The organism is Chromobacterium amazonense (genome assembly GCF_001855565.1).
Classification (GTDB): domain Bacteria; phylum Pseudomonadota; class Gammaproteobacteria; order Burkholderiales; family Chromobacteriaceae; genus Chromobacterium; species Chromobacterium amazonense.
In genome coordinates this window covers 55,765-110,845 of record NZ_MKCR01000012.1, presented here as the reverse complement: position 1 = coordinate 110,845, position 55,081 = coordinate 55,765, and the positions used below count along the sequence as shown (strand labels likewise).

Here is a 55,081-nt window from a genome sequence, read left to right as displayed (position 1 = left end):
TGGCCAAGTGCATAGGGTCGGACCTACAAGTGCCGGCGCGGGCGGAAATCGTGCTGGAAGGCCATATTCACCCCAATGACATGGCGCTGGAAGGCCCGTATGGCGACCACACCGGCTACTACAACGAGCAGGACAGCTTCCCGGTGCTGACCATAGACCGCATCACGATGCGAGAAAATGCGATCTATCACAGCACCTACACCGGCAAGCCGCCGGACGAGCCCGCCATCCTGGGCGTGGCGCTGAACGAGGTGTTCGTGCCGATTCTGCACAAGCAGTTTCCGGAAATCGTGGATTTCTACCTGCCGCCGGAAGGCTGCAGCTACCGCATGGCGGTGATCAGCATCAAGAAGCAATACCCCGGCCACGCCAAGCGGGTGATGATGGGTTGCTGGAGCTTCCTGCGCCAGTTCATGTACACCAAATTCATCGTGGTGGTGGACGACGACGTCAACACCCGCGACTGGAAGGAAGTGATCTGGGCGATCACCACGCGCATGGACCCGGTGCGCGACACCACGCTGATCGAGAACACACCCATCGACTATCTGGACTTCGCCAGCCCGATCTCCGGCCTGGGCGGCAAAATGGGGCTGGACGCCACCAACAAGCTGCCGGGAGAAACCCACCGCGAATGGGGCACGCCCATCGTGATGGACCCGGCCGTCAAGCAGCGTGTGGACGCGATCTGGAGCGAACTGGGGCTGTAAGGCCGCCCAGATGAAATCAAAGCCAGGCAGCCGTCTGGCTTTTTTCATGGCCCGCGCTCAAGCCGATAACCGTGTCACTCTGGCCAGCCAGGCCACTGCCGGACCATCGACTCGCAGCGTGATGGCTTCCCGCTCCAACAGCAGCAGGCAGCCGCCCGGCAGCGTCCGCCCCTCCGCTTGCCACTGGCCTTGCTGCAGATACAGCAGAACCAAGTCATCGGCAAAGAGCGTCCAGGTCTCGGCCATTTCCCATGCCATGCGCTTCAGATCGCCCTGTCCCCAATCGCGCGCCAGCATCAAATTGCAGTCGCGCAGCGGCCCGCCAAGCAGACGGCACGCCACGCCAAGCTCGCCTTCGAACGCCGCCACCTGACCCAGTTGGTCCAATGTCAGCGAGCGGCCATCGGCCAGATTCAGCGCCATGCCCTCGCCCTCCAGCAAACCCAGCTGCCGGTCTACGCCAGGGAAAAATGAAAATGGACCGCCTTGCGCCACGTCGGCGATGGAAAACCGCAAGGCGAACGCCTCGGGCCGCTGCGGATGCGGCAGGCGGAACAGCTGCAGCGTGCGGCCGCCGCCATTGGCCCACGGCATGGCTTGAAAATCGTCTATGGTGTAAATCTGCAATCTGGCCCCCTGCTGGTTGGGTCGCTGCTATGGCATGATCTGTCCGAACCATCTTAACCGGAAGGTTCGTCAAAACCTGTTATGATCGCCCGATTTGAAGAATAAGGATTTACCATGGCTTCTATCCGCAACGCCAATTCCGCCCAACGTCTGAAACGCCTGAACGCCCGCCAACGCAAGAAAATGCGCGTGGGCGAATTCCGCGAGCTGGGTTTCCATCTGGTGGCCGAACTGCACGAAGGCGTGGATGCCGACGCGCTGCTGGATGGCTGGCTGACCCGCGTGGATGAGGCCGGCATCAGCTTCGGCGGCCATTTCGACGGCAAGGGCAAGCTGGAAGGCGTAGCCTTCCCGGTGAGCGAGCGCAAGATCGACGATGCGCTGCGCGGCGAACTGACCCGCTGGCTGCAGGCTCGCGCCGAAGTGAAAACGCTGGAAGCCAGCGAACTGATCGATCTGTGGCACACCGCTTGAGCGGCATCCGCCGCCCGTGAAAAAGCCGGCTCATGCCGGTAATGCCGTTCACTTAAGGATTTTCGGGCGACTTTTCTGGCCTTGAGAGCACAGGAATCCACAAAAAAAGCACCGTTTCCCATGCACGGAGACGGTGCTTTTCTCTTAAGTGAACGGCATTAGGCTCATGCCGGCTTTTTTCTTGCCTCTGGGCTGGCATCCCAGCTTATCCACAGCCCAAGCCGGAATGCAAACTTATCCACAAACCATCAGGATAACTGGCGGAATACCCGATAACCCACATATAGCCAAGTCTCGCGCGCCAAGAAGCGCGACCAGCTGGACACAGTGCGGAAGCGGCTGGATTGCGTCGGCGCGGGATAGGCTCTCAGTCCCAGGTCGCTGGCCATCAGCACCGCGCGGCGCATGTGCAGCGGATCGCTGACCAGCAGATAGGAGCGGATGCCAAACTGGTGGCCCAGGTCTTTGGCATTGGACAGGTTCTGCCAGGTCGTGCGCGATTGATTCTCCACCAGCATGGCCGTCATCGGCACGCCCTGGCGCGCGGCGAACTCGCGGCCCACGTCCGCCTCGGCAGGATAACCCGGCTCCGGCGTGCCGCCGGTGAACACGATCCAGCGCACCTTGCCGCTCTGATACAACTTCACCGCGTGGTTGATCCGCTCGCGAAACACAGGGGACGGCTTATTGCCCCAGGCGGCGGCGCCCAGCACCAGCGCGGCGTCGGCGCCGGACGACTCTTCATCGTTGCCGTAATCGACGATGCTCCAGGCCACCCAGGCGAAGCCGAGCACCACCATCAGCACCGCCAGCAGGAAGCCTTTCATCATCAAGCGCAAATAAAGCATCGGCAATACAGGGGCAGGGGAAAGATGATCGATTGTAACCCCAATTGAACGGCATGGTCAGCGCGAACAGGCGCTTACTGCTCAAGTTCCCAAATGGCGGCCTGCAAACTTTCCATACGGGTGGCCAAAGCCGCCTGCGCGTCCTGCAGCGCCTTGTTGTAGATCTCGCGCCCTAATTCCGCCGCCAGGAAGTCGAGCAGGAAGCGCGCCTCGAAACCACCGACCTCCACGCCAAGCTGGTCAGCCATATAGCGCTGCAAGCGCGGCGCCAACTGCTGCAATTGCGATTCGCCCAATTGATAGGGGTTAGCCAAGGCATTCTCCGGTCAAATGGGGGATTATCCGACAGCAGCGGCCGACTGGCGAGGCGGGAGTCAGCCGCGCGCCAATTCCCGCCCCATATCCACCACCCCATCCTGGCAGGCCTGCTGACAACGCGACAGGCAATGCTGCCAAGCTAGATTGGCGTCTTCATGCGGCAGCAGATGCCCACAGGCCTGGCGCCATAATTCGAAACGCGCCGGGCAACTGTCGTAATACAGCGAGATGCCATCGGCGCAGCCGCGCCGCGAAATACGCGCCAGCTTGTCCGGCAGCGGCGCCGGGCTCAGGCACACCCGGGCCCCGTGAAACAGGCTGGAACGCCAGTATTGCTGCTGGCACTTGCCCTGCTCCAGCAGGCAGGACCAAAGCTTGAGCGGGAATTCCAGGCTCCACCATAGCAGATTGCGCATCTCCTACCTCCGTATTGTGCACTGCACAATAACCGTTATAAGGCCCTCTGCCACAGGACGCAAATTCGAGTGGGGTGTGACGCAAAAAAACCGGCGCACCAGGCGCCGGGAATCACGAGTCAAACAAAGGAGGAAACGGTTTTTACAGCGTCACCCAGCGCGGCTGGGTCAGCGTGTCGGGTTGCAGGATGTCGTCCAGCTGTTCGCGCGTCAGCAGGCCGTGCGCCAGCACCACGTCGGCCACGCTGCTGCCGTTGGCATGGGCCTCCGCGGCGACTCGGGTGGCGGCTTCGTAGCCGATCACCGGGTTCAGCGCCGTCACCAGGCCGATGGAGTTTTCCACGCTCTGGCGCAGACGCTCGCGGTTGGCGGTGATGCCCTTGACGCAGTGCTCGGTCAGCGTGTCGCAGGCGTTGGCCAGGTGGCCGGCGCTGCGGAACAGGCTGTAGGCAATCACCGGCTCGAAGGCGTTCAGCTGCAGCTGGCCGGCTTCGGCCGCCATGGTGATGGTCATGTCGTTGCCGATGACTTCATACGCCACCTGGCTCACCACTTCCGGAATCACCGGATTGACCTTGCCCGGCATGATGGACGAACCGGCCTGGCGCGCCGGCAGATTGATTTCGCCGAAGCCGGCGCGCGGGCCGGACGACAGCAGGCGCAGGTCGTTGCAGGTCTTGGACAGCTTGACGGCCACGCGCTTGAGCACGCCGGACAGCTGGACGAAGGCGCCGCAATCCTGGGTGGCTTCGATCAGGTTCGGCGCGGTGATCAGCTTGCAGCCCACCAGCTCCGACAGGTGCAGGCACACCAGCTTGGCGTAATCCGGGTGAGCGGTGATGCCGGTGCCGATGGCGGTGGCGCCAAGGTTGATCTCCAGCATCAGGGCGCTGGCTTCCTTCAGGCGCTGCTCGTCCTCGCCCAGCATCACGGCGTAGGTCTGGAATTCCTGGCCCAGGGTCATCGGCACCGCGTCCTGCAGCTGGGTGCGCCCCATCTTCAGGATATCCTTGAACTCCTCGGCCTTGTCTTCAAAAGCCTTGCGCAGCACTTCCATGCGCGACACCAGCTTCAGCACGCCCCAGAAGGCGGCCAGACGCAAGGCTGTCGGATACACGTCATTAGTGCTCTGGCACAGGTTGACGTGCTCATTTGGGTGCAGATATTGGTACTCGCCCTTGGCGTGGCCCAGCAGCTCCAGCGCGCGGTTGGCGATGACCTCGTTGGCGTTCATATTGGTGGAAGTGCCCGCCCCGCCCTGGATCACGTCGACGACGAACTGGTCGTGCAGCTTGCCGGCGCGGATCTCCTCGCAGGCATCGACGATGGCCTGGGCCAGCTTGGGCTCCAGTATGCCGAGATCGCGGTTGGCCTGGGCGGCAGCCTGCTTGATGCAGGCCAGCGCGCGGATCAGGTCGCCGTAGCTGCCTATGGTCTGGCCGGTGATCGGGAAATTCTCGATGGCGCGCAGGGTGTGCACGCCCCAATAGGCGGCGGCCGGCACATCGCGGTTGCCGAGCAGGTCATGTTCGATGCGGGTGGTCATCTGCGTTCTCCTCAGGGCGGCCGTCATGCGCGGCCTGGAATGCCTCGCACTGTATGCCCACACGACATAGTTGGCCAATTCCGAATGCAGATGAGGTCATGCAGGAAATGCATAACCTTGCCCAAGCCTGATCCAGCCAGGCCTAGCGCAAGTAGAGGCTCATACTGTCGGATAGCGCGCGCTGAGATAATCCCACAACGCCTCCTGTTCCGGCTTGGCGCGCCTACGGTCGCAATACAGCTGGACTTCCATTTCCACGCTCCATTCATCGCCGCCGGCCACCGTCAGCAGGCCGGCCGCGCACTCGGCGGCCACCGAGCTTTCCGGCAGGAAAGCCAGGCCATGGCCGGCCAAGGCCATCTGCTTCAGTCCCTCGGCCATATCGGTCTCGTAGCGCAAGGACAGGTGCGCCGGCTGCGGCCCGCTGACCAGCAGCAAATCGCTCATCAAACGGAAATAGGCGTTGCTGGCATAGCCCAGAAAAGGCAGCGGCGCGTCCGGCCGCCCCGGCAGGGCATACACGGGCGCGCCGTCCGCGGCGATGGAGTACGGCCGCAAGCGCTCCACGCCCAGCCGCAGCCCGCCATAGCGCGCGTCATGCAGCTCGACCGGCTGCTTGGGATGGTGGTAGCACATCAGGAAGTCGCTGCCGCCTTCGACAAAAGCCAGCACTGCGTCGTGCACGTTGCTGGCCTGCAGGCGGCAAGACAGCTGGCCGAAGCCGTCCTCGACCGCGGTCAGCCACTTGGGAAAATACGAGAACGACAGCGTGTGCGGCACCGCGAACTCCAGCGTGCCCTGCGGCAAGGGCTGCAAGCCGCGCAGCATGGTGCGGGTGGTATTCAGCTGAGCCAATAGCGGCACCGCCTGTTCGCGCAGCAGCTTGCCGGCGGCGGTGAGCTTGGTCGGATAGGTGGTGCGGTCGATCAGGTCCGCGCCCAGCCAGCTCTCCAGCGCGCGGATGCGCCGGGAGAAAGCCGGCTGCGTCAGATGGCGCAGTTCGGCGGAACGGGTGAAGCTGCCGGTATCGGCCAATACCAAAAAATCTTCCAGCCAGCGGGTTTCCATCGCTCAAGGTCCAGATTGCGGATGCCAGATGGTACACCGCCAGGGCACTTTGCGGCGCGCGCGCACTCTACCATGAGTCCCGCCGCCGCAATGTCACCAGCCATGCACCAAACGCAAACAACAATGCCATCAACATGGCAAAGGTCCGCATTTAGTTTACAGATATGAGCTCGCTTACCGTTCCCCGCCCTTCGCCGCTGCCACGACGGCCGCTGGCCATCGCCGCAAGCCTGCTGTTGCATGCGCTGGCGCTGTTCGCCTTGAAAGCCGCGCAACAGCCGCCAACTGCCGCGCCGCCGCCGCTGCGGGTCAGCATGGTGCCCATCACTTTGCCGCCGCCTGCCCCGCCATCAAGGAGCGCGGCGGCGAAGCCGGCCCCCGCCGCGCGATCGCCACGCCCGGCCCATGCCGCAGCCGTTGAAATGGCCGCCCGGCCGGCGCGGCAGGGAAAAGCCACCGCCAGCGCCGCACACGCGGAACCGCGCGTCACGATCGAGGGGCTGCGCCAGCAGATGCGGCAGCTGGAACCTGCAAACGCTAACGCCAAACCGCTGCGCGAAGATCCGGAAAAAGCCCGGCTGGCGCGCGATATCAATCGCGCCGAGCGCGCCGACTGCGCCAAGGCCTATGCCAACCTGGGCTTGCTCGCCGCCCCCATGCTGCTGAAAGACGCCTTCGATAAAGACAACGGCTGCAAGTGGTAGCTTGCAGCCGTTGATTTCAGGATAGGAAGCGATCAGCCCTGCAGCGTGACCCAGTCCTGCGTCGCCTCCGCGGCCTGGAATTCATGCACCGCCTCCTGCATCAGGGCGAAGGCCTGCCGGGCGTCCAGCCGCTGGCAAGCGTCTTGCAGACGCGCCAGCAAGGACGCCATTTCGGCTTCGGACAGATGGTATTCCTGGGCGCGCATGATGCGGGCGTGGTCGGTCGGCAACACGTTGTCGCCGATCAGCAATTCTTCGTACAGCTTCTCGCCCGGACGCAGGCCGGTGACGCGGATGGCGATATCGCCGTCCGGCTGGCTTTCGTCCTTCACCTCCAGGCCGGACAGGTGGATCATGCGCCGCGCCAAGTCGATGATCTTGACCGGCTCGCCCATGTCCAGCACGAACACGTCGCCGCCGTCGCCCATGGCGCCGGCCTGGATCACCAGCTGCGCCGCCTCGGGGATGGTCATGAAGTAGCGGGTGATGTCGGCGTGCGTCAGCGTGATCGGACCGCCGGCCTTGATCTGGCGGCGGAACAGCGGCACCACGGAGCCGGAGCTGCCCAGCACGTTGCCGAAGCGCACCATCACGAAGCGGGTGCGGCTGCCGCGGGCGTGGCGGGTCTGAAGCGTCAGCTCGGCCAGGCGCTTGGTGGCCCCCATCACATTGGTGGGACGCACCGCCTTATCCGTGGAGATCAGCACGAAGGTATCGACGCCGCAGTCCTCCGCCGCGCGGGCGGTGGTGTCGGTGCCGAAGGCGTTGTTGACGATGCCGGCGATGGGATTGTGCTCCACCATCGGCACGTGCTTGTAAGCCGCGGCGTGATACACCGTCTCCACCTTGAAGGCCCGCATCACTTGGGTCAGCCGATCATAATCCGTCACCGAACCCAAGATAGGCGTGCGCGGAATCCTGGGCGCGATCTGCGCCAGCTCCTGATCGATGCTGTACAGAGCGAACTCGGACAGCTCGAACAACACGATGCGCGACGGGCGGTTCTTGACGATCTGCCGCGCCAGCTCCGACCCGATGGAGCCGCCTGCGCCGGTCACCATCACCACCTTGTCGCGGATGTTGCGCGCCAGCAGCTCGGCCTTGGGCGGCACCGGATCGCGGCCCAGCAGGTCCTCGATCTCGACTTCCTTCAACTCCTCCACCCGCGCCTCGCCCGAGACCAGATCGGCCATGCCGGGCAGCCGCTTGATCGGCACGCGCAGTTTTTCCAGCGATTCCAGAATCTCGCGCTGTCGGCCGCGGCCGACAGAGGGCATAGCCAGCAGAATGCACTTGGCCTGGGTGTCCTTGACCAGCGCCGGCAGCTCGTCCGGCGCGTGCACCGCCACGCCGCGGTAAGTGCGGCGATGCAAGTCCGGGTTGTCGTCGACAAAGGCCATGGGCCGGTATTCTCGCCCGGCCTGCAAGGCCAGCATCAGCTGCAGACCGGCCTGGCCCGCGCCGTAGATGATGACCGGATCGCGCGGGGCCTCGGTGGCGTCGATGCGCCGCACCAGGCCGCGCAGCAGGAAGCGGCTGCCGCCGATATAAGCCATGGCGAACACCCAGAAGATGATCACTGAGGTGCGCGGCATGGCCCAGATGTGGAACATCTGGATCACGCCCTGCAGCACCAGTACGGACAAAGTCACGCCGCTGAACACGGTGTAGATGATCTTGTCGTCCAGATAGCGCAGCACGGCCCGATACAGGCCGAGCTTGATGAAGATGGGAATCGCCCACAAGGGCGGCACGATGAAAACCCACAAATGCGCGTTGAGCTTAGGGTCCCAATAGCCGCCCAGGCGCAGGAACACGGCGCTCCACAGCGCCAGCGGCAACAACAGCGCGTCCATCAGCGCCAGCATCGCCATCTTGTTGTGGCGGGAGAAGGCAAGCAGTTTTTCAAACATGGTCATTCTTTCGTATCCGGCAACCATTGGTACAACGCATCCGGACAACGTTCCTCGTTATCTTGGCCATCGCTCAGGCGCAACAGCGTGAAACCATGCGCCTCATAGAAACGACGCGCCCCGGCATTGGCCTGAAACACGAACAAGCGGCAGGCCTGTTTCGACCGCGACAATACCTGCCCCAGCAGGACGCGGCCTATGCCGCTTCCCTGCTGGCCAGGCGCGACATACAGCTGGTCCAGCCAGAGCATGCCGTCTTGCATGGAGCAGGCGGCAAAGCCTGCGATCTGGCCATTGCGCTCGGCCAGCCAGACCTGGCTGGTTTGCAACAACGCATCGGCAAACCAGCTGCGCACCGACGCCTCATCATGCGCCAGCGGCGCATAAGGCATTTCCCGGCGACCGGCCAAGTAGATGGCGGCCAGCGCATCCGCGTCGGCAAGCCGGCCCTCGCGGATAGACAGCGTCATCGGGTCACGATCTTCATCAGGGTGGCGACAATGATGCGGACATCCTCGAACAAGCTGTGCGTCTCGGCATAGCGCACGTAGTAACCGAGCTTTTCCGGCAACACCTGTTCGATATAGGCGCGTTCCGGATCGTCGGCGCGGCCCAGTATCTCGTTTTCATCGATCATGCGGATCGACGCCCAATCGGTGATGCCCGGACGCACCGACAGCACGATGCCCTTCACATCCTCCGGATAGTGCGCCACGTATTTGGGCACCTCCGGACGCGGGCCGACCAGGCTCATGTCGCCGAACAGCACGTCGATCAATTGCGGCAGCTCGTCCAGCTTGGTCTTGCGCAGGATGCGGCCGGCTCCGGTGACGCGGCTATCCGCGCCCACGGTCAGCTGGCCGTGGCGTTCGGTATCCACCTGCATGGTGCGGAATTTGTGGATGCGGAACAGCATTCCGCCGCGCCCCACCCTCACTTGGCGGAAGAACACCGGCCCCGGCGAATCCAGCTTCACCCACAAGGCGACAGCCAGCAGGGGCAGCGCCAGCAACGCCAGGCCCAGGCCGGAAGCCGCGATGTCGAACAGCCGCTTGATCAGCCGCGAGCCGTGGCGGCGCGGCCGGCAGCAAGGCGGCAACAGCTCGCCGCCCTCTTTTCCCAGCCGCTGGCTCATGCGCCCAGAATCTCGCGCACGGCGGCGATGACGCGGGTTTGGTCATCGTCCGTCATCTTGGTGTACAGCGGCAGCGTCACTTCGGCCTCGAACGCCGCGTCCGCCACCGGGAACTGCTCGCGCGTCAGCTGGTAGCCGTCGCGCCATACCGGCTGGCGGTGCAGCGGTATGAAGTGCACCGAGCAGCCTATGCCCTTCTCCGCCATCTTGGCGATGAAGTCGTCGCGCGAAATGCCGGCTTCCGGCTTGAGGCGCACCGGGTACAGGTGCCAGGCGTGGTTACTGCCCTCGTCCTTGGCGCGCGCCGGCAGGATCAGCGGCAGATCGGCCAGCTCGCGGTCGAAGCGCTGGGCCATGACTTCGCGCTTTTCATAGAAGCCGCGGATTTTCTTCAGCTGGTGAATGCCCATCGCCGCGGCGGTGTCCGGCATATTGTACTTGTAGCCCGGCGCCACCACCTCGTAGAACCAAGCTGGGGTCTTGGACACGTAGCGGTCGAAGGCATCGCGGCTGATGCCGTGCAGGCGCATCACTTTGCAGCGGGCGATGATGTCCTTGTGCTTGGACACCACCATGCCGCCTTCGCCGGTGGTCATGGTCTTGTTGGCGTAGAAGCTGAATACCGTCACGTCCGAATCCAGCGTGCCGACCAGTTTGCCCTTGTAGTAGGTGGGCATGGCGTGGGCGGCGTCTTCCACCACTTTCAAGCCATGCTCGCGGGCGATGGCGATGATTTCGTCCATGTCGCAGGCCAGGCCGGCGAAGTGCACCGGCACGATGGCGCGGGTCTTATCGGTGATCGCGGCGCGGATCGCGTCCGGGCGGATGTTGAAGGTGGCGGCATCCACGTCCACGCACACCGGGTGCGCGCCCAGGTAGCGCACCACCTCGGCAGTGGCGGTGAAGGTGTAGGAAGGCACGATCACTTCGTCGCCTTCCTTGATGCCGATCGCCTCCAGCGCCAGGTGCAGTCCGGCGGTGGCGGAGTTGACCGCGATCGCTTCGACGCCGTCACCCAGGAAGGCGGCGAAATCGGCTTCGAACTGCTTGGTCTTGGGGCCGGTGGTGACCCAGCCGGAACGCAGCGCGTCGACCACTTCGTTGATCTCTTCCTCGCCGATATCCGGCAAGGCGAACGGCAGGAACTTTGTTTCGCTCATTGTTTTCTCTTTCGTCTTTGCGCGGCCGCAACCGACCGCCGTCCATGTCCATCGCCGCGCGCCTCGCGCGCGGCCTGCAAAATCTTGCGTATGGCGGAAGCCCCAAAGGGGTGTTCCGCCATTCCATTTATCTCTTGCAACGGCAGAGGCGGAACGCCCGCGCAGCGGGCTTCCGCCCTACGCCAAAATCACAGTTTCACCGCCGCCAGAAAGCGTCGCGCCAGCACCGCGTAATCGTGGTTGGCCAGCACATAGGCCTTGCCCGCCGCGCCCATCGCCTCGCGCTCGGCCAGCGGCAGCACCGCCATGCGCTTGACCGCGTCTGCGATCACGGCCGGATCTTCCACGCCGATGCTGATGCCGGCGCCGGCATCGCGCACCATGTCATTGCCGGCTTCCACCGAGTGGATCACCGGTTTGCCCGCCATCATGTAGTCGAACAGCTTGTTCGGGTTGATGCCGAAGCGGTAGATAGGCAGCTTGCGCCAGCCTATATACAGCGCGTCGCACTCGGCCAGGAAGGCCGGCACGCTGCGCTTGCCGATGGACGGCAGGAACAGCACATTGTTCAGCTTCAGCTCGGCGGCGCGGGCCACCAAGGCTGGTTTGTCCGGGCCGTCGCCCACCAGAGCGAAAGTCACCGGCGCGTCCTGCATCAGCGCCGCCGCTTCCAGCAGATAATCCAGCGCATTGGCCAGGCCATGGCCGCCGGCGTAGCCGACGACGAAGCGGCCATGGGCCTTCAGTTCGGCCAGCCGCATGCGGTGCTCGGCCGGCAAGGCCTGGGCTTCGCCCTGCCATTCGGCCACGTCCACGCCGTTGGGAATCACCACGTATTTTTCCGGCGCCATGCCATGCGCCATCATGTAGTCCTTGGCGCAAGGCAGCATGGACACTACGGTGTCCGCGCGCTTGTAGCCGAAGTCCTCGGCCCATTGCAGCAGGCGGATGAAGGGGTGCTTCGGCGACATGCCACCCACTTCCACCGGCGTCAGCGGCCACAAGTCATGCACCTCGTACACCAGCCGCGCGCCGGTCTTGCCGGCAATCCACGCCGCCGGGATGGTGTCCAGCGGATAGGTGGACGAGGCGATCACCACGTCCGGCTTCCATTGCTTCAGATAGCGGCCGGACAGGCCCATCACCTTGCCGAGGAAGCTGAAAATGTTCAGCACCCGGCCCACGCCGTTGCCCTCGTAAGGACGCGTCTTGCACCAGGTGTAGCGGATGCCGTCGATGTCCTCGTCGCGGTACTTGCCGTCCACCTGGGGATGGGTCTGGCGCAGGTGCGACACGTCGGCCGCCAGCATGTTCACTTCATGCCCGGCTTTCACCCACTCCCGCGCCAGGTAGTAGGGGCGGAATTCCATGCCGTGGCGCGGGCTGCCGGCGTAGTGATTGATATACAGTATTTTCATCTTGTAATTAGCCACGGAACAACAGGGACAAAACTCAAGTCCGGCTTGAACTGCAGCTGTCCAGACTTCAACAGCGATGCTTCCGTGTCTTTCCGTGTGCTTCCGTGGCTAAATCATCCTTTAGTTTTTACAAGGACGCATACAGCGCCACCAGCTTCTCGGCTTCCGCCGCCCAGCTGTATTTGCTCAGCACCGCCCGCTTACCGGACTCGCCCAGCTGGCGCATGCGTTCTTCGTCGCCCAGCAGTTCGTTGATGGCGGCGGCGATGGCGGCGGCGTCCTGCGGATCGACCAGCACGCCGCAGCCGGCGTCGGCTACGATCTCGCGCCACACCGGGAAGTCGCTGGCGATCACCGGCATGCCGGCGGCCATGTACTCGAACAATTTGATCGGCAGCGCATCCACGTAATTGGGCGTCGGAAACAGCGTCACCAGGCCGATCTTGCTCTTGGCCAATACCTCGGCCACGCCTTTGCGGTCCAGCACGCCCAGGTCGTTGACGCGCGCCCAGCCCGGCTCAGCCTGCACCTTGGCGCGGAGATCGCTCTCGCTCCATGGGCCGGCCAGATTGAGCCGGGTAGACGTGTCGGGCAAGGCGGCGACAATCGGCTCGATGCCGCGGATGCGGCTGATGCCGCCGATATAGCACACCTCGTTGCGGCGGCTCTCCCACGGCGTGTCGCGCACCAGCTCTTCCAGGATCGGGAAGTTGCACACGTCCAGCGCCTTGGCGCCCAGCTTTTCGAAGCGCTTGCGGATATGCGGGGTGGAGGTGACGATGGCGTCGAAGCGGCGCGCCGCCCAGTCTTCCAGCGTCTCGAAGCCGCCGGACACCAGCGGGCGCACCGCGCCCGGTATCCAGTGCTTGGCCAGGATCTGCCGCGGCACATCCTCGTGCACATCGTACACCACCTTGATGCCGGCCTGCTTCAGGCGCACGCCAGCGGGAATCAGCTCCGGATCGTGAAAGTGGACTACGTCCGGCCGCAGTCTCAGCGCCGCCTGGTAGACGCGCTTGACGGTGCCGGTCATCCGCGAGAAACGGCCGCCGGTCTTGGGGCCGACATCGTGGATGCGCACGCCGTTGCGGATTTCCTCGCCCTGGCCGTCGGCGACGATCAGCGTCACCTCATGGCCGGCCGCCGCCAGCGAACTGCACTCTTTGACGAAGATGCGGATGTCGTGACGCGGGTGGGCGGAGGTCAGATGGGCGATTTTCATTGCAGTTTCAAACCTTTATTTGTTGCTTGGGTAGGGGCTATTGACGCTTGGTGGGCGGTCGCGCCGGGATGCGTTTTGCACCGAATCGAGGCGTTTCGCGCGCTGCATTTCATTCTCTACCAGCGCGGAACAACGCAGAGTCGGCGCGAAAACGCCCGGCCCTGCGGGTTTGGCGAAGCTCAAACGCGATCCACTCACCAAACGTCAACAGCCCCTAGCCCAAACAAACCAAACCCTTTGAGCCACGAAGCCCACGAACCATACGAAAGCGCGCCAAACATTCGATTGAACCTGCGTCAATTCGGGTTCTGGATGCTGGCTAGTGGTTTCGTGTCCTTTCGTGTTTTTCGTGGCGATAAATTAAACCAGCTCTCGATACAATGCGGCGAAGCCGGCCATATTGGCCCGATGCAGCGCCTTGGCCGCCACCAGGCCGCGATTGGTCGCCGCCAGGCTTTGCAAGGCGTCGTCGTCGGTGGCCTTGTCCATGGCGCGGATCAGTTCCGGCCCCAGCCTGCCCACGTCCTCGGCGATGGCGCCGTTGAGGCCGTCTATCACCCATTCGCCGTTGGCCGGCAGATTGGACAACAGCGGCAGGCAGCCATGGCCCATCGCTTCCAGCAGGCTGATGCTGGTGGCGTCGGAGCGCGGCACGCTGACGAAAACGCGCGAGTCGGCGTAAAGCCGGCCCAGCGTCGCGCTATCGACAAAGCCCGTGAATTCCACGCGCTTGAGGCCCAGCGCCGCCGCCAGTTGTTTCAGACCATCCGTTTCGCTGCCGCTGGCGGCGACCACCAGACTCCAGTCCCCGAAGCGGCCGCTGCTTTCCACCTCGGCCCAGCCCTTGAGGATGGCGTCTATGCGGTACAGCGGCTTGTGCAGCCGGCAGGACAGCACCTGTTTCTTTTTGGCGTCGATGACGGGCGCGGGCGGCAAGGCGTCGATGCCGTAATTGAGCAGCGATATCCGGCAATCGCCGGCCAGTTCGCGGATTTTCGCCGCCATGTACAGCGAGTCCGAAGTGATGGCCGCCGCGGCTTGCAGATTGCCGCGCACCATGGCCCGCATCAGCCGGTTCTGGTTCGGCAGCAGCAGCACATCGGACCCCCAGGCCGTCAGCAACATCGGAATGCTCGAGCCTCGCAGCGCGCGGCGCGCGTGCCAGGCCACGCTGTTGGCCTGGTGGACATGAACCACATCGGGCTTCACCTCGGCGATCCAGGCCTTGAGCCGCCCCGCGGAAGACCAGGCCTTCAGGCTGAAGTCCACGCGCAGCTCGCCCTTCAGATTGGCCGGCCGCTTGTCGGCGGGAACCTCTCCGTTGCAGGCCAGGTACAACTCGCCCACATGCGGCGCGATGCCGGACAGGAAGCGCCAAGTGTGAATCGAGGCCGAACCCACCACCAGCAGGCGGGCGATGCGATCAGTCATGGGCCCAAGCCTCGTACAGCGGATGCAAGTCTGGATGCTGCGCCAGCCATTCGGCGTCGGTATCGCGGGTATCGCCGACCACCCGCGCCGGATTGCCGGCCAGGATGGCGAAGTCGGGATAGTCTCCGGCCTGCACGAAGCTATAGGCCGACACGATGCTGCCCTTGCCCAAGATAACGCCCGGCATCAACACCGAATGCGGGCCGATGAAGCTGTATTTGCCGAGCTTGGTCGGCTTCTTCAGGTAACCCGCATGATTGCCGCGGTCCAAGTATTCGCGGCCGTACAGCCGGATCGCCACATGGCTGGAGTGCGTCAGCAGGGACACATAGTTGGTGATCTGACAGCCCTCGCCTATGTGCAGGCCGCCGGAGGAGTCGATCAGGTTGAAATGGCCGATATAGACGTTGTCCTCGACCATCAGCTTGTCGATATGTTCGATCCGCGTCATATTGGAGACGCGGGTACGCTTGAGAAACACGCCATCGCCGCGACGGAAGCCATACACCATGCGCGGCCGGATCCAGGCGGACAGCCGGAAACGGATGCGGCTGAAAAGTCCGTGCAAAGTCATCGCGCTGCCTTATAAAGCCAGATGAAATAAGCAATGAAATAGCCGGCCATCACCACCGAGACCAGCTGGAAAGTCGCCACCGCATCCTGCCAGATATGGAAGCCCAACCATAACGATCCCAGGAACAGCACGGCCTGCACCAGGGACAAGAAAAACGCGAAACGTTGCCGATTGATCACCGGCGGCACCATGCCCAGCGGCGAGGCGACGAAATGAAACAGAATGAACAGCGACATGGCCTCGGCGTAGCGTCCGGCCTCGCTCCAGTTGGCGCCGAACACCAGCGAGAACAAAGGCTCGCCGAAAATCTGGATCACCAGGAAGGGGAACATCGCCATGCCGAACAGGGTCAGCATCATCTTGCGCAGGATGGGCCGCAAAGGTTGGCCCAGATTGCGCGCCTCGGCCAGCTCCTTGTACGCGACCTGCGCCACCGCCTGGCCGATGAAGGCCGCCGGCAGTTTCAGCACGCGCATCATCAAGCCATACATGCCGACAGCGGAGGTGCCAGCCAGCACGGTCAACACCACCAGGGTGGCCGAATCCAGCAAAGCCGTGCTCAAGGCATGCGGCGCATTGATCTTGGGAAACTCGATATAGGCAAGCGCGGCGCTGCGCATGTCCTGGCGATTGACGTCGCGGCGCCAGGCGAACTTGGCCTTGAGGTCAGCCCAAGCCTGCGCCAGCAGCGAACCCAGCTGGCCGGCCAACTGGCCCAGAATCAGGCCGCCTGCGCCGGCGCCCAGCCAACCAGCCAGCACTTGGGTGCCGGCCATGCCGAACGATTGCGCCATGCGGCCATTGGCATTGGCCTGGTAGCGCCGGTGGCGGTTGTTCCAGTTGGTCCACGCCTGCATCAGCCCGGCCAGCAGCACCGACAACGGCAGCAAGGCCAGCCACGACTCCAGCGCCGGCGCGCCCAGATGGGAGGCGATATGCGAATGCCCGCCCAGCAACACCACCAGCGCGATCAGCAGCGACAAGGCGCCTGCGCACAGAATGGACAAACCCATCAGATTGCAGGCTCGCTTGTCGTCGGCCGGCAATACGATGGCCATTTCGTAACGCGCGGTGGCCAATACCGCCAGCGTAGACATCCACGATACATACACCGTTTGGATGCCCACCTCGTGCGGATCATACAACCGGGTGATCAGCGGCGATACCAGCAAGGGCACGATCTGGGCCACCGCCGCGCCAGTCACCAGGGTGACGACGTGGCGGACAAAGCCGGTTTTGGGCACACGCAGCGACGACAAGGTCAACATGCTCCTCAGCCCAGCGCCTTCTTCACCGCGACCACGATAGCGTCTTGCGCCTCTTCCGTCAGGAAGGGGTGCATCGGCAGGCTCATCACGCGCTTGCCGGCGGCTTCGGCGTGCGGGAAGCTGCCTTCGCCCAAGCCCAGGTGGGCGAAGGCCGGTTGCAGGTGCAGCGGAATCGGGTAGTGCACAGCGGTCGGCACGCCCAGCTCCTTGAGCTTGGCCTGAACCTCGTCGCGATGATCGACCTCGATGGTGTACTGCGCGTAGACGTGGGTATTGCCCGGCTGGATCACCGGCACGCGGGCCACATCCTGCAGCAGCGCGCTGTAGCGGGCGCCGATGCGCTCGCGGGCGGCCACCTCGTCCGGGAAGCTCGGCAGCTTGGCCAGCAGCACCGCGGCCTGGATGGTATCCAGGCGGCCGTTCAGGCCGATGATTGGGTGATGGTAGCGGCGGTCCTGGCCATGGACGCGGATTTCGCGAATCTTCTTGGCCAGGGCGTCGTCGCTGGTGAATACCGCGCCGCCGTCGCCATAGCAACCCAGCGGCTTGCTGGGAAAGAAGCTGGTGCAGCCGATGGTGGAGAGGTTGCCGGACTTCTTGCCGTGCTGGCTGGCGCCGAAGCTTTGCGCGCCGTCCTCGATCACCGGGATGCCGTGCTTGGCGGCGATGGCGTTGATGGCATCAAAGTCCGCGGCCTGGCCATACAGGCTGACCGGCATAATGGCGCGGGTACGCGGCGTGATCGCCGCTTCCAGCAGGTTCGGGTCCAGGTTGTAGCTGACCGGATCGATGTCGACGAATACCGGCTTGGCGCCCAATAGGGCGATCATCTCGCCAGTGGCGATGAAGGTGAACGGGGTGGTGATCACTTCGTCGCCGGGGCCGATGCCCAATGCCATCATCGAGATCAGCAGCGCCTTGGTGCCGTCGCACACGCCGATGGCGTGCTTGGCGCCGGTATAGGCGGCCAATTGCTCCTCCAATTCCTTCACCTCCGGCCCCATGATGTACTGGCCATGGTCCAGCACTGCGTGGATGCGGGCGTCGATGTCGGCTTTCAGATGCTGGTATTGCGCTTTCAGATCAATGAACTGGATGGACATGTTTCAAGCTTCCATTTGCCACGAAATCCACTAAAAGCACGAAAATAAGCGCGGAACTTCCAAATTGCGCACCTGCGCGTCCGATCTACTATTTTTTGTGTCGTTTCGTGGGGTTCGTGGCTAAAAAATCAAACCGGCGTGCAATGATTGCCGCCGACCTCGTAATGAATGCCGCAAGTCGGACACGGGTGGGTGCCGATATCGTTGGACAGCCGCTCGCCGCAGGCGCACATCCAGCCGATGCGCTTGGCGGGCGCGCCCACCATCAGCGCGTAGGCCGGCACGTCGCGCGTCACTACCGCGCCCGCGCCGATGAAGGCGTACTCGCCGACGGTATGGCCGCAGACTATGGTGGCGTTGGCGCCGATCGACGCGCCTTTTTTCACCACAGTGCGGCGGTACTCGTTCTTGCGATTGACGTGGCTGCGCGGATTGTTAACGTTGGTGAACACCATGGACGGGCCGCAGAACACGTCATCCTCCAGCGTCACCGCGTCGTAGATCGACACGTTGTTCTGCACCTTGACGTTGTCGCCGATCAGCACGTCGTTGCCGACGAACACGTTCTGCCCAAACGAGCAGCCCTTGCCGATCTTGGCACCGCCGCAGATATGCACCCAGTGCCAGACGCGGGTGCCTTCGCCGATGGTCGCGCCTTCATCGACGATGGCGCTGGGATGGATGGTGTAGTTCATTTCTAAAAACCCTTCATTGGCCACGAAAACCACAAAAAACACGAACGAAACTACAAAACTACACGAATGATTTCCGCTTTCGGGTATGCAAAATTCACCAGCAATCCAACCCGGATTCCGGTCGCCTTCAGGTAATTAAGCACCTGCGCCCGGTGAACATCGCCAACTTTGGATTGCGCTTTCAACTCCAATAAAACGCGGTCCTCCACAATCAGATCGGCACAATACTCGCCAACCTCTTCGCCTTTGTAGCAGATCGTCAAAGGACATTGCGCCTGGACGGCCAAACCTTGCTTTTTCAACTCGTAGAACAAGGCCCGCTCGTATACCTTTTCCAGAAATCCATGCCCCAACTCACGGTAAACCTCAAACACACAACCTTGTATCCGATAACAAAGTTCCTGTTCGAGCATGCTTTCGTGTTCTTTCGTGGTTTTCGTGGCCAAACGATAATCAGTAATCCAGCGGCAGGCTGACGCGGCGGCCGTCGCGGGCGGACAGATACATCGCGATCAGCAGCTCCAGCGACTTCAAGCCCTCGCGGCCGTCGGTTTCCGGCGTGGCTTCGCCGCGCATGGTCTTGATCACGTTGTCGTAGTACAGCGGGTGGCCGAAGCCATACACGCTGGTCGTCGCGTAGCTGGCGTTCTTGATCTCGTCGTCCATGGCATGCGGCTCGGCGAATTCCCAGTGCTGGATTTCATTGACGGCCACGCCGCCGACGCGCACCGAACCCTTTTCGCCCAGGATGGTGATGCTGCCTTCCAGATTCTTCGGGTAGGTCAGCATGGTGACGTTCATGCTGCCCAGCGCGCCTGAGCGCCACTTGACGCTGACGGTGCCGGTGTCTTCCACCTCGATATTGCGCGCCAAGGTGGCGGTGTAGGCCTGCACGCTCTCCACCGGGCCGATCAGCCAATCCAGCAGGTCGACATAGTGGCTGGCCTGGTTCATGAAGGCGCCGCCGTCGAACTCCCAGGTGCCGCGCCAGCCGGCCGCGTCGTAATACTCTTGCGGACGAGTCCAGAACACATTGACGTTGACCATATAGATGCGGCCGAAGCGCTTTTCCGTCATCGCGCGCTTCAACAACTGCAGCGTGTCGTTGCGGCGGTTCTGCTTGACCACGAACAGGTATTTCTTCGCCTTGTCCGCCGCCTTGACCATTTCCAGGCCGTCCTCCCAGCGGGTGGCCATCGGCTTCTCGGTCATCACATGGAAGCCCGCCTCGGAACACTCGATGCTCTGCGTCGGATGCAGGCCGGACGGCGTGGTCAGGATGACGATGTCGGCGTTGGTTTTGGCCAGCATATCAGTCAGGCTGGCATGGCCGCGGGCGCCGGTGCGCTCGACGGCGGCTTTCAGCGCGGCCGGATCGATATCGCAAACATCCACCAACTCGGCGCGGTCAGCATGCTTTTCCAGCGCGCCGAAATGGTTGTTGGCGATGCGGCCGCAGCCCACCAGGGCGAAGCGGATCTTGCGGTCGGTGATCGGGGGAAGGTGCAGGGTTTGCATATTACGCGATACCTTTATGCGCCACGAAGCCCACTACAAAACACAAAAACCGCCCCGCTTCCGGGTTTGCTTTCGTGGATTTCGTGGGTTTCGTGGGTTTCGTGGGTTTCGTGGCAAAAAAAATCAAGCCTTGACGATATTGTCGGCCGGCTGCAGGTACTTGCCGCGGCTATCGACGATCAGCTGGGCCTTGGACTTGATCAGCTCGTAATCGAACTTGTCGTGGTCGGTGGCCAGCAGCACACAGTCGTAGCTGGCGATGGATTCGGCGGTCAGCGCCACGCTGGACAGCTCGAAGTGGTGCTCGCGCATTTTCGGGAACACCGGTACGTGGGGGTCGCTGTACGCCACTTCCGCGCCCAGGTCGCGCAGTTTTTCCATCAGGAACACCGACGGGCTTTCGCGCATGTCGTCGACGTTCTTCTTGTAGGCGATGCCCAGCACCAATACCTTGCTGCCGTTGATGGCCTTTTTGCGGGTATTCAGCGCGGCGGCCACCTTGCTCACCACCCAGTCCGGCATATTGCTGTTCACTTCGCCGGCAAGCTCGATGAAACGGGTATTCACGCCGTATTCGCGCGCCTTCCAGGTCAGGTAGAACGGGTCGATCGGGATGCAGTGACCGCCCAGGCCCGGTCCCGGATAGTAGGGCACGAAGCCGAAGGGCTTGGTGGCCGCGGCGCGGATCACTTCGTGAATGTCGATGCCCATCTTGTCGGCGACGATCTTCATCTCGTTGACCAGGCCGATGTTGACCGCGCGGTGGATGTTTTCCAGCAGCTTGGTCATTTCCGCGGCGCGGGTCGACGACACCGGCACTACCTTGTCGATCACCGCGCTGTACAGCGCGACGCCGATTTCCTGGCAGGCCTCGCTGTAGCCGCCGCACACCTTGGGAATGGTGCGGGTGGTGAAGTTGGGGTTGCCCGGATCTTCGCGCTCCGGCGAGAACACCAGGAAGGCGTTCTCGCCCACCTTGAAGCCGCGCGATTCCATGCGCGGCAGCAGTTCTTCGTCGGTGGTCCCCGGATAGGTGGTGGATTCCAGCGACACCAGATGGCCTTCTCGCAGATAGGGCACCAGGCTGTCCATGGTGTCCAGCACGAAGCTCAGATCCGGCTCGCGGTATTTGTTCAGCGGCGTCGGCACGCACAGGATCAGGGTGTCGGCTTCACCGGCGCGGGAGAAGTCGGTGGTGGCTTCGAAACCGCGGGTCAGGGCGGTGGCGATGCTGTCGGCGGAGATGTGCTCGATATAGCTCTTGCCGGCCATCAAGGCATCGACCTTGCTCTGGTCGATGTCGAAGCCCAGCACTTTGTAGCCGACTTCGGCGAAACGCAGCATCAACGGCAGGCCGACATAGCCCAGCCCCACGATGCCGATCACAGCGGATTTGTCCGCGATACGATTGAGCAGTTGCTGCTTGATCACGATGAATGTCCCAACAGGATGTAAAAGCTTGAGCGGCGGACGCCCGTCCACCGCCCGGTCATTCGGTACTGACTGTAGTGTCCCGCCACGTCTGACCCGGGCTCGCGGCCCGAAACCGGCGCGCAACGCGCATGCAGCTTGGCATTATACGCCGCGCCTCACCGGCTTTTGGGTAAGCAAACGTAACCGATCCGCCGATTTTGCGGCGGATTTGTCCTGGCTCAGATCAACAAATGGCCGGCGGTCTGCTGGTTGGTCTGCTTCAGGCGGTTGACGAATTCGCCAAACTCCAAGCCAAAGCGGCCTTCCAGTTCGTCAGCGCGTTTCTTCAGCGCCTCCCACTGCGTCAGCGTCGGGCTCTGGCGAAAAGCCATGACCGCGACGTTGCCGTGGGTGGCCGCAGGCAGTTCGATCACCCTGCCTTCGAAAACGTTCAATAAGCGTTCAATGAAACTCTGGTAGCGCTTGTCGCCGCTCCACCAATTGGTGACGAATACGCCCTTCGGGCTCAGCGCGCGCTTGCAGTCTTCGAAAAAGTCCTCTGTGGTCAGCGCGTCGACGATCTGCAAGCCGTCGAAGCCGTCCACCAGAATGGCATCGGTGGAGCCGCGGAAGATCTTCACGTAGTCCGCGCCGTCAGCCTCGACGATCTCGAAGAAATCGCCCTCCTCCGGCAGCTGGAAAAACGCGCGCGCCACCGCGATCACCTGCGGATTGATGTCCACCGCCACGCTGACCGCGTCCGGCAGATATTCATCGATGAAGCGGGCGAACGAGCCGCCGCCCAGGCCGATCTGCAGAATGTGCTGCGGATTGTCGTTCCACAGCAAAAAGCCCATCATCGCCCGGCTGTAGCTGAGCACCAGATCGGCCGGATCGTCCAGGTCCATCGAACTCTGGATGGTTTCCGAGCCCAGATGCAGCGAGCGGATATTGCCCTCTTCCGAGATTTCCACTTCCGGCATTTCCTCCACCGCGGCGCGCACGCGGCGGCGGAACGGATGCAAAGCCCTACGCGCCACAGCTGTCTTCCTTGGGACGGGAGTCGAGGATGCTGATGGTGCGCTTGGCCGGCTGCGCCTCCGCCACATCATCCTCATGCGGCGCCGGATCACGGAACTCTTCCTTGTCGAAGGCGGTGTCGCCATCGGCGAACGGCGCGTCGCCGGTCTTCAAACCGACAAAGTCGAACAGCGTCGGATCGGCCAGATGCGACGGGACAACGTTTTGCAGCGCGCGGAACATGCTCTCCACGCGGCCGGGGAAACGCTTGTCCCAGTCGTTGACCATCTCCTTCACCACCTGGCGCTGCAGATTGGGCTGCGAGCCGCACAGATTGCACGGAATGATCGGGAACGCTTTCCAATCGGCGTAGCGGATGATGTCCTTTTCGCGGCAATAGGCCAGCGGGCGGATCACCATGTGGCGGCCGTCGTCGGACACCAGCTTGGGCGGCATCGCCTTCATCTTGCCGCCGTAGAACATGTTCAGGAACAGCGTGTGCAGGATGTCGTCTCGATGGTGGCCCAGCGCGATCTTGGTGGCGCCCAATTCGTCGGCGACGCGGTACAGGATGCCGCGGCGCAGGCGCGAGCACAGGCTGCAGGTGGTCTTGCCTTCCGGCACCAGCCGCTTGACGATGGAGTAGGTGTCTTCCTCGACGATGCGGTACTCCACGCCGATGGACTCCAGATACTGCGGCAGCACGTGCTCGGGGAAACCCGGCTGCTTTTGGTCCAGATTGACCGCGACGATGGAGAAGTGGATAGGCGCGGACTTCTGCAAGCCCAGCAGGATATCCAGCAAGGTATAGCTGTCCTTGCCGCCGGACAGGCAGACCATCACCCGGTCGCCTTCTTCGATCATATTGAAATCATTGATGGCGTCACCGACATGGTGACGCAGGCGCTTGGCCAGCTTGTTGCCTTCAAACGCGGCCTTCTTGGCTTTGTCGTCGAGCACGGCGTTCTGTTCGGACATCGGGATGCGGCTAAGAAATTGAAAAACAGGCGATTTTACCGTTTTCCGCCGCCAAAATCCATGGCGGCGAAAAACCGTTACAGCACGATGCTGCGTCCGCCATCCACCGCCAGGATCTGCCCGGTGACATAGCCAGCGTCCAGCAGCAGGAAAGCCACCGCGCGGGCGATGTCTTCCGGCACGCCGGTGCGTTGCAGCGGAATGGTGGCTTCTATCCTGGCGCGCGCCTCCGGGCTGAACGATGCCTCATCCTCCGGCCACAGATTGACGCCGGGCGCCACGCCGTTGACACGCACCGCAGGCGCCAGCTCGATCGCCAAGCTGCGGATCAGCTGGGCATGACCGGCCTTGGCCAGGTTGTACACCACATGGCGCGCCATCGGCCGGTCGACATGGATGTCGGCGATGCCGACGATGGCGCCGCGGCGGCGCGTCAGTTCCGGCGCCAGCGCCTGGCTCAGGAACAAGGGCGCTTTCAGATTGCTGCCCATCAGGTCGTGCCAGGCGGCTTCGTCGATCTGGCCCACTTCGGTCGGGAAAAAACTGGATGCGTTGTTCACCAAGCCATCCAACCGGCCGAACGCCGCCACCGCCGCCTCGGCCAAAGCCGGCAGCTCCGCCGTGTCCAGCAAATCAGCCTGGACCAGCTTCGCGCTATCGGGACGGGTAGCGTTCAATTCCGCCGCCAGCGTCTCGGCCTCGGCGCGCGAGCCGCGGTAATGCAGCACCAGCCGCAAGCCGCGGCCATGCAGCAAACGGGCGATGCCCGCCCCCACCCGCCGCGCGCCGCCGGTAATCAGGACCACACGCTCATCTTGTTGTTGCTTTGTCAGCATTGCTTCCTCATTTCGAATTGCCCCTTCACGGGAACGGCGCTTTGCACCACAATCGCGCCACATTGTAGCAGGACGAAAACCATGACCACCCTACCCGCCGCCAGCCCCGAGGCGCTGGCCGTCAGCCAGGCCCTGTGCGGCCGCATCCGCGAAGCGATAGCCCAAGCGGGCGGCTGGATACCGTTTTCGCATTATATGGAATTGGCGCTGTACGCGCCCGGCATGGGTTACTACGCCGCCGGCAGCCGCAAGCTCGGCGCAGACGGCGATTTCATCACCGCGCCGGAGCTGACGCCGCTGTTTGGGCAGTGCCTGGCGCGCCAGCTGGCCGAACTGCTGCCGCAAACGGCCGGCGCGATCTACGAATTCGGCGCCGGCACCGGCAAGCTGGCCATCGACCTGCTGGCCGAGCTGGAAACGCTGGGCTGTTTGCCGCAGAAATACGTGATCCTGGACCTGTCGCCGGACCTGATAGACCGCCAGCGCGACAATATCCGCGCCGCGCTGCCGCACTTGGCGGATCGCGTCGAATGGGCCAGCCGGCTGCCGGACGCCATCGACGGCATCGTCATCGGCAATGAATTGCTGGACGCCATGCCGTGCGAGATGGTGTTCCGCGACGAAAACCGCCAGCTGCGCCAACGCGGGGTGACCGTGCGCGACGGCGCTTTCGCCTATGAAGACCGCGACTTCGCCGATGCCCGGCTGGCCGAACTGGCCGCGCAGCTGGTGCCGGACATCCCGCGCTACGAAACCGAAATCAGCCTGGCCAACCGCGGCTTCATCGCCAGCCTGGCCGGCGCGCTGAAGCGCGGCGCCGTCCTGATGATAGACTACGGCCATGCGGCGTCCGAGTACTATCACCCGGAACGCAGCATGGGCACGCTGCTGGGCCACTACCGCCACCACACGGTGCAGGATCCGTTCTACCTGCCCGGCCTGATGGACCTGACCTGCCACGTCGACTTCACCGCCGTCGCGCAGAGCGGCATAGACGCGGGACTGGACCTGATAGGCTACGCCAGCCAGGCGCAGTTCCTGCTCAACTGCGGCCTGACCGAGCTGCTGCAGCAATGGGACGCCAATGATGTCAAAACCTATCTGCCGGTGGCCAAGGCCGCGCAGCGGCTGCTGTCGCCGCAGGAGATGGGCGAAACCTTCAAGGCGATAGGCTTCGGCAAAGGCGTATCGATAGACTGGCTGGGCTTCGCCCGCGGCGACCGCTGCTACACGCTGTGATTTTTTCGGAAGCGGGCTTGACAGTCCTTTAGCCGCTGCGTATAGTTCGCGTCTCGGTGCAAGCGCATCGAAATTGTGGCGAATTAGCTCAGTCGGTTAGAGCGACGGAATCATAATCCGCAGGTCCGGGGTTCGAGTCCCTGATTCGCCACCACAGTTTGACGGGAAAACGCGCAAGCGGGTTCTCACGGCGAATTAGCTCAGTCGGTTAGAGCGACGGAATCATAATCCGCAGGTCCGGGGTTCGAGTCCCTGATTCGCCACCAAATACGCAAGGGGTCAGCGCAAGCTGGCCCCTTTGCTTTTGCGGCTTACTCCGGAAACGCGCGGCGCAGCAAAGCGGCCACATCCATCCGCCTGGCGTCCAGCGCCCCCAGCACCGGCCCCCAGCAAGCATCGGCGATGCGGCTGACGATGAAGCCGTCAGCCACATGCGGCGGGGCATAGGCGCGCAACAGGCAGCCTTGAACCGTCAGAACCAGAGACTGGGCCAAGCGCCGGCCCTGGATTTCCAGCTCCTCCGCCGGCCAGGCCGACAAATCGCGCAAATCCGCCAGCGCCGTGCGCAAGTCCGCATCGTCCCCCGCCAGCATCCGCAACTCGCCAAGCAGCCGCTGCCACGCTTCCGGCTCGCGATGGATGGACTTCATCATGTCCAGGCACATCACATTGCCGGAGCCTTCCCAGATCGAGTTGACCGGCGCTTCGCGGTACAGCCGCGCCATCGGTCCGGCATCGACATAGCCGTTGCCGCCGAACACCTCCATCGCCTCGCCGCATACCTCGACCGCGCGCTTGCATACCCAGAACTTGGCGGCCGGCAACACGATGCGCTTCCACGCCGCCTCATCGCGCTCGAAGGCCTGGGCCAGCCGCGCCGCCAGCCACAAGGCCGCCTCACTTTCCAGCGCCAGCTCCGTCAGCACCGCGCGCATCAAGGGCTGCTCCGCCAGCCGCCTGCCGAAAGCCATTCGCTGGCGGGCATAGGCCAGCGCCTGCACCACGCCCTGCCGCATCAAGGCGGCGCTGCCGATGACGCAATTGAGCCGGGTGTAAGTGGCCATCTCGATGATGGTGGGAATGCCGCGGCCGGCCTCGCCGATCAGCACGCCCCAGGCGTCCTGGAACTCGACTTCGCTGCTGGAGTTGCTGCGGTTGCCCACCTTGTCCTTCAGCCGCTGCACCGCCACCGCGTTGCGGCTGCCGTCGGGCCGCCAGCGCGGCACGTAGAAGCAGGACGGCGCGCCATCCGGCGTTTTGGCCACCACCAGATGGGCGTCGCTCATCGGCGCGGAAAAGAACCACTTGTGCCCGCGCAGCAGATATTCGCCGCCGCGCCCGCCCAGCCCGACCGGCGAGGCCTGGGTGGCATTGGCGCGCACATCGGAACCGCCCTGCTTTTCGGTCATGCCCATGCCTATCCAGGCGGAAGCTTTCTCTTCCAGTGGCACGTCGCGGCTGTCATGGCCATAGCTGAACAGCTTGCTGCCGAGCTGAGACCACAGCACCGGCTCCCGTTGCAGCAGCGGTATGGCGGCCTCGGTCATGGTGGCCGGACACAATGTTCCGGCCTCGACTTGGCCATGCAGATAAAAGCCCGCCAGAAAGGCTGCCCAACGGCCGTTGCGCTCGCTATCGAATGGCAGAGACACCATTCCCTGGCTGCGATACAGCGCCAGCAGCTCGTGCCAAGCCGGATGGAAGTGGACCTGGTCGATGCGCCGCCCGCGGCTATCGAAGGCGGCGAGCTGCGGCGGGTAGCGGTTGGCCAGCTCCGCCTGCTCAAACGTCTCCGCCCGGCCCAGCTGAGCGCCATATCCCAACAGCCATGGTTCGGCCCAGCCGCCGCCGGTTCGCGCCAGCACCTCGCGCAGGGCGTTGTCGCTGGCAAAAAGGTTGTAGTCGCGTAACTCGTCGTATTGGTTGCTTACCTGATGGGTCTGCCAACTCATGCGCCGCTCCAAAAGAAAGCGCCGCCGGCGGCGGCGCCCAAATGAACGTGTTGCCTGATGGTTTCAGCATAGTGGATGCGGCCGAGCGGCACAGCCGGCCCAAAGCCCATCAGCGCAGCGGCAGGTAGACGTCGGTCTGCAGCAGATGCTCCGGCGTGTCGCTGGCCAGGTTCAGATAATGGAAGTACACCGGGAAGTCGCGCGGGGTCTCGCCGCTGCCCGGCAACCATTCGCGGTATAGATACCACACGCTGTCGCCTATCTTGTGGTGCGAGCCCTGGTGGCGCACCACCGCGCAGCGTCCGCCGGGGATTCGCTTGCCCACCACGCCCTGCGCATTGGCCGGCGGCGGCGCGTCGATGCTGCCGCAGATGTCGAAGCGGAACTTCTCCGGTTCGGTGGTTTCCGGATTATCGTAGGCGATGCCGTAGGTCTGGCTGCTGGCCACCGGCGACAAGCCGCTCTCCTTGCGCCATTCGATGAAGCGCAGCGCGCTGTCGTTGACTTTCTCAGGCGGCCCCACGTGCTCCAGCGCCGCCACCATGACGGGCTCGACCATGACGATTCTGACTTCCATGCTGCTCATCCTTTCGCTAACGGGAGGCGTCATCCGCGCATGCCAGCCGGACCAGTCCGGACAGCGGCGAAACTCGCTGGGCGACTGGCCCAGCATCTGTCTGAAAGCGCGGGAAAACGACTCGGGATTGTCGAAACCGCAGTCCAGCGCGATGTCGGTGATCTTGGCCCCAGGCTGGAACACCAGCCAGTACGACGCCCGGCGCAGCCTTTGCGCCAGAATGTAGCGGGCCACGCTCACGCCCAGATAGGCTGAAAACTGGCGGTGAAAATGAAAGACGGAAAAATGGGCCACTCGACTCAGCCGCTCCACCTCCAGCGGCTGGTCGAGGTGTCTCGCGATGTAGTTCAACACCTTGCCGAAGCGCCGCGCGTTGCGGTCCGTCTTGTCCATGTCCGTCCTCCATGGCCGCCACTATGCCGCAGCGCGCGGCAGTCTTCTTGACCTGGCTTGCTATGTCGGCCATGCCGGCTCCGGCGGAACGTCACACGCCCAACCGCCCCTCGCGCTGCAATCGCGCGGCCAATTGCAGGAAGGCGCGCGCCGCCGGCGTGGCTTCGCTCTCGCTCAGCACGGCCAGCCCGACGCGGCGCGTCACCGGCGGGGACAAAGGCAGGCTGACATAACCGGCAGGATACGGCACCTTGGGCAGCGCCATTTCGGCCACCAGCGTCACCGCCTCGCCGCTGGCGACGATTTCCAGCGTGCTCAGCAGTTGGGCGCAGCGGTAGCGGATATTCGGCCGCAGCCGCGCCGCCTGGAACAGATGGCTGACCAGCTCTGCGGAGCCGGCCTCGGTCAACACGAAGGGATCGCCGCAAAGCTCGGCCAGCGTCAAGGCGGATTTACCAGCCAGGGCGTGATGGGCCGGCAGCACCGCCACCATCTGGTCCTCCAGCAGCGCGCAGGTATCGAAGCGCGGCTCCGGCAGCACCACGAAGCCAATGTCTATCCGCCTGTCCTGCAGCCACTGCAGCACCAGACGGTCCGGCCCCTCGTCGATATGAATTTCGATGCCGGGATACTGCGCGCGGTAGTGGGCCAGAATGGCCGGCAGCAGCCGCATCGAGGAGGTGGGGCCAAACGAGCCGATGCGCAGCGTGCCCTGGCGCATGCCGCGCGCGTCGGCGGCCTCCTGCCGCACCGTCTCCGCCAGGCCCAGCATGCCGCGCATCCGCGGCAGCAGCTGGCGGCCGATGTCGCTCAACTCCACCCGGCCCTGCCGGCGCTGCAACAATTCGACATCGAGCTCGCGCTCCAACTGGCGGATGGCGTGCGACACCGCGGATTGCGAGATGCGCAGCCGCGCCGCGGCGGCGGTGAATCCTTGCAGCTCGGCCACCAGCGAGAAGATTTGCAGCTGGGTCAGCGTCATGCCTGCGCCCCAGATCATGAGTAAATGCTCATTTTACCATGACTCGCATTCGGCATAAAAATATGCGATTAGCAGCAGAACGATCACAACTAAAAGCATGCCGGCGCGGCTATGCCCGCCCGGACACGGCCATGCCGTCATGCCCGTCACGGAGCCGGACACCATGAATGCATCCTCTTTCGCCGCCACCGACGGCGCTTCGACGCTGTGGCCTGAGATCAACGGCCGCTTCCTGTCGCTGCGGGGCATCCCGGACAGCCTGCAGCCGCTAGACCGCAGCCAGGCCGTCTACCGACAGATTCTGGTCGGTTTCGACGCCGTCACTTCCTGCGAGTTGAAGGATCTATACAAGTTCACCCTCTGTCTGCAGCGGCTGGACAAGGACGAAACCCAGCGTCCAGAGCTGCGCCAGTTGGTGGCGGCTTTCCAGGCGTGGGTCCGCTTTGACTACGCCGCGGCGCGGCGGCACTTCAGCCAGCATCTGCGGCAATATCCCACCGACGTGGTCGCGCTGTTCTGCGCCCATATGTTCGACTTCTGCACCAGCCAGACGCCGGAGCTGATGTCGGACCTGGCGCTGTTCGATGAGCATATCGACGCCAGCCACCCGCTTTACTCCTATTACCTGGGCATCAAGGCCTTCGTCCATGTCGAGGCAGGGCAGCCGCAACCGGCGCTGAGGCTGGGGCTGGAATCGCTGCGGCATTGCCCGGACAACATCTACGGCATCCACGCCGTGGCCCACGCGCTGCATGAGCGCGAATGCTGGCAGGAACTGTGCATCTTCCTGGAGCAATGCCGCGCGCAGTGGATAGACAATGCCGGCATGCGCATGCACGTCTACTGGCATCTGGCCATCGCCTACGAAAAGAGCGAGCAGGCCGAACGCTCGGTCGAAACCTTTCATGAGATGTACGCGCTTAAGGACAGCCTGTTCGCCAAGCAGGACCTGGACGCCGTCGCCTTCCTGTGGCGCTACCGGCTGCGCCACCCGGAGGACCGCCGTTTCGACAAGGAATGGCGCAAGTTGGCGGGCCTGTGGAGCGGCAGCATCGGCTCCTCGATGTCCTATTTCCACCGACTGCACGCCGCGCTGGCCTTCGCCGCCAGCGAGCAGCCGTTTCTGATCGAAAAGCTGATCGCCGAAAGCGACGGTTTCGGCCTGGACGCAGCCACCCATCAAACTGGCATCGCCGTGCTGCAAGCCATCCTGGACTTCGCCCATGGCCGCTACGACGACTGCCTGAGGCGGCTGCGCGGTCAGCAATCCCGCTGGGACGTGCTGGGCGGCAGCCGCGCCCAGCGCGAGCTGCTGCCGCTGACGCTGCAGGCCTGCGAACAACGCGGCGGCGCCGCCCGCGCCACGGGTGCCGCCCTCCATGCCTGACCGCCACGCCTCGCCACGCCTCTATCTGCAACTGGCCCTGGTATCAGTGATCTGGGGCGGCACTTTCATCGCCGGCCGCCTGCTGGCCGGCAGCATGCCGCCGTTGCTGGCCGCCAGCCTGCGCTTCGGCATCGCCAGCCTGACGCTGCTGGCTTTCCTGGCCGCCACGCGCACACCGCTGGTCCGGCCCGACAGCCGGCAGGCGCCGCGGCTGCTGCTGTTGGGCTTCTTCGGCATCTTCGGCTACAACCTGTGCTTCTTCTACGGCCTGCAACACGTCAGCGCCGCCCGCGCCTCGCTGATCGTCGCGCTGAATCCCGCGATGATCGCGCTGGCGTCTTTCATCCTGCTGAAAGAAGCGCTGCCGCCAGTCAAGCTCTCCGGCGTGGCGCTATGCCTGGCCGGCGCCGGGCTGGTCATCATCGGCAAGAACGGCAACGCCTTGGCCGGGGGGTGGGCCGGCGATCTGCTGATCCTGGGCTGCGTGGCCAGCTGGGTGGTGTACAGCGTCGCCTCGCGCGGCCTGTCGCGCAGCCTGGGGCCATTGCAGACCGTCACCTGGTCCATCCTGCTCGGCACCGCCATGCTGTGGGCGGCCACTTGGGCGCAGGGCGCCGCCGATCTGGCCGCCATCGCCCGGCTGAGCCCGGCGCAGTGGGCCGGGCTGCTGTATCTGGGCGCGCTCGGTTCGGCGCTGGCCTATATCTGGTACTACGACGGCATCAAGCAGATAGGCCCCACCCGCTCCGGCGCCTTCATCGCCCTCAATCCGCTGACAGCGGTGCTGCTGGGCGCCGCGCTGCTGGGCGAGCGCTTGACGCCCGCCATGGCGGCCGGCGGCGCGCTGGCCATCGCCGGCATCGTGCTGTGCAATCTGGCCATCGGGCCTGCCTGGCGAAAAACTGCGCCGCCTGTCCGCCAAACCTGAGTTTGTCAGCCGGACGCCGCAGGCGGATAATCGCCGTCCGTTTGAAAGGATGTGAACAATGGACGAGACGAAGGTGCGCCTGTCCAAGCGCATGGTGGAACTGGGCCTATGCTCGAGGCGCGAGGCTGACGCCTGCATCGAGCAAGGCTTGGTGAAAGTGGACGGCGCGGTTGTCACCACTCTGGGCGCGCGCGTGCTGCCGGAGCAGCAAATCACGCTGGCCGGGATGCCGCAGTCGCTGGCGAGGCTGCCGGTGACCCTGTTGCTGAACCGCGCAGCCGGCGACACCGCGCCGCCGGCGCAGCGCTTGGGGCCGGACAGCCGCTCGCCGCAGGACGCGTCGGAGCAAGTCTGGCTGGCGCGCCACCGTCAACACCTGACCGCTATCGGAGCAGTCGATGAGCAGTGCCACGGTCTGGTCGTACTGACCCAGGACAAGAAGCTGCCGCGCCATTTGGCCGAATGTGAAATGGAATTCCTGTTGCACGTGGAGCGCGCACCCGCCGCGGAAGAGTTGAAACAGCGCGTCGCGGCCATCCGCCTGGACGGCAGGCCCTTGCGGCAATGCAAGATCAGCCGCCAAAGCGACCATCAACTGCGCTGCGCCGTCTATTCGCCGCGCGCCGGCTTCTTCGATGAAATCAGCCGCCAGCTCGGCGTCCGCCTGCAAGGCGCGCGCTGCATCCGCGTCGGCCGCCTCGCCTTGTCCGGCCTGCAGCCGGGAGAATGGCGCTACCTGCAGCCCTTCGAGCGCTTTTAGTTCGCAAGCCGCTCGGATGCGGTCGCGCCGGCCCGCATGACGTTGAATTAATATAAGCAAATTTATCGGAACTAGCCTTCTGATATACCGTCTTTATATTATTCAGTCTTTCACGCGGAACTTTGCCCATGCATCACGACACCCCCCTGATCACCACCATCGTCGGCGGCCTGGTGTTTGCCTTCGCGCTTGGCGCCTTGGCCTTGCGTCTGCGCCTGCCGCCGCTGGTGGGATATCTCACGGCCGGCATTCTGGTCGGCCCGTTCACGCCCGGCTTCCAGGCCGATACCGTGCTGGCACCGGAACTGGCGGAACTGGGGGTCATTCTGCTGATGTTCGGCGTAGGCCAGCATTTCTCGATCAAGGATCTGCTGGCGGTCAAGGCCATCGCCGTGCCGGGCGCGCTGGCGCAAATCGCCTTTGCCACGCTGCTGGGCATGGGGCTGTCGCATTTCCTCGGCTGGCCTCCGGGCGAAGGGCTGGTATTCGGCCTGGCGTTGTCAGTGGCCAGCACAGTGGTCTTGTTGCGCTCGCTGGAGGAAAACGGCTGGCTGGAGAGCGGGGACGGCAAGATCGCCGTCGGCTGGCTGGTGGTGGAAGACCTGGTGATGGTGATCACACTGGTGCTGCTGCCAGCCTTCGCCGGCATGCTGAACGGCGGCCAGGTCGCGCTGTCCTGGTCGCAGCTCGGCTGGACGCTGGCCATCACCATGGCCAAGGTGGCGGCTTTCGTCGCGCTGATGCTGCTGGTGGGGCGCCGCTTCATTCCGTGGATGCTGGAGCAGATCGTCCACACCGGCAACCGCGAGCTGTTCCGACTCGGCGTGCTGGCCACGGCCCTGGGCGTGGCCTACGGCGCCACCCAGCTGTTCCAGATATCCTTCGCGCTGGGCGCCTTCTTCGCCGGCATGGTGCTGGCCGAATCGCCGTTCAGCCATCGGGCCGCCGAGGAGTCGCTGCCGCTGCGCGAGGCCTTCGCCGTGCTGTTCTTCGTCTCGGTCGGCATGCTGCTGGACCCGGAGGTGCTGCTGAACGATACCGGCGTGCTGCTGGCGACGGTCTTCATCATCGTCATCGGCAAGTCGGCGATGGCCTACGGCATCGTGCGGCTGTTCCGCCGCAGCCACCACACCAGCCTGCGCATCGCCGCCAGCCTGTCGCAGATCGGCGAATTCTCGTTCATTCTGGCCGGCCTCGGCATCTCGCTGGGCTTGCTCAGCGCGCGGGGCCAGGCGCTGATCCTGGCCGGAGCCATCGTCTCCATCCTGCTCAACCCGATGATGTTCGCGCTGGCCGAGCGCTATGCCGCCAGATCGATGGCCAAAGCCTGAACACTCAAAAAACAATTGAACGGCGCAGCCGCCGGCTATGGTAGAATCGCGCGCAACATGTTCAATTTGCTATGAAAAAACTCATCGCCGCCTTCTGCCTGCTGTGCCTGGCCCTGCCGGTTTCGGCCGGGCGCCTGCTGCCCGACAATCTGGTTGTCGGCACGCTGGGCGCAATGGACGAAACCGGCATCGATTTCGTCCGCGACGACCGCACGCTGCTGCAGCGGCTGGGCGCGCTGATCGCCGGTGAGCCCAGCCATTTCGCGCTGGCGCCTGGCGTGCGCATCCTTGATGACCACAACCGCTTCCTGCTGAGCGGGCATTTGAACAATCTGAACGGCCGCACCGTCGGTGTGACCTTCGATCAGCAAGGCAACATCAACCGCATCTGGGTGCTGGGCGATGACGAAATCGAGGCGCTGAAACAGCGCCAGGCCCAGACCGCCCCCTGAAACCGAACACAGCTGGAAACCCGAGTAGCAATGAAGAAGGTATACATCAAGACCTTCGGCTGCCAGATGAACGAGTACGATTCCGACAAGATGGCGGACGTGCTGGGCAGCGCCGAAGGCATGGTCAAGACGGACAATCCGGAAGAAGCCGACGTCATCCTGTTCAACACCTGTAGCGTGCGCGAAAAGGCGCAGGAAAAAGTGTTCTCCGACCTCGGCCGCATCCGCCCGCTGAAGGAAGCCAACCCGAATCTGATCATCGGCGTGGGCGGCTGCGTGGCCAGCCAGGAAGGCGAAGCCATTGTCAAGCGCGCGCCGTATGTGGATGTGGTGTTCGGCCCGCAAACGCTGCACCGCCTGCCGGATTTGATCCAAAGCCGCCAGCAAAGCGGCCGCTCGCAGGTGGACATCTCCTTCCCCGAGATCGAAAAGTTCGACCACATCCCGCCAGCCAAGGTGGATGGCGGCGCGGCCTTCGTCTCCATCATGGAAGGCTGTTCCAAATACTGCTCCTTCTGCGTGGTGCCCTACACCCGCGGCGAGGAGGTGTCGCGTCCGTTCGAGGATGTGCTGACCGAGATCGCCGGCCTGGCCGCCCAGGGCGTGAAGGAAATCACCCTTCTGGGCCAGAACGTCAACGCTTATCGCGGCATGATGAGCGACGGCGAGATCGCCGACTTCGCCCTGCTCTTGGAATACGTGCACGAAGTGCCGGGCGTGGAGCGCATCCGCTTCACCACCAGCCACCCGCGCGAGTTCTCCCAGCGCATCATCGATTGCTACGCCAAGCTGCCCAAGCTGGTCTCCCACCTGCACCTGCCGGTGCAAAGCGGCTCCGACCGCGTGCTGATGGCGATGAAGCGCGGCTACACCGGCCTGGAATACAAGTCCATCATCCGCAAGTTGCGCGCCATCCGCCCCGACCTATGCCTGAGCTCGGACTTCATCGTCGGCTTCCCCGGCGAAACGGAAGCCGACTTCGAACAGACGCTGAAACTGGTGCGCGATTGCGAATTCGACTTCAGCTTCGTCTTCATCTACAGCCCGCGCCCCGGCACCCCGGCGTCCAATCTGCCGGACGACACGCCGCATGCCGAGAAAGTGCGTCGCCTGGAGGCGCTGAACGAGGTCATCGAGGCCAAGGGCTTCGCCATCAACCAGTCCATGGTCGGCACCGTGCAGCGCGTGCTGGTGGAAAATGTGTCGAAGCGGGATGCCGCCATGCTGGCGGCGCGCACCGCGAACAACCGCGTGGTCAACTTCGCCGGCCACCCGCGCCTCTTGGGCCAGATGATAGACGTCAAGATCACCGCCGCCTTCCCGCATTCGCTGGCCGGCGAGGTGGTGACCAGCGAAAGCGTCTGACCGTGCGCTGGCTCGGCTTGCTAGGCAACGCAGATTGCGTGGCGTATGCTGGGCCGGTTTCCCGCACGGAGGATGAAGCATGTTCATCGTTTCGCTGACCTATACCGCCCCCTTGTCCGACGTGGACGCCATGCTGCCAGCCCATGCGGCTTGGCTGCAGCAAGCTTACGCCGACGGCCTGTTCCTGGCCTCCGGCCGCAAAGTGCCGCGCGACGGCGGCGTGATCCTGGCGCGCGGCGAACGCGCCGCGCTGGAAGCCCGCTTGGCACAGGACCCGTTCGCCAAGGGCGGCGTGGCGCGTTACGACATCATCGAGTTTGCGCCGAGCATGGTCGCCCCCGGCCTGGAAAGCCTGCAGCAAGCATGAAGGCAAGCGGCATCAAGGCCCTGTTGCTGGACCTGGACGACACCCTGTTCGACGACAGCCATGCCACCACGCAGGCCTTTGCCGCCTTCATCGCGCCGCACGCCGCCCGCTTCGCCGAATCCGAAACCAAGCTGCTGCGCCGCTGGCGCGCCTGCGTCGATCGCCACTGGCGGCGTTTCGAAAGCGGCGAGCTGACGATAGAACAGCAGCGCCATGAACGGCTGCGCGATTTTCTCGGCCTGCCGCAGCTGGCGGAAGACGAGGCCGCGCGGCTGTTTCAGCCTTACATGGACGCCTATCGCCGCCATCGCCGCCTCACGCCCGGCGCGGCCGGCTTTCTCGACGCCACCCGCCGCCTGACGCGCATCATCGTCAGCAACGGCGGCGCCGAACAACAGCGCGACAAGCTGGCCCACCTAGGCATCGCTCATCACTTTCGCCACGTCGTCACCGTGGACGAGGCCGGCGTAGCCAAACCCGACCCGCGCATCTTCCGCCACGCGTTGGCGCTGGAAAACCTGGTCCCGGCCGCTTGCCTGATGGTGGGCGACGATCCGGCGCGCGACATCGCGCCGGCCCGCAAACTAGGCATGGCGGCCTATCAAGTGTCACACGGCCGCCACGCCATCGTTTTTGAACAGTTAAGCCAAAAATTGCAAACCGCATGAGCACTAGCGAATCCCTAAGCTTCAACCCGGTGGACAACGACAGGCTGGCCCGCCTTTCCGGCCCGCTGGACGAAAATCTGAAACAGATCGAAACCGGACTGGATGTCGTCATCCAGCGCCGCGGAGAAGCCTTCCGCGTGCAGGGTCCGGCCGCCAAGCTGGCGGTGGAAGCGCTGACCCGGCTGTATCTGCAGGCGGACAAGCAGGACATCTCCGTCGACGACGTGCAACTGTCATTGGTGGAGCTGCGCCAGCAGCCATCCAGCGCCGAGCAGGAGGAATCTCCGGTGCTGGCGACCCGCCGCGGCGACCTCAAAGGCCGCACGCCGAACCAGGCGCGCTACATCAAGGCCATCCAGCAGCATGACGTCACCTTCGGCATCGGCCCGGCCGGCACCGGCAAGACGTATCTGGCCGTCGCCTGCGCGGTGGACGCGATGGAGCGCGACGCGGTCAAGCGCATCGTGCTGGTGCGCCCGGCGGTGGAAGCCGGCGAGAAGCTGGGCTTCCTGCCCGGCGACCTGGCGCAGAAGGTGGACCCGTATCTGCGGCCGCTGTACGACGCGCTGTACGACCTGATGGGTTTCGACCGCGTCACCCGGCTGTTCGAGAAGAACCTGATCGAGATCGCGCCACTGGCCTATATGCGCGGCCGTACCCTCAACCACGCCTTCATCATCCTGGACGAGGCGCAAAACACCACGCCGGAACAAATGAAGATGTTCCTGACCCGCATCGGCTTCGGTTCCAAGGCGGTGATCACAGGCGACGTGACCCAGATCGACCTGGCGCGCCACCAGAAAAGCGGCCTGGTCGAAGTGGAGCGCATTCTCGGCCAGGTGCGCGGCATTCATTTCCATCATTTCAACAGCAACGACGTGGTGCGCCATCCGCTGGTGCAGAAAATCGTCGATGCTTACGACCATTACCAAAGCAAGCAAGATGAAAAAAGCTAAACGCAACCCGCTGCCGGCTCGCCTAGCCGGACGGCTGGAGCTGACCCTGGACGTGCGCAGCGACGCCGCCCAGCTGCCGGAGCCGGCGCTGATCCGCCGCGCCTGCCAGGCCGCACTGCGGCGCGAGGTGAAACACGCCCAAGTCAGCATCGTCATCGTCGACGCCGCTGAAGGCCGTCAGCTCAACAACGATTACCGCGGCAAGGATTATGCGACCAACGTCCTGTCCTTCGCGCTGAACGAGGGCGAAACCGTCGCAGGCCTGCCCTTGTTCGGCGACTTGGTGCTGTGCGCGCCGGTCGTCGAAAAAGAAGCCGCCGAGCAGAACAAGGACCTGATGGCGCACTACGCCCACCTCTTGGTCCACGGCATGCTGCACCTGCAAGGCTTCGATCACGAGGCGGATGACGAGGCCGAAGTGATGGAAGCGCTTGAAACCGTCATCGTTAAACGGCTAGGATATCCCGATCCCTACCATCAGGAGCACCTCTAAGCAATGGAAGACCCCAGTAAACCGCGGCCCAGTTGGCTGGAACGCCTGTCCACCATGCTCATGCGCGAGCCGGAGGACCGCGAGGACCTGATCGAGCTGCTGCACAACGCCTTCGAACGCAATCTGCTGGATGCCGAGGCTCTCGGCATGATCGAGGGGGTGTTGGAGGTCAGCGAACTGACTGTCCGGGACGTGATGATCCCGCGCAGCCAGATGCACGTGCTCAATATCGACGATCCGATCTCGCGTTTTCTGCCGACTGTGATCGACAGCGGCCACTCGCGCTTCCCGGTGATAGGCGAAAGCAAGGATGATGTGCAAGGCATCCTGCTGGCCAAGGAATTGCTGCGTTACTTCCATGCGCCCGCCACCTTCAACCTGAAGAATGTGCTGCGCCCGGCGGTGTTCGTGCCGGAATCCAAGCCGCTGAACGTGCTGTTGCGCGACTTCCGCGCCACCCACAACCACATGGCAGTGGTGGTGGACGAATACGGCGGCGTCTGCGGCCTGGTCACCATCGAGGACGTGATCGAACAGATCGTCGGCGACATCGAGGACGAATACGATATCGACGACGAGGAAGACGACATCGTCCCGGTGCGCGGCAACGAGCGTTACCGTGTCAAGGCGCTGACTGAGATCGAAGACTTCAACCATTACTTCGGCACCGACTACGCCGACGACGACGTCGACACTGTCGGCGGCCTGGTGATTTCGCTGACCGGCCACCTGCCCAAGCGCGGCGAGAAGATCGAGGCCGCCGGCCTGCGCTTCACCGTGCTGCGCGCCGACAGCCGCCGTCTGGACACGTTGCTGGTGGAGCGCATCCAGGCCTCTGTCAGCGTGCCGGAATAAGGCCTATGCTGAAAGCGGCTGGCCTCGGCCAGCCGCCTCCCCACCATTGCACACGATACGCTAGCCGATGAGAATCCTGTTCCTGCTGCTGGCCGCCGCGCTAGCCGGCGCCCTGACCCTGTTCGCCTTCGCCCCCTACCGGATGTTCTGGCTGATGCCGTTGTGCCTGGCCGCGCTGATCGAGCTGCTGCAGCGCGAACCGCGCCGCGCCTTCTGGATAGGCTATGTCTGGGGCGTCTCCGCCTATGCCAGCAATTTCAAGTGGATCTACGACAGCCTGCATGACGTGGCCGGCCTGCCGGCCTGGATCGCCGCGCCGCTGGTGCTGCTGTTGCCGGCCTATCTGGGGCTATATCCCGGCCTGGCCTCATGGATTGCCTGCCGCATCGACTCGCGCCCCTCTGTGCGCTGGCTGATCGCCTTTCCCGCAGCCTGGGAACTCGGCGAATGGCTGCGCAGCTGGGTGATGACCGGCTTCCCTTGGGCCGCCGCCGGCTACTCGCAGATCACGGAAAGCCCTCTGTCCGGCTATGCGCCGATCGGCGGCATCCATCTGGTCAATTATCTGGTGGCGCTGTCGGCCGGCGGCTTGGTCATGCTGGCGCGAGGCGGCATGCGCCAGCGGCTGGCCATACTGTTGGCCACCGCGCTGGTATGGAGCAGCGGCTTCTGGCTGCGCGAGCGGGAGTGGACCACCCCGGACGGCAAGCCCATCACCGTGGCGCTGGCCCAGGGCAATATCGCGCAAGAGATGAAGTGGTCGCCGGAGAATCTGGAGCAATCGCTGCTGACTTACTACCGCCAGGTGGCGAAAACCCGCGCCGACCTGATGATCCTGCCGGAAACCGCGCTGCCCTTGTTCCTGGACGATCTGCCGTCCGGCTATCTGACCATGATGCGCGGCGAGGCCAAGCGTTCCGGCATGGCGCTGGCCAGCGGCGTGCCGCGCCGAACCAATGACGGCCGCGGCTACCTGAATGCAGTGGTCGCGCTAAGCGACCCCAAGATGCCCTACTACGCCAAGGACCATCTGGTGCCGTTCGGCGAGTTCGTGCCGCTGCCGGGCTTGATCGGCTGGATCTACCAGTATATGGACATGCCGCTGTCCGGCTTCAGCCGCGGCGGCGCCGATCAGCCGCCGCTGGAGCTGGCCGGACACAAGGTGGCGTTCAACGTCTGCTATGAGGACAGTTTCGGCGAAGAGCTGATCGGCCCCGCCGCCAAGGCCGGCATCCTGGCCAATGTCAGCAACCTGGCCTGGTTCGGCAAGAGCGAGGCCATGAGCCAGCATCTGCAGCTGTCGCAGGCGCGTTCGCTGGAAACCGGCCGCTACATGCTGCGCGCCACCAATAACGGCATGACGGCCATCATTCGGCCGGACGGAGAGATTTCCGCCATCGCCGCGCCATTCACCACCCAGGTGCTGACCGGCTTCGCCGAGAGCCGCCAGGGGCTGACGCCGTATATGCAGGTCGGCAATCTGCCGGTGGTGGCTGGCTGCGGCGCCTTGCTGCTGCTGGCACTGGCCCTGGGCTGGCGCCGCCGCGGCCGCTATTGAGCGGGACATGAAAGCATAAAGCGGCGGAGCGTTCCTGAACGCGCCGCCGCTTTTTCATGACACGCCCGCTGATCTGCTCCCCTCAGCTCCTACCAATCAAAAGTAGAGAGAAGTCTGTCACTTGAAGGAAAATGACGGATATGAAGAAGAGCAGATACACCGAAGAGCAGATCATCGGCTTTCTCAAGCAGGCCGAACTCGGCATGGCCATCAAGGAGGTCTGCCGCCAGGGAGGCTTCTCTGAAGCCACCTTCTACAAATGGCGAAGCAAATACGGCGGCATGAACGTCGCGGAATTGCAGCGCGCTCGCGATCTGGAAGCCGAGAATGCCCGGCTCAAGAAGCTGCTGGCCGAAGCCCACCTCGATATCGAAGCTCTCAAGGTCGCCTTCGGGATAAAGCGCTAGCCCCGCAAGCCAAGCGGCAGGCCATCCGCATCATGCTAAGCAGCGGACTGGCATTGTCGGAACGCCGCGCTTGCCGGCTTGTGGGGCTTTCTCGAGACGCCTGGCGACATCCGCCGCAAACCGATGCATTCACGCATCGGCTGACCGCCCGCATCATCGATATCGCCCACACGCGCCGCCGCTTTGGCTATCGGCGAGTGTATGACCTGTTGCGCGCAGAGTTTCCGGGCATCAACCACAAGCGGGTGTACCGCTTGTATCGCGAACAAGGTCTGGCGGTTAGACGACGTAACCGTCGGCGTAAGCTGACCGGCGTGCGCACGCCGCTGCAAGCCGCTACACAGTGGAATGAGGTGTGGAGCATGGATTTTGTCAGCGACCAGTTAGCCAGTGGTCGGCGCTTGAAATGCCTGACGGTCGCCGATGACTTCAGCCACGAAGCGGTGCAGATTGCGGTGGATTTCTCGATGTCCGGTCAATACGTCACGCGGATGTTGGATCAGGCGGCGCAATTTCGCGGCTATCCGTCAGCGATCCGGACGGACAATGGGCCGGAGTTCACCAGTCGGGCATTCATGGGCTGGGCGCAAAGCCGCGGCATCCGCCACATCCTGATTCAACCAGGCCGGCCGATGCAGAATGGTTACATCGAAAGCTTCAATGCCAGACTCCGCGACGAATGCCTGAACGAGCATGTCTTTGATTCGCTGGCGGAGGCCAGGCAGATCATCTCCGCGTGGCGGGACGATTACAATCAAGTCCGTCCCCATGGATCGATTGGCCGGATACCGCCAGCGGAATTTGCGGCACGCCATCGCCAGGCACAATTAGCAAGCCAAAGATCAGCAGGTTCCACCACCATGCAAACCTAGGACTTCTCTCCTGATTGCTGGTATGGCTAGCGGGGGCAGATCACCGCCGCCTCACTTATCGACGCTGAAGCGCGATACCAGCTGCCGCAGATTGGCCGCCAATTGGTACATATTGTGGATGGCTTGCGAAGCCGCATTCGAAGCCGCGGCGTTGCTGGTGGCGCTCTGCGCGATTTTTTCCACATGCTCGGCGATATGCTGGCTGGCCACGCTCTGCTCCTGCAGCGCGAAAGCGATGTCGCCCACCACATCGATCACGCCGTTGGCGCTGTCCTGAATCCGCGCGATCTCCGCCCCGGCCTGTTCCGCCAAGCCCAAGCCGGACTTCACCCGCGCCACCGCCTCCTCCATGCTGTGGCGGGAATGCTCGGCCCCCTGCTGCACATCCTGGATCATGGAAGCGATTTCCTGCGTCGCCTGCGCCGTGCGCTCCGACAGCTTGCGCACCTCGTCCGCCACCACGGCGAAGCCGCGCCCCATCTCGCCGGCGCGCGCCGCCTCGATCGCCGCGTTCAAGGCCAGCAGATTGGTCTGATCGGCGATGTCGCGGATCACCTGCATGATGCTGGATATGGTTTGGGTTTTGTCGGCCAGGCTGGTGATGATGCCGGCAGTCTGATCCACCGCGTCGTTGATGCGGCGCATCTCGTCCACCGCCTCCGCGATCACCGCGCCGCCGCTCTTGGACAATGTGCCGGATTCCTTGGCCAGATCGCGCGCGTCCTGCGAACGGTCGGAAATGTGGTTGACGCTGACCGTCAGCTGTTCTATCGACGCCGCCATCGCGGTGGCGGCGGAACTTTGCTGCTCGGATCCGCGCCCGACAGCCTCCGCCTCGCTGGTCACCTCCTTGCTGACTAGGGACAACTGATGGGCGCCTTCCACAATGTCGCGCACCAGCCTTTGCAACTCCTGCTGCATGGCGCTCACCGCGGCCATCAGGCTGCTGCTGTCGCCGGCGCGGACTGCAACCGGCTCGGACAAGCGGCCGGCCGCGATGCGCTTGACCACCGCCACCGTTTCTTGCGGATCCCCGCCCAATTGCCCCAGCACATTGCGCAGAATCATGCCGCCCAAACTCAGCAACAGCAGCAGCGCCAGCAGCATCAAGCCGCCCAGCCACAACAGCTCATGCCGAAACGCCGCCTCGACGTCATCCAGATAGATGCCGGAGCCGACGATCCAATGCCAGCGCGGCGTGGTCGTCACATAGGACAGCTTGGGCTGCGGCGTAGAAAAACCGGGCTTGCTCCACACATATTCGCCGAATCCGCCACCGCCGGGCGAGGAGATCGCATTCTGGAACAGCGTCTTCAACTCGACGCCGTTCGGGTCTTTCACCCCCGCCAGATTCTTGCCGATCAATTCCGGCTTGGCGCCATGCGCGACATAGGTCCAGTCGGCATCATAGGCAAAGAAATAGTCAGACTTGTCGTAGTGCATTGAACTGAGCACTTTGGACACCGTGCGCTTGGCATCGGCCTCGCTGATCTTGCCGCTATCCACCAGTTGCTCATAGGCGCTCACCAGCGAGACCGCGCTTTCCACCAGATTGCGCACCTTGTCCTGCCGGTCCTGCATCATGCTGTGCCGCTGGTTGAACACGCTGATCACGCCCAGCACACAGACCACCAGCACCGCAATCAGCATCAATCCCTGCAGACGAACCTTCAGGCTCAATCCCGTCGCTTTTTCCATCGCCCGCTCCTTCCCACCCACCTGCCGCTTATTGTTTTATCCACTGCCAGACTGCGCGCAGCCTGGACGCCGCGTCCCCGCGCGGCACCGTCCCCTGGTGTAAAAAAGCCCGGATCACCCGGGCTTTCCGCCGTCAGTCGCGGCGCTGGATCATACGTGGAAACTCGAGAACAACTGCCGCATATTGTTGGCCGACTGCGTCAGGCTGGACAGCGTGTCGCGAACCGTCTGCAAAGCGTCGTCGCTGTCCACGATGCGGCCGTTGATCTGCTCGGTGCTCTGCGCGATCAGGGTGGTGGCCTTGTGCTGTTCGCTGGTGGACAAGGTGATTTCGTTCATCTTGGCCATGACTTCCTGCATCGCCTGCTGGATCTGCTCGATGCGCTCCACCGCGCTCTGCGTCAGCTCCACGCCGCCATCCACCGAGTTGACGGTGCGTTGCATATTGTTCACCGCCTGGCTGGTTTCCTCGCGTATGGTGCTGACCATGCCGGAGATTTCCACCGTCGCCTGGCCGGTGCGCTCTGCCAGCTTGCGCACTTCGTCGGCCACCACGGCGAAGCCACGGCCCATCTCGCCGGCGCGGGCGGCCTCGATCGCCGCGTTCAGCGCCAGCAGATTGGTCTGATCGGCAATGTCCTTGATCACATTGGTGATGCCGCTGATTTGCTGAGAGCGCTGATCCAGAGAAGCCAGCATGCTGGACAGGCCCTTGACCGCATCCACCGTGCTGTTCATTTCATTGGAGATGCGCAGCATGCCGCTGGCGCTCTCGCTGGACACATCGCCGGTGTGATTGACCAGCGTGTCCGCTTCGCGCGCCGCATCGGCGATATGCGAGATGCTGACGGTGATCTCCTCCAGCGTGGCGGCGTTGGAGCTGGACACGTCAGCAATCTGCCGCGAGTCGTGCGCCACCTTGTCCACCGTGTGGGTGACGCTTTCTACGCCATTGGTCACGCGCTCGGCCTCTTCCTTCACCGCCAGGAACATCTTCTGCAGCTGATCGATGAAGCGGTTGAAGGCGGTGGCGGTTTCGGCGATTTCGTCCTGACCGCTAACCTGGATGCGGCGAGTCAGGTCGCCCTCGCCCTGGGAAATTTCCAGCATCGCGCCGCGCAGGCGGCCCAAGCCGGACAGCATCTTGCTCAGTATCACGCTGGCCACGACCGCCAGGATGGCGACGCACACCGCGCCCAGGCCGATGATGGTCAACAGCAGGGTGCGCAAAGGATTGGTCACGACCGCTTCATCGGTCACCACGCCCAGCAACCAGTTGGTGCCTTCCACCGGCTGGACTTCCACCAATTTGTTCTCGCCGCCGATCTGCACCGGCACCATGCCGTTGCTCGCCGCCAGCTGGGTCAAGCGATCGCCGGTCAGTTCCGGCACTTTTTCGGTCAGCGGTTTCAGCGTCAGGCTGGCATCCGGGTGGGCGATCACTTTGCCGGTCTTGTCGACCAGGAAGGCATAGCCGTTGCCGCGCAATTTCACCGACAACACGGTCTTCACCAGGTCGTCGATGAAGATGTCGCCGCCCACCACCGCCTTCAAGCCGCTGCCGTCTTTGACCGGGGAGACGAAGGTGACCACCAGTTTTTTGGTGTCGAAGTCCACATAGGGATCGGATACGCCGGGATTGCCGCTGGCCGCCGCCTGCTGATACCACGGCCGCGCCACCGGGTCATAACCCTGCGGCTGAGGCTTCATGTCCGAACGTATCATCACGTGCTGCGCGGTGCCGATATAGGTCATGTCGAAACCGCCGGCCTGGCTCAGCCGCGCCAGCGTTTGCCGAGGATCCTGATCAGCCACCAGCGGGTTGGCCGCGATCACCACGCCCACCTTGCTCTTGTACCAGCTGGCCACCAAACCGGCATAGCCCTTCGAGGTGCCATCCAGCTCATTCTCCACGCCTTGGATGATTTCATTGCGCATCTGGCCGTAAACCAGGATCGTGATCACAACGCCCAGCACCACCAGCAGCAGGGCAATAAAAGCAATCAGCTTGACTCGCAAAGAGCGCATACCACTTCCTCCAGATCCCCAATCGCTTGCGAAGCCATCACAGCTTGGAACTTCGCCGTGTCTGGCACCATCTATCATGTCTTTACCTACTCAGGTTTAGCCCGTAATCGCGCAAACCTCAACGGATAAACCGTAACACAACCATCTTTCCTCGCAGCTTGGCGCCATTTAGTGGCCGTACCGGCCTGCCAAGCACTTCCGCAGAAATCGTCCGACAATCTGCCGCGCCCTCAATGTAAATTGCCGGTGAAATATATGCAATGGTTCTCTTACAAACCCATGGCAACAATCCATGTGTTTTAGTTAAAGATTTTGTCATGGCGATTTTCGGCCGCTGCCGCCCGCGCAACTACCCATCACCTTGATGAGCTGATAGCATCACAGCAAATCGACGGAGCCATGCCATGCAATTGATATCCCTGTTTGTCCACCCGCTGAAATCGACACGCGGCATCGCCACCACCCGCGCCTACGCCGGCAAACTGGGCCTGCTGCATGACCGCGAATGGCTGATCGCCAGCCCCGATGGGAAACAGATCACCGCCCGCACCCATCCGCACCTGCTCCGGTTGAAAGTCGAGCTGCTGCCGGGCGGCATCCTGCTGCACTATCCCGACAAATCGCCGATTTTCGCCATGACCACCGTCTACACCCAAGCCCATCCCGCGCAGGTATGGAAGGACAGCTTCGCTGCCTGCCACGGTGATGCCCGCGTCGATGCCTGGCTGTCCGACATTGTCGGCGCCGACTGCCGCTTGCTATGGCTGGGCGCCGAATCGCAGCGCCCCTACCCGGACTCGAACAAGATGAGCTTTGCCGACGGCCACCCGTATCTGTTGGTCAACCAAGCCTCGCTCGACGCGCTCAACCACGAGCTGCAACAGCCCGTCAGCCTGCGTCATTTTCGGCCCAATCTGGTCGTCGATGGCGACTACCCGTGGATCGAGGACGAATGGCAGCGCATCCGCATCGGCGAAGTCGAATTTGAAATCACCGGACCGTGCACGCGCTGCGTGCTGACCACCGTCGATCCGCAAAGCGGTGAAAAAGATCCCGGCGGCGAACCGCTGCAGACGCTGGTGCGCACGCGCCGTTTGGATGAGGGAGTCTGTTTCGGCGTCAATCTGCGCGCCTGCAATGAGGGCATTCTGACATTAGGCGATCCCGTCGAAATCCTCAGCGAGCGTTACAGCTTCTAGACTGGCGGCCCACGCAATGATTAAAATCTGCCGATGAATCTGCAAGCGCTTATTGAAGATATCCGGCAGCAAGTGCTGCCTTTCTACGATCAAGGCCAGGTAGCCGACTACATCCCAGCCCTGGCCTCGGTTGCCCCGCACCAGTTCGGTTTCGCCATCCATACGCTGGATGGCCAGCAATTCGCCTGCGGCGACGCCGACACGCCGTTTTCTATGCAAAGCATCAGCAAGGCCTTCATGCTGGCGCTGACGCTGCAAGTCGACGGGGAGACGCTGTGGCGCCATGTCGGCAAGGAACCGTCCGGCAATCCCTTCAACTCGCTGGTGCAGCTGGAATACGAGCACGGCATCCCGCGCAATCCCTTCATCAATGCCGGCGCCCTGGTCGTGACCGATCGCGCCATGGGCCACTTCGGCGACGCCCATCGCCATCTGCTGCATTGGCTGCGCCAGGAAACCGACAGCCCCAAGCTGGATGCCGATCCTGTCATTGCCGCATCGGAGCGCGAGCACGGGGACCGCAACGCGGCGCTGGCCCACTTCATGAAAAGTTACGGCAATATCGGACACGCGGTGCAAACCGTGTTGGCGCAATACTTCGATAGCTGCAGCATCGCGCTGACTTGCCGCGAGCTGGCGCGCGCGGGACTATTTCTCGCCAACCATGGCGTGTCGCCGCTGACCGGTGAACGATACCTGAGCCGCAGCCAGGCCAAACAGGTGAATGCCGTCATGTTGACCTGCGGCACCTACGATGCAGCCGGCGAATTCGCTTATCGTGTCGGCTTGCCGGTCAAGAGCGGCGTGGGCGGGGGCTTGCTGGCGGTGATCCCGGGCAAGATGAGCATCGCGGTATGGAGTCCGCAACTGGACAGCCGCGGCAATTCGGTGCTGGGCTTGGAGGCGCTGGATCGCTTTACCACGCGAACCGGCTTGTCTATCTTCTAGCTTTCGCGCCTGCGCGGCCTATCGCGCCAGGCGGCAGGCATGAAAAAAGCCAGCTCAAGCGAGCTGGCTTTTTCCTGCAACTTCGTCGATTACTCGGCGGAGTTGTCTTCAACGGCAACGGCATCTTCCGGACGGTCCACCAGCTCTACCAGAGCCATCGGGGCGTTGTCGCCCTTGCGGAAACCGTACTTCAGGATACGCACGTAACCACCGTTGCGGGTAGCGTAGCGCGCGCCGAGCACGTCAAAGAGTTTAACCACGATTTCGCGGTCACGGGTGCGGTCGAACGCCAGACGACGGTTGGCGAGAGACGGCTTCTTGCCGAGCGTGATGAGCGGCTCGGCCACACGACGCAGTTCCTTGGCCTTCGGCAGCGTGGTCACGATAACTTCGTGCTTCAGCAGCGAGTTGGCCATGTTGCGCAGCATCGCCAGACGATGGCTGGTCGTGCGGTTCAGTTTACGATTACTGTAACGATGACGCATTGTTAATGTCCTTTAGTCTCAAACTTACGGCTTTTCCAGACCAGCCGGAGGCCAGTTCTCGAGCTTCATGCCGAGAGTCAGGCCCTTGGAAGCGAGAACTTCTTTGATCTCGTTCAGCGACTTGCGGCCGAGGTTCGGTGTCTTCAGAAGCTCGGTTTCGGTACGCTGGATCAGATCGCCGATGTAATAAATGTTCTCTGCTTTCAGGCAGTTGGCCGAACGGACCGTCAGTTCAAGATCGTCTACCGGACGCAGCAGGATCGGATCGATCGGCGGCGCCTTTTCAACGACTTCTTCAACCGCTGTGCCTTGGAGATCTGCAAAGATCGACAGCTGATCCATCAGGATGCGGGCTGCGTTGCGCACAGCCTGCTCCGGCTCGATGACGCCGTTGGTCTCGATGTCGAGAACCAGGCGGTCGAGGTCGGTACGCTGTTCCACACGGGCGCTTTCCACAGCGAAGCTCACGCGGCGAACCGGCGAGAAGGAAGCGTCCAGTTGGATGGTGCCGATGGAACGGTTGTCGTCATGGCTGGTGCGGACGGACACCGGCTGATAGCCGCGGCCCTTCTCCACCTTGACCTCCATGTCGATCTTGCCGCCAGCGGAGATGTGACAAATCACGTGTTCCGGATTGATCACTTCCACGTCGTGCGGCAGCTCGATATCGCTAGCCAAGACAGCGCCCTCGCCTTCCTTTTTCAAGGTCAGCACGACACTGTCGCGACCATGCAGCTTAAGCACTACGCCCTTGAGGTTGAGGAGGATGTCAACGACATCCTCCCGCACGCCGTCAAGCGCGGAATACTCATGCAAAACGCCAGCGATAGTCACTTCGGTCGGAGCATAGCCCGGCATCGACGACAGCAGGATGCGGCGCAGCGAATTGCCCAGGGTATGGGCGTAGCCGCGCTCGAACGGCTCCATCGACACGCGAGCGTGGGTGGCGGAAACCGGCTGTACGTCAATCAGACGAGGTTTCAGAAATTCCGAAGCGCTGTTTTGCATAGTCATTCCCTAAGAGCTAGCGATTACTTGGAGTAGAATTCCACAACGAGTTGTTCGTTGATATCGCTAGACAGTTCGGAACGTTCCGGAGCGGATTTGAAGACGCCTTCCATTTTCTTGGAGTCCACGGACACCCAAGTCGGGAAGCCGCCTTGCTCAGCCAGAGCCAGGCCTTCGACGATACGAGCCTGCTTCTTGGCCTTTTCGCGGACGGACACTACGTCACCGGCTTTAACCTGGTAGGACGGAATGTTCACAACCTGGCCGTTCACAACGATAGCCTTGTGGCTGACCAGCTGGCGCGCTTCGGCGCGAGTGGAGCCAAAGCCCATGCGATATACAACATTGTCCAGGCGGGACTCAAGCAGCTTCAGCAGGTTTTCACCCGTGGAGCCCTTGCGGCGAACAGCTTCCGCAAAGTAGTTGCGGAACTGACGCTCGAGTACGCCGTAGATGCGGCGGATTTTCTGCTTTTCACGCAGCTGAACGCCGTAGTCGGACAGGCGGCCGCGACGGGCGCCATGCTGACCAGGAGCGGTGTCCAGTTTGCATTTGGAATCCAGTGCACGACGCGCGCTCTTCAGGAAAAGGTCGGTGCCTTCACGACGAGCGAGCTTACACTTCGGGCCAATATAACGTGCCATGTTCTCACACTCTCCGAATTAAATACGACGTTTTTTGGGCGGACGGCAACCGTTGTGCGGTACCGGCGTCACGTCGGAGATGCTGGTGATCTTGAAGCCCAGCGAGTTGAGTGCGCGAACAGCGGATTCACGACCCGGGCCCGGGCCTTTAATACGAACTTCGAGGTTCTTCACACCGTATTCTTGGGCAACTTTACCAGCGTGCTCTGCAGCTACCTGAGCGGCAAAGGGTGTACTCTTGCGCGAGCCCTTAAAACCAGCGCCGCCAGAGGTAGCCCAAGACAGTGCATTGCCTTGACGGTCGGTGATAGTGATGATGGTGTTGTTGAACGAAGCGTGCACGTGCACGATACCTTCGCTAACAGACTTGCGCACTTTTTTACGTACACGGACAGCTGTGTTTGCTTTAGCCATTCTCTGTGTTCCTTAAAATTACTTCTTGCCGGCGATCGCCTTACGCGGTCCCTTACGGGTACGCGCGTTAGTGCGAGTGCGCTGACCGCGGCACGGCAAGCCGCGACGATGGCGGAAGCCGCGATAGCAGCCCATGTCCATCAGACGCTTGATGCTCATGGTGATTTCGCGACGCAGGTCACCTTCAACGGTGAACTTAGCCACTTGATCACGCAGAGTTTCCATTTCAGCTTCAGTCAGATCCTTCACCTTGGTGGAGGGATTCACGCCAGCAGCAGCACAAATTTGCTGCGCGCGAGTCTGACCGATGCCGAAAATTGCCTGCAGGCCGATAACGGCATGCGCATGATTGGGGATGTTTACCCCTGCAATACGGGCCATACTCTTTCCTTAAGCCTTAAGACCTTGAAAAGTTTGCGATTGTATCACGCAAATCCAGGTCTAACAAATGTTAGCCTTGCTTTTGCTTGTGACGCGGGTCCGTGCAGATCACGCGAACCACGCGATTGCGACGAATGATTTTGCAATTACGGCAAATCTTCTTTACAGAAGGCTGTACTCGCATGTTCAGATCCTTTCAAATCCTAAAAGAGCGAATGCGTTACTTCGCGCGGAACACAATTCGGGCGCGGGACAGATCGTATGGAGTCAACTCCACAGTCACCTTGTCACCCGGCAGGATGCGGATGTAGTGCATCCGCATCTTCCCAGAGATATGCCCGAGTACCACGTGTCCATTTTCGAGCTTGATCTTGAAAGTTGCGCTAGGCAAATTTTCCAAGATCTCGCCTTGCATCTGGATAGTGTCTTCCTTAGCCATATAACCCAGTGTGAACTCGTGTGTCAGCGGGTAAGGGCATTGCCTTTGAAGTTAGCCTTCTTCAGCAAGCTCTCGTATTGATGCGACAACACGTAGGACTGCACCTGCGCCATGAAGTCCATGGTCACCACCACCATGATCAGCAGCGATGTACCGCCGAAGTAGAACGGTACGTTCCACTTCAGGATCAGGAATTCCGGCATCAGGCAGACCAGCGTGATGTAGATCGCACCGATCAGTGTCAGCCGCAGGATGATCTTCTCGATGTAACGAGAAGTCTGCTCACCTGGACGGATGCCCGGGATGAACGCCCCGCTCTTCTTCAGGTTGTCAGCCGTTTCCTTCGGGCTGAAAACCAGCGCCGTGTAGAAATAGCAGAAGAAGATGATCGCCGCCGCGTACAGCAGCACATAAATCGGCTGACCCGGATGCAGCTTGTCAGCCACGCCCTTCAACCAAGACATGTGCTCGCCCTGGCCAAACCAGCCGATAACGGTGGCCGGGAACAGGATGATGCTGGAGGCGAAGATCGGAGGAATCACCCCCGCCATGTTGAGCTTGAGCGGCAAATGCGTGCTCTGGCCCTGCATGACGCGGTTGCCCACCTGACGCTTGGCATAGTTCACCAGAACTTTGCGCTGGCCACGCTCGGCGTAGACCACCACGAAAGTCACCAGGATCACTGCGACAAACAGCAAGATGGCAAACGGAATGGGCAAAGAGCCCTGACTGGTCAGAGTCAGGGTTTTACCAATGGCAGCCGGAACACCTGAAGCGATACCCGCGCAGATGATCAACGAGATACCGTTGCCGATACCCCGCTCGGTGATCTGTTCACCCAACCACATCAAGAACATGGTACCGGTAACCAGACACACTACGGATGTCAGATAAAACTCCCACTGAGCAGTCATCACCAGGTTTGGCTGCTTGTACAACATCACCGCGATGCCGAAACTTTGGAAAGTCGCCAGCGCCACAGTGGCATAACGCGTGTACTGGGTTATCTTGCGACGTCCCGCATCGCCTTCCTTCTTCAGCTGTTTCAGCGTCGGAATCACTTCCGCCGCCAACTGCAGAATGATGGAAGCCGAGATATACGGCGTGATGCCCAGGGCAAACACGGTAAACCTCGAGAGGGCGCCGCCCGAGAACATGTTGAACATGTCGAGCAGGCCCGTCTGCGATGTGTGGAACAACTTCGCTAGCTCGGCAGGATTGACGCCCGGAACCGGAATGTGGGCACCGATACGGAAAACGATCAGCGCGCCAATCAGGAACCAGATGCGACGTTTCAGATCACCAAACTTATTGGCATTTGCCACTAGAGAAGTATTCGCCACAGATAAATGCCTTATTCAATACTGCCGCCGGCAGCTTCGATGGCAGCGCGGGCACCGGCGGTAGCGCCGATACCACGCAGTTTCACCGCGCGCTCAATCTTGCCGGACAGAACCACTTTGGCCACCAGGGCTTGAGCGGATACCAGACCAGCTTGCTTGAGAGACAGCAGATCGATTTCGTTGACCGGCAGCAGGTTCAGTTCGGACAGGCGAACCTCAGCAACCTTGCGAGCGGTCAGCGACTTGAAGCCACGCTTCGGCAAGCGACGTTGCAGCGGCATTTGACCGCCTTCGAAGCCTACCTTGTGGAAACCACCGGCACGGCTCTTCTGACCCTTGTGGCCGCGGCCGCAAGTCTTGCCCAGGCCGCTGCCAATGCCACGGCCGACACGGCGCTTGGCATGCTTGGCGCCGACGCCCGGTTGTACGGTGTTCAGCAGCATCTCTTAGCCCTCGAATTTGAGCAGGTAGCTGATCTTGTTGATCATGCCACGGTTTTCAGGGGTATCGAGCACTTCAACGGTCTGGCGGATCTTGCGTAGACCCAGACCACGGGCGCAGGCCTTGTGAGACTCCAGGCGACCGATCAGGCTCTTTACCAGAGTGACCTTGACAGTCTTGGCGTTACTCATGACCCACCCCCAGGATGTCCTCGACGCTCAGGCCACGCTTGGCAGCGATTTGCGCCGGGGTGTTGATGTTGCTCAGGCCATTCAGGGTTGCACGCACCACGTTGTACGGGTTGGTGGAACCATGAATCTTGGCCGAAACATTGTGAACACCCATTGCATCAAAGATCGCGCGCATCGGGCCACCAGCCTTCACGCCGGTACCTTCTTTGGCCGGCTGGATGAAGACGGTGGTGGCACCGTGCTTGCCGATAACGGTGTGTTGCAGCGTGCCGTTCTTCAGCGGGATCTTAACCATGTTGTGGCGGGCTTGTTCCATTGCCTTTTGTACGGCAACCGGAACTTCCTTGGAACGGCCCTTACCCATGCCGATACCGCCGTCGCCATCACCAACCACGGTCAGGGCGGAGAAAGCCATGATACGGCCGCCCTTAACCACTTTGGTGACGCGGTTGACGCTGATCATTTTCTCGACCAGACCGTCGCCGCGATCTTCCATTTCGTGCTTAGCCATTCTTCACTCCGAATTAGAATACGAGGCCGTGTTCGCGAGCGGCGTCAGCCAGGGCCTTCATGCGACCGTGGTATTTGAAACCGGAGCGGTCGAAGGCCACGTTCACGATGCCAGCGGCTTTTGCCTTTTCGGCAATGCGCTTGCCGATCACGGCCGCAGCTGCCACGTTGCCGCCATTGGCGAGTTCGGCGCGGACTTCTGCTTCCAGCGAAGATGCGCTGGCCAGTACCTTGCTGCCGGTCTCGTCAATGATCTGGGCGTAAATGTGGCTATTGGTGCGATGCACAGAGAGGCGCACCATCTTGAGCTCCGCAATCCGTGCACGGGTTTTACGTGCGCGGCGGAGTCGAGCTTGTTTCTTGTCCATGTCAGTGCCTCAGTTACTTCTTCTTGGTTTCTTTCAGAACCACAACCTCGTCGGCATAACGAACGCCCTTGCCCTTGTAGGGCTCTGGCGAACGGTAAGCGCGAATCTCGGCTGCGACCTGACCAACGAGCTGCTTGTTAGCGCCCTTGACCAGAATCTCGGTCTGAGTCGGAGTCTCAACCTTGATGCCTTCGGGCATCTTGTGAGCCACCGGGTGCGAGAAACCCAGAGACAGGTTCAGGGTATCGCCTTGAGCTTGGGCGCGATAGCCCACGCCGACCAGCTGCAGCTTCTTCTCGAAGCCCTTGGATACGCCGTTCACCATGTTGTTCAGCAGGGCACGCAGGGTGCCGGACATGGCACGTGCGAACTTGCTGTCGTTCTTGGCAGCGAAAGTCAGCTGGTTGTTGTCCAGCTTCACTTCCACGTCGTTGCACAGAGCGGTGCTCAGGGTGCCCAGGGCGCCCTTTACAGTCACTTCTGCAGCGCCGAACTTCACTTCGACGCCGGCCGGAATGGCTACCGGATTCTTAGCTACGCGAGACATTTGACCCCCTTACGCCACGACGCAGAGCAGTTCGCCGCCGATACCGGCTGCGCGTGCCTTGCGATCGGTCATCACGCCCTTGGAGGTGGACAGAATCGCCACGCCCAGACCATTCATGACCTTCGGGATTTCGGTGGAGCCCTTGTACACGCGCAGGCCAGGACGGGATACGCGCTCGATGCGCTCGATCACCGGACGGCCAGCGTAGTACTTGAGCTGGATATCAAGAACAGGCTTCTTCTCTTCGCCGGCAACGGCGAAGTCTTCGATGTAGCCTTCTTCCTTCAGCACCTGCGCCAGCGCAACCTTCAGCTTCGAGCAAGGCATGGAAACCTTGACCTTGGAAGCGGTTTGGCCGTTGCGGATGCGGGTCAACATATCGGAAATAGGATCGTGCATGCTCATTCTATGTGTCTCCTATTACCAGCTGGCCTTCACAACACCCGGAATCTCGCCCTTCATGGCGATCTCACGCAGTTTGTTGCGACCCAGGCCGAATT

Annotated in this window: 62 protein-coding genes and 2 tRNA genes (2 of these 64 running past the window's edge); 21 read left to right on the top strand and 43 right to left on the bottom strand. The window is 62.6% G+C overall.

Annotation, left to right across the window (positions count from 1 at the left end; genetic code table 11):
• Positions 1-710 carry the 3' end of a 4-hydroxy-3-polyprenylbenzoate decarboxylase gene (ubiD, locus tag BI343_RS07955; RefSeq protein ID WP_071109297.1) on the top strand. The gene continues 766 nt to the left of window position 1, outside the view, so 710 of the gene's 1,476 nt are visible here — the last part of the coding sequence; its start codon lies off the left edge, out of view; it ends in the stop codon at positions 708-710.
• 57 nt (positions 711-767) lie between these two features.
• Here ubiD and BI343_RS07950 read toward each other — a convergent pair whose 3' ends face one another.
• Positions 768-1,337, bottom strand: coding sequence for a HutD/Ves family protein (locus tag BI343_RS07950; protein WP_052246720.1), 570 nt, complete (start codon positions 1,335-1,337; stop codon positions 768-770).
• Between the two features lie 114 nt (positions 1,338-1,451).
• Here BI343_RS07950 and BI343_RS07945 point away from each other — a divergent pair, with 114 nt between their 5' ends.
• Positions 1,452-1,811: a 50S ribosome-binding protein YggL gene (locus tag BI343_RS07945; RefSeq protein WP_071109296.1), complete on the top strand. Its 360-nt coding sequence runs from the start codon at positions 1,452-1,454 to the stop codon at positions 1,809-1,811.
• A 248-nt stretch (positions 1,812-2,059) separates the two neighbouring features.
• On the opposite strand, the gene BI343_RS07940 is transcribed toward BI343_RS07945, so the two are convergent.
• The 5 genes from BI343_RS07940 to BI343_RS07920 form a co-directional block, all read right to left on the bottom strand.
• A complete protein-coding gene (locus BI343_RS07940) occupies positions 2,060-2,659 on the bottom strand; it encodes a YdcF family protein (protein WP_043624158.1) in 600 nt (199 codons plus the stop codon).
• A 74-nt stretch (positions 2,660-2,733) separates the two neighbouring features.
• The gene (locus BI343_RS07935) at positions 2,734-2,973 is read right to left on the bottom strand and encodes a DUF2164 family protein (protein WP_052246721.1); all 240 of its coding nucleotides are present in this window, start codon (positions 2,971-2,973) and stop codon (positions 2,734-2,736) included.
• A 60-nt stretch (positions 2,974-3,033) separates the two neighbouring features.
• Positions 3,034-3,393, bottom strand: a complete 360-nt coding sequence (locus BI343_RS07930) for a hypothetical protein (RefSeq protein WP_071109295.1) — start codon at positions 3,391-3,393, stop codon at positions 3,034-3,036.
• A 142-nt stretch (positions 3,394-3,535) separates the two neighbouring features.
• The gene (aspA, locus tag BI343_RS07925) at positions 3,536-4,939 is read right to left on the bottom strand and encodes an aspartate ammonia-lyase (RefSeq protein ID WP_043624164.1); all 1,404 of its coding nucleotides are present in this window, start codon (positions 4,937-4,939) and stop codon (positions 3,536-3,538) included.
• Between the two features lie 159 nt (positions 4,940-5,098).
• A complete protein-coding gene (locus BI343_RS07920; RefSeq protein ID WP_071109294.1) occupies positions 5,099-6,007 on the bottom strand; it encodes a LysR substrate-binding domain-containing protein in 909 nt (302 codons plus the stop codon).
• Positions 6,008-6,171: 164 nt separating this feature from the next.
• Here BI343_RS07920 and BI343_RS07915 point away from each other — a divergent pair, with 164 nt between their 5' ends.
• A complete protein-coding gene (locus BI343_RS07915; protein ID WP_071109293.1) occupies positions 6,172-6,711 on the top strand; it encodes a hypothetical protein in 540 nt (179 codons plus the stop codon).
• A 32-nt stretch (positions 6,712-6,743) separates the two neighbouring features.
• On the opposite strand, the gene BI343_RS07910 is transcribed toward BI343_RS07915, so the two are convergent.
• The 17 genes from BI343_RS07910 to BI343_RS07830 form a co-directional block, all read right to left on the bottom strand.
• A complete protein-coding gene (locus tag BI343_RS07910) occupies positions 6,744-8,624 on the bottom strand; it encodes a polysaccharide biosynthesis protein (RefSeq protein WP_071109312.1) in 1,881 nt (626 codons plus the stop codon).
• Between the two features lie 2 nt (positions 8,625-8,626).
• Positions 8,627-9,094, bottom strand: coding sequence for a GNAT family N-acetyltransferase (locus BI343_RS07905; protein WP_071109292.1), 468 nt, complete (start codon positions 9,092-9,094; stop codon positions 8,627-8,629).
• Positions 9,091-9,759 (bottom strand): sugar transferase, encoded by a 669-nt coding sequence (locus tag BI343_RS07900; RefSeq protein WP_083340864.1) that lies wholly within the window; start codon positions 9,757-9,759, stop codon positions 9,091-9,093. The genes BI343_RS07905 and BI343_RS07900 overlap by 4 nt, the downstream gene beginning before the upstream one ends.
• Positions 9,756-10,919 (bottom strand): DegT/DnrJ/EryC1/StrS family aminotransferase, encoded by a 1,164-nt coding sequence (locus BI343_RS07895; protein WP_071109291.1) that lies wholly within the window; start codon positions 10,917-10,919, stop codon positions 9,756-9,758. The genes BI343_RS07900 and BI343_RS07895 overlap by 4 nt, the downstream gene beginning before the upstream one ends.
• 188 nt (positions 10,920-11,107) lie before the next feature.
• A complete protein-coding gene (locus tag BI343_RS07890) occupies positions 11,108-12,337 on the bottom strand; it encodes a glycosyltransferase family 4 protein (RefSeq protein ID WP_071109290.1) in 1,230 nt (409 codons plus the stop codon).
• Between the two features lie 127 nt (positions 12,338-12,464).
• The gene (locus tag BI343_RS07885) at positions 12,465-13,559 is read right to left on the bottom strand and encodes a glycosyltransferase family 4 protein (protein ID WP_071109289.1); all 1,095 of its coding nucleotides are present in this window, start codon (positions 13,557-13,559) and stop codon (positions 12,465-12,467) included.
• A gap of 360 nt (positions 13,560-13,919) precedes the next feature.
• On the bottom strand, positions 13,920-14,990 hold the full coding sequence (locus tag BI343_RS07880; RefSeq protein ID WP_071109288.1) for a glycosyltransferase family 4 protein: 1,071 nt from the start codon (positions 14,988-14,990) through the stop codon (positions 13,920-13,922).
• Entirely contained in the window at positions 14,983-15,564 is a 582-nt protein-coding gene (locus tag BI343_RS07875; RefSeq protein WP_071109287.1) for an acyltransferase, read from the bottom strand. The genes BI343_RS07880 and BI343_RS07875 overlap by 8 nt, the downstream gene beginning before the upstream one ends.
• Complete coding sequence (locus tag BI343_RS07870) at positions 15,561-16,832, bottom strand: lipopolysaccharide biosynthesis protein (protein WP_071109286.1); 1,272 nt, start codon at positions 16,830-16,832, stop codon at positions 15,561-15,563. The genes BI343_RS07875 and BI343_RS07870 overlap by 4 nt, the downstream gene beginning before the upstream one ends.
• 5 nt (positions 16,833-16,837) lie before the next feature.
• On the bottom strand, positions 16,838-17,935 hold the full coding sequence (locus tag BI343_RS07865; protein WP_071109285.1) for a DegT/DnrJ/EryC1/StrS family aminotransferase: 1,098 nt from the start codon (positions 17,933-17,935) through the stop codon (positions 16,838-16,840).
• Between the two features lie 128 nt (positions 17,936-18,063).
• Positions 18,064-18,630, bottom strand: coding sequence for an acyltransferase (locus BI343_RS07860; RefSeq protein ID WP_071109310.1), 567 nt, complete (start codon positions 18,628-18,630; stop codon positions 18,064-18,066).
• A 50-nt stretch (positions 18,631-18,680) separates the two neighbouring features.
• Positions 18,681-19,043 carry a GxxExxY protein gene (locus tag BI343_RS07855; protein ID WP_071109309.1) on the bottom strand — a complete coding sequence of 121 codons (363 nt, stop codon included), beginning with the start codon at positions 19,041-19,043 and terminating at the stop codon, positions 18,681-18,683.
• Positions 19,044-19,083: 40 nt separating this feature from the next.
• Positions 19,084-20,148, bottom strand: coding sequence for a Gfo/Idh/MocA family protein (locus BI343_RS07850; protein ID WP_071109284.1), 1,065 nt, complete (start codon positions 20,146-20,148; stop codon positions 19,084-19,086).
• 123 nt (positions 20,149-20,271) lie between these two features.
• Positions 20,272-21,576, bottom strand: a complete 1,305-nt coding sequence (locus tag BI343_RS07845) for a nucleotide sugar dehydrogenase (RefSeq protein WP_071109308.1) — start codon at positions 21,574-21,576, stop codon at positions 20,272-20,274.
• Between the two features lie 224 nt (positions 21,577-21,800).
• On the bottom strand, positions 21,801-22,601 hold the full coding sequence (locus BI343_RS07840) for a polyamine aminopropyltransferase (protein ID WP_083340863.1): 801 nt from the start codon (positions 22,599-22,601) through the stop codon (positions 21,801-21,803).
• Positions 22,591-23,559 carry a tRNA 2-thiocytidine(32) synthetase TtcA gene (gene ttcA, locus BI343_RS07835; RefSeq protein WP_071109283.1) on the bottom strand — a complete coding sequence of 323 codons (969 nt, stop codon included), beginning with the start codon at positions 23,557-23,559 and terminating at the stop codon, positions 22,591-22,593. The genes BI343_RS07840 and ttcA overlap by 11 nt, the downstream gene beginning before the upstream one ends.
• Positions 23,560-23,636: 77 nt before the next feature.
• Positions 23,637-24,395, bottom strand: a complete 759-nt coding sequence (locus BI343_RS07830; protein ID WP_071109282.1) for a pteridine reductase — start codon at positions 24,393-24,395, stop codon at positions 23,637-23,639.
• An 81-nt stretch (positions 24,396-24,476) separates the two neighbouring features.
• Here BI343_RS07830 and BI343_RS07825 point away from each other — a divergent pair, with 81 nt between their 5' ends.
• From BI343_RS07825 to BI343_RS07815, 3 genes are all read left to right on the top strand, one after another.
• On the top strand, positions 24,477-25,634 hold the full coding sequence (locus tag BI343_RS07825; protein ID WP_071109281.1) for a class I SAM-dependent methyltransferase: 1,158 nt from the start codon (positions 24,477-24,479) through the stop codon (positions 25,632-25,634).
• Between the two features lie 77 nt (positions 25,635-25,711).
• Positions 25,712-25,788 (top strand) — tRNA-Met (locus tag BI343_RS07820).
• Positions 25,789-25,823: 35 nt separating this feature from the next.
• Positions 25,824-25,900, top strand: a tRNA-Met gene (locus BI343_RS07815).
• Positions 25,901-25,945: 45 nt separating this feature from the next.
• Here BI343_RS07815 and BI343_RS07810 read toward each other — a convergent pair.
• From BI343_RS07810 to BI343_RS07800, 3 genes are all read right to left on the bottom strand, one after another.
• Positions 25,946-27,586, bottom strand: a complete 1,641-nt coding sequence (locus BI343_RS07810; protein WP_071109280.1) for an acyl-CoA dehydrogenase family protein — start codon at positions 27,584-27,586, stop codon at positions 25,946-25,948.
• Positions 27,587-27,695: 109 nt separating this feature from the next.
• Positions 27,696-28,556 (bottom strand): AraC family transcriptional regulator, encoded by an 861-nt coding sequence (locus tag BI343_RS07805; RefSeq protein WP_071109279.1) that lies wholly within the window; start codon positions 28,554-28,556, stop codon positions 27,696-27,698.
• Between the two features lie 91 nt (positions 28,557-28,647).
• Entirely contained in the window at positions 28,648-29,556 is a 909-nt protein-coding gene (locus BI343_RS07800; RefSeq protein WP_244886598.1) for a LysR family transcriptional regulator, read from the bottom strand.
• Between the two features lie 145 nt (positions 29,557-29,701).
• Between BI343_RS07800 and BI343_RS07795 the strand changes: the two genes are divergently transcribed.
• The 13 genes from BI343_RS07795 to BI343_RS07730 all read left to right on the top strand — a co-directional run bounded on the left by BI343_RS07795 (position 29,702) and on the right by BI343_RS07730 (position 41,937).
• A complete protein-coding gene (locus BI343_RS07795) occupies positions 29,702-30,925 on the top strand; it encodes a tetratricopeptide repeat protein (RefSeq protein WP_071109306.1) in 1,224 nt (407 codons plus the stop codon).
• Positions 30,918-31,853, top strand: a complete 936-nt coding sequence (locus BI343_RS07790; protein WP_071109278.1) for a DMT family transporter — start codon at positions 30,918-30,920, stop codon at positions 31,851-31,853. The genes BI343_RS07795 and BI343_RS07790 overlap by 8 nt, the downstream gene beginning before the upstream one ends.
• Before the next feature lie 58 nt (positions 31,854-31,911).
• Entirely contained in the window at positions 31,912-32,613 is a 702-nt protein-coding gene (locus BI343_RS07785) for a S4 domain-containing protein (RefSeq protein WP_071109277.1), read from the top strand.
• 128 nt (positions 32,614-32,741) lie between these two features.
• Positions 32,742-33,944, top strand: coding sequence for a cation:proton antiporter domain-containing protein (locus BI343_RS07780; protein ID WP_071109276.1), 1,203 nt, complete (start codon positions 32,742-32,744; stop codon positions 33,942-33,944).
• 71 nt (positions 33,945-34,015) lie between these two features.
• Entirely contained in the window at positions 34,016-34,396 is a 381-nt protein-coding gene (locus tag BI343_RS07775; protein ID WP_071109275.1) for a hypothetical protein, read from the top strand.
• Positions 34,397-34,426: 30 nt separating this feature from the next.
• Positions 34,427-35,761, top strand: coding sequence for a tRNA (N6-isopentenyl adenosine(37)-C2)-methylthiotransferase MiaB (miaB, locus tag BI343_RS07770; RefSeq protein ID WP_071109274.1), 1,335 nt, complete (start codon positions 34,427-34,429; stop codon positions 35,759-35,761).
• A 79-nt stretch (positions 35,762-35,840) separates the two neighbouring features.
• A complete protein-coding gene (locus tag BI343_RS07765) occupies positions 35,841-36,128 on the top strand; it encodes a YciI family protein (protein WP_071109273.1) in 288 nt (95 codons plus the stop codon).
• Positions 36,125-36,796, top strand: coding sequence for an HAD family hydrolase (locus BI343_RS07760; RefSeq protein ID WP_071109272.1), 672 nt, complete (start codon positions 36,125-36,127; stop codon positions 36,794-36,796). Before BI343_RS07765 ends, BI343_RS07760 begins: the two co-directional genes overlap by 4 nt.
• Positions 36,793-37,752: a PhoH family protein gene (locus BI343_RS07755; protein ID WP_071109271.1), complete on the top strand. Its 960-nt coding sequence runs from the start codon at positions 36,793-36,795 to the stop codon at positions 37,750-37,752. The genes BI343_RS07760 and BI343_RS07755 overlap by 4 nt, the downstream gene beginning before the upstream one ends.
• The gene (ybeY, locus tag BI343_RS07750; protein ID WP_071109270.1) at positions 37,739-38,245 is read left to right on the top strand and encodes an rRNA maturation RNase YbeY; all 507 of its coding nucleotides are present in this window, start codon (positions 37,739-37,741) and stop codon (positions 38,243-38,245) included. Before BI343_RS07755 ends, ybeY begins: the two co-directional genes overlap by 14 nt.
• A 3-nt stretch (positions 38,246-38,248) precedes the next feature.
• Entirely contained in the window at positions 38,249-39,100 is an 852-nt protein-coding gene (locus BI343_RS07745) for a CorC family transporter (protein ID WP_043627081.1), read from the top strand.
• Positions 39,101-39,167: 67 nt separating this feature from the next.
• Entirely contained in the window at positions 39,168-40,658 is a 1,491-nt protein-coding gene (lnt, locus tag BI343_RS07740; protein WP_071109269.1) for an apolipoprotein N-acyltransferase, read from the top strand.
• Positions 40,659-40,798: 140 nt separating this feature from the next.
• Positions 40,799-41,937, top strand: a protein-coding gene (locus BI343_RS07730) for an IS3 family transposase (protein ID WP_422614097.1) whose coding sequence is annotated in 2 segments (ribosomal slippage) — positions 40,799-41,054 and positions 41,054-41,937 — 1,140 coding nt in all. Because the reading frame shifts where the segments join, the coding sequence is not laid out codon by codon here.
• Positions 41,938-41,988: 51 nt separating this feature from the next.
• Here BI343_RS07730 and BI343_RS07725 read toward each other — a convergent pair.
• Complete coding sequence (locus BI343_RS07725) at positions 41,989-43,635, bottom strand: methyl-accepting chemotaxis protein (protein WP_071109268.1); 1,647 nt, start codon at positions 43,633-43,635, stop codon at positions 41,989-41,991.
• 150 nt (positions 43,636-43,785) lie between these two features.
• A complete protein-coding gene (locus BI343_RS07720) occupies positions 43,786-45,663 on the bottom strand; it encodes a methyl-accepting chemotaxis protein (RefSeq protein ID WP_071109267.1) in 1,878 nt (625 codons plus the stop codon).
• Between the two features lie 404 nt (positions 45,664-46,067).
• On the opposite strand from BI343_RS07720, the gene BI343_RS07715 reads away from it, so the two are divergent.
• A complete protein-coding gene (locus tag BI343_RS07715) occupies positions 46,068-46,862 on the top strand; it encodes an MOSC domain-containing protein (RefSeq protein WP_071109266.1) in 795 nt (264 codons plus the stop codon).
• A gap of 33 nt (positions 46,863-46,895) precedes the next feature.
• A complete protein-coding gene (locus tag BI343_RS07710; RefSeq protein WP_071109265.1) occupies positions 46,896-47,810 on the top strand; it encodes a glutaminase in 915 nt (304 codons plus the stop codon).
• Positions 47,811-47,899: 89 nt separating this feature from the next.
• On the opposite strand, the gene rplQ is transcribed toward BI343_RS07710, so the two are convergent.
• The 15 genes from rplQ to rpsN form a co-directional block, all read right to left on the bottom strand.
• Entirely contained in the window at positions 47,900-48,295 is a 396-nt protein-coding gene (gene rplQ, locus BI343_RS07705) for a 50S ribosomal protein L17 (protein WP_011137706.1), read from the bottom strand.
• 24 nt (positions 48,296-48,319) lie between these two features.
• On the bottom strand, positions 48,320-49,303 hold the full coding sequence (locus BI343_RS07700) for a DNA-directed RNA polymerase subunit alpha (RefSeq protein WP_043627098.1): 984 nt from the start codon (positions 49,301-49,303) through the stop codon (positions 48,320-48,322).
• Positions 49,304-49,326: 23 nt separating this feature from the next.
• Positions 49,327-49,947, bottom strand: coding sequence for a 30S ribosomal protein S4 (gene rpsD, locus BI343_RS07695; protein WP_043627100.1), 621 nt, complete (start codon positions 49,945-49,947; stop codon positions 49,327-49,329).
• An 18-nt stretch (positions 49,948-49,965) separates the two neighbouring features.
• Entirely contained in the window at positions 49,966-50,361 is a 396-nt protein-coding gene (gene rpsK, locus BI343_RS07690; RefSeq protein ID WP_011137709.1) for a 30S ribosomal protein S11, read from the bottom strand.
• Between the two features lie 18 nt (positions 50,362-50,379).
• Entirely contained in the window at positions 50,380-50,742 is a 363-nt protein-coding gene (gene rpsM, locus BI343_RS07685) for a 30S ribosomal protein S13 (RefSeq protein WP_043627102.1), read from the bottom strand.
• Positions 50,743-50,812: 70 nt separating this feature from the next.
• The gene (rpmJ, locus tag BI343_RS19280; protein ID WP_011137711.1) at positions 50,813-50,926 is read right to left on the bottom strand and encodes a 50S ribosomal protein L36; all 114 of its coding nucleotides are present in this window, start codon (positions 50,924-50,926) and stop codon (positions 50,813-50,815) included.
• 36 nt (positions 50,927-50,962) lie between these two features.
• Positions 50,963-51,181 (bottom strand): translation initiation factor IF-1, encoded by a 219-nt coding sequence (infA, locus tag BI343_RS07680; RefSeq protein WP_031296780.1) that lies wholly within the window; start codon positions 51,179-51,181, stop codon positions 50,963-50,965.
• Positions 51,182-51,204: 23 nt separating this feature from the next.
• Positions 51,205-52,524: a preprotein translocase subunit SecY gene (secY, locus tag BI343_RS07675; RefSeq protein ID WP_043627105.1), complete on the bottom strand. Its 1,320-nt coding sequence runs from the start codon at positions 52,522-52,524 to the stop codon at positions 51,205-51,207.
• 11 nt (positions 52,525-52,535) lie between these two features.
• Positions 52,536-52,967, bottom strand: a complete 432-nt coding sequence (gene rplO, locus BI343_RS07670; RefSeq protein ID WP_043627107.1) for a 50S ribosomal protein L15 — start codon at positions 52,965-52,967, stop codon at positions 52,536-52,538.
• A 3-nt stretch (positions 52,968-52,970) separates the two neighbouring features.
• Complete coding sequence (gene rpmD, locus BI343_RS07665) at positions 52,971-53,156, bottom strand: 50S ribosomal protein L30 (protein ID WP_043627110.1); 186 nt, start codon at positions 53,154-53,156, stop codon at positions 52,971-52,973.
• Entirely contained in the window at positions 53,149-53,667 is a 519-nt protein-coding gene (gene rpsE, locus BI343_RS07660; protein ID WP_071109264.1) for a 30S ribosomal protein S5, read from the bottom strand. The genes rpmD and rpsE overlap by 8 nt, the downstream gene beginning before the upstream one ends.
• 13 nt (positions 53,668-53,680) lie before the next feature.
• Entirely contained in the window at positions 53,681-54,034 is a 354-nt protein-coding gene (gene rplR, locus BI343_RS07655) for a 50S ribosomal protein L18 (RefSeq protein ID WP_043627115.1), read from the bottom strand.
• 13 nt (positions 54,035-54,047) lie between these two features.
• Positions 54,048-54,581: a 50S ribosomal protein L6 gene (rplF, locus tag BI343_RS07650; protein WP_043627117.1), complete on the bottom strand. Its 534-nt coding sequence runs from the start codon at positions 54,579-54,581 to the stop codon at positions 54,048-54,050.
• 9 nt (positions 54,582-54,590) lie between these two features.
• Positions 54,591-54,986, bottom strand: coding sequence for a 30S ribosomal protein S8 (rpsH, locus tag BI343_RS07645; protein ID WP_043627120.1), 396 nt, complete (start codon positions 54,984-54,986; stop codon positions 54,591-54,593).
• A 15-nt stretch (positions 54,987-55,001) separates the two neighbouring features.
• Positions 55,002-55,081 carry the end of a 30S ribosomal protein S14 gene (rpsN, locus tag BI343_RS07640; protein WP_043627122.1) on the bottom strand. The gene runs 226 nt beyond the window's last position, so the window shows 80 of its 306 coding nt (coding positions 227-306); the start codon falls outside the window, past its right edge; it ends in the stop codon at positions 55,002-55,004.

What these genes read in the sequence shown, in the direction of transcription:
- BI343_RS07945 (WP_071109296.1), top strand. Translation starts at nt 1,452, where the DNA reads ATGGCTTCTATCCGCAACGCCAATTCCGCCCAACGTCTGAAACGCCTG.
- BI343_RS07940 (WP_043624158.1), bottom strand. Translation starts at nt 2,659, where the DNA reads ATGCTTTATTTGCGCTTGATGATGAAAGGCTTCCTGCTGGCGGTGCTG.
- BI343_RS07930 (WP_071109295.1), bottom strand. Translation starts at nt 3,393, where the DNA reads ATGCGCAATCTGCTATGGTGGAGCCTGGAATTCCCGCTCAAGCTTTGG.
- aspA (WP_043624164.1), bottom strand. Translation starts at nt 4,939, where the DNA reads ATGACCACCCGCATCGAACATGACCTGCTCGGCAACCGCGATGTGCCG.
- BI343_RS07920 (WP_071109294.1), bottom strand. Translation starts at nt 6,007, where the DNA reads ATGGAAACCCGCTGGCTGGAAGATTTTTTGGTATTGGCCGATACCGGC.
- BI343_RS07915 (WP_071109293.1), top strand. Translation starts at nt 6,172, where the DNA reads ATGAGCTCGCTTACCGTTCCCCGCCCTTCGCCGCTGCCACGACGGCCG.
- BI343_RS07910 (WP_071109312.1), bottom strand. Translation starts at nt 8,624, where the DNA reads ATGTTTGAAAAACTGCTTGCCTTCTCCCGCCACAACAAGATGGCGATG.
- BI343_RS07905 (WP_071109292.1), bottom strand. Translation starts at nt 9,094, where the DNA reads ATGACGCTGTCTATCCGCGAGGGCCGGCTTGCCGACGCGGATGCGCTG.
- BI343_RS07900 (WP_083340864.1), bottom strand. Translation starts at nt 9,759, where the DNA reads ATGAGCCAGCGGCTGGGAAAAGAGGGCGGCGAGCTGTTGCCGCCTTGC.
- BI343_RS07895 (WP_071109291.1), bottom strand. Translation starts at nt 10,919, where the DNA reads ATGAGCGAAACAAAGTTCCTGCCGTTCGCCTTGCCGGATATCGGCGAG.
- BI343_RS07890 (WP_071109290.1), bottom strand. Translation starts at nt 12,337, where the DNA reads ATGAAAATACTGTATATCAATCACTACGCCGGCAGCCCGCGCCACGGC.
- BI343_RS07885 (WP_071109289.1), bottom strand. Translation starts at nt 13,559, where the DNA reads ATGAAAATCGCCCATCTGACCTCCGCCCACCCGCGTCACGACATCCGC.
- BI343_RS07880 (WP_071109288.1), bottom strand. Translation starts at nt 14,990, where the DNA reads ATGACTGATCGCATCGCCCGCCTGCTGGTGGTGGGTTCGGCCTCGATT.
- BI343_RS07875 (WP_071109287.1), bottom strand. Translation starts at nt 15,564, where the DNA reads ATGACTTTGCACGGACTTTTCAGCCGCATCCGTTTCCGGCTGTCCGCC.
- BI343_RS07870 (WP_071109286.1), bottom strand. Translation starts at nt 16,832, where the DNA reads ATGTTGACCTTGTCGTCGCTGCGTGTGCCCAAAACCGGCTTTGTCCGC.
- BI343_RS07865 (WP_071109285.1), bottom strand. Translation starts at nt 17,935, where the DNA reads ATGTCCATCCAGTTCATTGATCTGAAAGCGCAATACCAGCATCTGAAA.
- BI343_RS07860 (WP_071109310.1), bottom strand. Translation starts at nt 18,630, where the DNA reads ATGAACTACACCATCCATCCCAGCGCCATCGTCGATGAAGGCGCGACC.
- BI343_RS07855 (WP_071109309.1), bottom strand. Translation starts at nt 19,043, where the DNA reads ATGCTCGAACAGGAACTTTGTTATCGGATACAAGGTTGTGTGTTTGAG.
- BI343_RS07850 (WP_071109284.1), bottom strand. Translation starts at nt 20,148, where the DNA reads ATGCAAACCCTGCACCTTCCCCCGATCACCGACCGCAAGATCCGCTTC.
- ttcA (WP_071109283.1), bottom strand. Translation starts at nt 23,559, where the DNA reads ATGTCCGAACAGAACGCCGTGCTCGACGACAAAGCCAAGAAGGCCGCG.
- BI343_RS07830 (WP_071109282.1), bottom strand. Translation starts at nt 24,395, where the DNA reads ATGCTGACAAAGCAACAACAAGATGAGCGTGTGGTCCTGATTACCGGC.
- BI343_RS07825 (WP_071109281.1), top strand. Translation starts at nt 24,477, where the DNA reads ATGACCACCCTACCCGCCGCCAGCCCCGAGGCGCTGGCCGTCAGCCAG.
- BI343_RS07810 (WP_071109280.1), bottom strand. Translation starts at nt 27,586, where the DNA reads ATGAGTTGGCAGACCCATCAGGTAAGCAACCAATACGACGAGTTACGC.
- BI343_RS07805 (WP_071109279.1), bottom strand. Translation starts at nt 28,556, where the DNA reads ATGGACAAGACGGACCGCAACGCGCGGCGCTTCGGCAAGGTGTTGAAC.
- BI343_RS07800 (WP_244886598.1), bottom strand. Translation starts at nt 29,556, where the DNA reads ATGATCTGGGGCGCAGGCATGACGCTGACCCAGCTGCAAATCTTCTCG.
- BI343_RS07795 (WP_071109306.1), top strand. Translation starts at nt 29,702, where the DNA reads ATGAATGCATCCTCTTTCGCCGCCACCGACGGCGCTTCGACGCTGTGG.
- BI343_RS07790 (WP_071109278.1), top strand. Translation starts at nt 30,918, where the DNA reads ATGCCTGACCGCCACGCCTCGCCACGCCTCTATCTGCAACTGGCCCTG.
- BI343_RS07785 (WP_071109277.1), top strand. Translation starts at nt 31,912, where the DNA reads ATGGACGAGACGAAGGTGCGCCTGTCCAAGCGCATGGTGGAACTGGGC.
- BI343_RS07780 (WP_071109276.1), top strand. Translation starts at nt 32,742, where the DNA reads ATGCATCACGACACCCCCCTGATCACCACCATCGTCGGCGGCCTGGTG.
- BI343_RS07775 (WP_071109275.1), top strand. Translation starts at nt 34,016, where the DNA reads ATGAAAAAACTCATCGCCGCCTTCTGCCTGCTGTGCCTGGCCCTGCCG.
- miaB (WP_071109274.1), top strand. Translation starts at nt 34,427, where the DNA reads ATGAAGAAGGTATACATCAAGACCTTCGGCTGCCAGATGAACGAGTAC.
- BI343_RS07765 (WP_071109273.1), top strand. Translation starts at nt 35,841, where the DNA reads ATGTTCATCGTTTCGCTGACCTATACCGCCCCCTTGTCCGACGTGGAC.
- BI343_RS07760 (WP_071109272.1), top strand. Translation starts at nt 36,125, where the DNA reads ATGAAGGCAAGCGGCATCAAGGCCCTGTTGCTGGACCTGGACGACACC.
- BI343_RS07755 (WP_071109271.1), top strand. Translation starts at nt 36,793, where the DNA reads ATGAGCACTAGCGAATCCCTAAGCTTCAACCCGGTGGACAACGACAGG.
- ybeY (WP_071109270.1), top strand. Translation starts at nt 37,739, where the DNA reads ATGAAAAAAGCTAAACGCAACCCGCTGCCGGCTCGCCTAGCCGGACGG.
- BI343_RS07745 (WP_043627081.1), top strand. Translation starts at nt 38,249, where the DNA reads ATGGAAGACCCCAGTAAACCGCGGCCCAGTTGGCTGGAACGCCTGTCC.
- lnt (WP_071109269.1), top strand. Translation starts at nt 39,168, where the DNA reads ATGAGAATCCTGTTCCTGCTGCTGGCCGCCGCGCTAGCCGGCGCCCTG.
- BI343_RS07725 (WP_071109268.1), bottom strand. Translation starts at nt 43,635, where the DNA reads ATGGAAAAAGCGACGGGATTGAGCCTGAAGGTTCGTCTGCAGGGATTG.
- BI343_RS07720 (WP_071109267.1), bottom strand. Translation starts at nt 45,663, where the DNA reads ATGCGCTCTTTGCGAGTCAAGCTGATTGCTTTTATTGCCCTGCTGCTG.
- BI343_RS07715 (WP_071109266.1), top strand. Translation starts at nt 46,068, where the DNA reads ATGCAATTGATATCCCTGTTTGTCCACCCGCTGAAATCGACACGCGGC.
- BI343_RS07710 (WP_071109265.1), top strand. Translation starts at nt 46,896, where the DNA reads ATGAATCTGCAAGCGCTTATTGAAGATATCCGGCAGCAAGTGCTGCCT.
- rplQ (WP_011137706.1), bottom strand. Translation starts at nt 48,295, where the DNA reads ATGCGTCATCGTTACAGTAATCGTAAACTGAACCGCACGACCAGCCAT.
- BI343_RS07700 (WP_043627098.1), bottom strand. Translation starts at nt 49,303, where the DNA reads ATGCAAAACAGCGCTTCGGAATTTCTGAAACCTCGTCTGATTGACGTA.
- rpsD (WP_043627100.1), bottom strand. Translation starts at nt 49,947, where the DNA reads ATGGCACGTTATATTGGCCCGAAGTGTAAGCTCGCTCGTCGTGAAGGC.
- rpsK (WP_011137709.1), bottom strand. Translation starts at nt 50,361, where the DNA reads ATGGCTAAAGCAAACACAGCTGTCCGTGTACGTAAAAAAGTGCGCAAG.
- rpsM (WP_043627102.1), bottom strand. Translation starts at nt 50,742, where the DNA reads ATGGCCCGTATTGCAGGGGTAAACATCCCCAATCATGCGCATGCCGTT.
- rpmJ (WP_011137711.1), bottom strand. Translation starts at nt 50,926, where the DNA reads ATGCGAGTACAGCCTTCTGTAAAGAAGATTTGCCGTAATTGCAAAATC.
- infA (WP_031296780.1), bottom strand. Translation starts at nt 51,181, where the DNA reads ATGGCTAAGGAAGACACTATCCAGATGCAAGGCGAGATCTTGGAAAAT.
- rplO (WP_043627107.1), bottom strand. Translation starts at nt 52,967, where the DNA reads ATGCTGCTGAACACCGTACAACCGGGCGTCGGCGCCAAGCATGCCAAG.
- rpmD (WP_043627110.1), bottom strand. Translation starts at nt 53,156, where the DNA reads ATGAGTAACGCCAAGACTGTCAAGGTCACTCTGGTAAAGAGCCTGATC.
- rpsE (WP_071109264.1), bottom strand. Translation starts at nt 53,667, where the DNA reads ATGGCTAAGCACGAAATGGAAGATCGCGGCGACGGTCTGGTCGAGAAA.
- rplR (WP_043627115.1), bottom strand. Translation starts at nt 54,034, where the DNA reads ATGGACAAGAAACAAGCTCGACTCCGCCGCGCACGTAAAACCCGTGCA.
- rplF (WP_043627117.1), bottom strand. Translation starts at nt 54,581, where the DNA reads ATGTCTCGCGTAGCTAAGAATCCGGTAGCCATTCCGGCCGGCGTCGAA.
- rpsH (WP_043627120.1), bottom strand. Translation starts at nt 54,986, where the DNA reads ATGAGCATGCACGATCCTATTTCCGATATGTTGACCCGCATCCGCAAC.